The sequence below is a fragment of the Photorhabdus sp. RM322S genome (genome assembly GCF_042879395.1).
Classification (GTDB): domain Bacteria; phylum Pseudomonadota; class Gammaproteobacteria; order Enterobacterales; family Enterobacteriaceae; genus Photorhabdus; species Photorhabdus khanii.
This window is the reverse complement of sequence record NZ_JBHFKW010000038.1, coordinates 1-42887: the sequence shown is the minus strand read 5'-3', so window position 1 is coordinate 42887 and position 42887 is coordinate 1. Positions and strand designations below refer to the sequence as shown.

The 42887-nt window shown below is 42.9% G+C and carries 40 protein-coding genes, 1 other RNA gene and 3 pseudogenes; 22 read left to right on the top strand and 22 right to left on the bottom strand.

The genetic code is table 11. The annotated features are described in order from the left end of the window. Positions 1-554: 554 nt before the first annotated feature. Both degQ and zapG read right to left on the bottom strand, forming a co-directional pair. Positions 555-1931: a serine endoprotease DegQ gene (gene degQ / locus ACGF63_RS18515; protein ID WP_152962626.1), complete on the bottom strand. Its 1377-nt coding sequence runs from the start codon at positions 1929-1931 to the stop codon at positions 555-557. Between the two features lie 241 nt (positions 1932-2172). After that, positions 2173-2577 (bottom strand): Z-ring associated protein ZapG, encoded by a 405-nt coding sequence (gene zapG, locus ACGF63_RS18510; protein WP_036842135.1) that lies wholly within the window; start codon positions 2575-2577, stop codon positions 2173-2175. A 220-nt stretch (positions 2578-2797) separates the two neighbouring features. On the opposite strand from zapG, the gene zapE reads away from it, so the two are divergent. From zapE to sspB, 5 genes are all read left to right on the top strand, one after another. Beyond that, complete coding sequence (gene zapE, locus ACGF63_RS18505; RefSeq protein WP_036842138.1) at positions 2798-3928, top strand: cell division protein ZapE; 1131 nt, start codon at positions 2798-2800, stop codon at positions 3926-3928. Between the two features lie 254 nt (positions 3929-4182). Next, a complete protein-coding gene (rplM, locus tag ACGF63_RS18500) occupies positions 4183-4611 on the top strand; it encodes a 50S ribosomal protein L13 (RefSeq protein WP_011148147.1) in 429 nt (142 codons plus the stop codon). A gap of 15 nt (positions 4612-4626) precedes the next feature. After that, complete coding sequence (gene rpsI, locus ACGF63_RS18495; RefSeq protein WP_012990148.1) at positions 4627-5019, top strand: 30S ribosomal protein S9; 393 nt, start codon at positions 4627-4629, stop codon at positions 5017-5019. A 290-nt stretch (positions 5020-5309) separates the two neighbouring features. Next, a complete protein-coding gene (gene sspA, locus ACGF63_RS18490) occupies positions 5310-5951 on the top strand; it encodes a stringent starvation protein SspA (RefSeq protein WP_021323579.1) in 642 nt (213 codons plus the stop codon). 3 nt (positions 5952-5954) lie between these two features. Beyond that, entirely contained in the window at positions 5955-6464 is a 510-nt protein-coding gene (gene sspB / locus ACGF63_RS18485) for a ClpXP protease specificity-enhancing factor (RefSeq protein WP_036842141.1), read from the top strand. Positions 6465-6512: 48 nt separating this feature from the next. Here the strand turns inward: sspB and ACGF63_RS18480 are convergent, their stop codons facing one another. The 3 genes from ACGF63_RS18480 to gltB form a co-directional block, all read right to left on the bottom strand. Continuing rightward, the gene (locus ACGF63_RS18480; RefSeq protein ID WP_387632595.1) at positions 6513-7025 is read right to left on the bottom strand and encodes a hypothetical protein; all 513 of its coding nucleotides are present in this window, start codon (positions 7023-7025) and stop codon (positions 6513-6515) included. Between the two features lie 226 nt (positions 7026-7251). Further along, on the bottom strand, positions 7252-8670 hold the full coding sequence (locus ACGF63_RS18475; protein WP_152962623.1) for a glutamate synthase small subunit: 1419 nt from the start codon (positions 8668-8670) through the stop codon (positions 7252-7254). A 9-nt stretch (positions 8671-8679) separates the two neighbouring features. Further along, on the bottom strand, positions 8680-13137 hold the full coding sequence (gene gltB / locus ACGF63_RS18470; RefSeq protein ID WP_387632593.1) for a glutamate synthase large subunit: 4458 nt from the start codon (positions 13135-13137) through the stop codon (positions 8680-8682). Between the two features lie 746 nt (positions 13138-13883). Between gltB and arcB the strand changes: the two genes are divergently transcribed. The 3 genes from arcB (at position 13884) to mtgA (ending at position 17846) form a co-directional block, all read left to right on the top strand. Continuing rightward, positions 13884-16226 (top strand): aerobic respiration two-component sensor histidine kinase ArcB, encoded by a 2343-nt coding sequence (arcB, locus tag ACGF63_RS18465; protein ID WP_387632592.1) that lies wholly within the window; start codon positions 13884-13886, stop codon positions 16224-16226. 236 nt (positions 16227-16462) lie between these two features. Next, the gene (gene elbB, locus ACGF63_RS18460) at positions 16463-17116 is read left to right on the top strand and encodes an isoprenoid biosynthesis glyoxalase ElbB (protein ID WP_387632591.1); all 654 of its coding nucleotides are present in this window, start codon (positions 16463-16465) and stop codon (positions 17114-17116) included. Positions 17117-17120: 4 nt separating this feature from the next. Then, a complete protein-coding gene (gene mtgA / locus ACGF63_RS18455; protein ID WP_152962619.1) occupies positions 17121-17846 on the top strand; it encodes a monofunctional biosynthetic peptidoglycan transglycosylase in 726 nt (241 codons plus the stop codon). Positions 17847-17944: 98 nt separating this feature from the next. Here mtgA and dolP read toward each other — a convergent pair whose 3' ends face one another. From dolP to ACGF63_RS18435, 4 genes are all read right to left on the bottom strand, one after another. After that, a complete protein-coding gene (dolP, locus tag ACGF63_RS18450; protein WP_152962618.1) occupies positions 17945-18520 on the bottom strand; it encodes a division/outer membrane stress-associated lipid-binding lipoprotein in 576 nt (191 codons plus the stop codon). A gap of 10 nt (positions 18521-18530) precedes the next feature. After that, positions 18531-19121, bottom strand: a complete 591-nt coding sequence (gene diaA, locus ACGF63_RS18445; RefSeq protein WP_036842149.1) for a DnaA initiator-associating protein DiaA — start codon at positions 19119-19121, stop codon at positions 18531-18533. Between the two features lie 24 nt (positions 19122-19145). Then, entirely contained in the window at positions 19146-19526 is a 381-nt protein-coding gene (locus tag ACGF63_RS18440; RefSeq protein WP_387632589.1) for a YraN family protein, read from the bottom strand. 131 nt (positions 19527-19657) lie between these two features. Continuing rightward, a complete protein-coding gene (locus ACGF63_RS18435; RefSeq protein ID WP_152962617.1) occupies positions 19658-21454 on the bottom strand; it encodes a penicillin-binding protein activator in 1797 nt (598 codons plus the stop codon). Between the two features lie 63 nt (positions 21455-21517). Here ACGF63_RS18435 and rsmI point away from each other — a divergent pair, with 63 nt between their 5' ends. After that, on the top strand, positions 21518-22384 hold the full coding sequence (rsmI, locus tag ACGF63_RS18430; RefSeq protein WP_152962616.1) for a 16S rRNA (cytidine(1402)-2'-O)-methyltransferase: 867 nt from the start codon (positions 21518-21520) through the stop codon (positions 22382-22384). Between the two features lie 77 nt (positions 22385-22461). After that, an RNA gene (gene rnpB / locus ACGF63_RS18425) (RNase P RNA component class A) lies at positions 22462-22837 on the top strand. Positions 22838-22879: 42 nt separating this feature from the next. Here the strand turns inward: rnpB and ACGF63_RS18420 are convergent. Continuing rightward, positions 22880-23581, bottom strand: coding sequence for a pirin family protein (locus ACGF63_RS18420; RefSeq protein ID WP_132355364.1), 702 nt, complete (start codon positions 23579-23581; stop codon positions 22880-22882). Positions 23582-23691: 110 nt separating this feature from the next. Here ACGF63_RS18420 and ACGF63_RS18415 point away from each other — a divergent pair, with 110 nt between their 5' ends. After that, positions 23692-24588, top strand: a complete 897-nt coding sequence (locus tag ACGF63_RS18415) for a LysR family transcriptional regulator (protein ID WP_036842154.1) — start codon at positions 23692-23694, stop codon at positions 24586-24588. Between the two features lie 876 nt (positions 24589-25464). Here the strand turns inward: ACGF63_RS18415 and ACGF63_RS18410 are convergent. From ACGF63_RS18410 to ACGF63_RS18385, 6 genes are all read right to left on the bottom strand, one after another. Next, positions 25465-25860, bottom strand: a complete 396-nt coding sequence (locus ACGF63_RS18410) for a DoxX family protein (protein ID WP_036842156.1) — start codon at positions 25858-25860, stop codon at positions 25465-25467. A 204-nt stretch (positions 25861-26064) separates the two neighbouring features. After that, complete coding sequence (locus ACGF63_RS18405; RefSeq protein WP_036842158.1) at positions 26065-26337, bottom strand: YqjK-like family protein; 273 nt, start codon at positions 26335-26337, stop codon at positions 26065-26067. After that, positions 26330-26731: a phage holin family protein gene (locus tag ACGF63_RS18400; RefSeq protein WP_036842160.1), complete on the bottom strand. Its 402-nt coding sequence runs from the start codon at positions 26729-26731 to the stop codon at positions 26330-26332. Before ACGF63_RS18400 ends, ACGF63_RS18405 begins: the two co-directional genes overlap by 8 nt. A 1-nt stretch (position 26732) precedes the next feature. Further along, positions 26733-27038: a YqjD family protein gene (locus ACGF63_RS18395; protein WP_132355361.1), complete on the bottom strand. Its 306-nt coding sequence runs from the start codon at positions 27036-27038 to the stop codon at positions 26733-26735. A gap of 191 nt (positions 27039-27229) precedes the next feature. Further along, on the bottom strand, positions 27230-27901 hold the full coding sequence (locus ACGF63_RS18390; RefSeq protein WP_036842162.1) for a DedA family protein: 672 nt from the start codon (positions 27899-27901) through the stop codon (positions 27230-27232). Between the two features lie 242 nt (positions 27902-28143). Beyond that, positions 28144-28368: a hypothetical protein gene (locus ACGF63_RS18385; protein ID WP_387632587.1), complete on the bottom strand. Its 225-nt coding sequence runs from the start codon at positions 28366-28368 to the stop codon at positions 28144-28146. Between the two features lie 81 nt (positions 28369-28449). Here ACGF63_RS18385 and ACGF63_RS18380 point away from each other — a divergent pair, with 81 nt between their 5' ends. Both ACGF63_RS18380 and sstT read left to right on the top strand, forming a co-directional pair. Continuing rightward, entirely contained in the window at positions 28450-29412 is a 963-nt protein-coding gene (locus tag ACGF63_RS18380; RefSeq protein WP_387632585.1) for a TerC family protein, read from the top strand. Between the two features lie 289 nt (positions 29413-29701). Next, on the top strand, positions 29702-30949 hold the full coding sequence (sstT, locus tag ACGF63_RS18375; RefSeq protein ID WP_387632583.1) for a serine/threonine transporter SstT: 1248 nt from the start codon (positions 29702-29704) through the stop codon (positions 30947-30949). A 110-nt stretch (positions 30950-31059) separates the two neighbouring features. On the opposite strand, the gene ACGF63_RS18370 is transcribed toward sstT, so the two are convergent. Continuing rightward, a complete protein-coding gene (locus ACGF63_RS18370; protein WP_387632582.1) occupies positions 31060-33081 on the bottom strand; it encodes an FAD-dependent oxidoreductase in 2022 nt (673 codons plus the stop codon). 271 nt (positions 33082-33352) lie between these two features. Here ACGF63_RS18370 and ACGF63_RS18365 point away from each other — a divergent pair, with 271 nt between their 5' ends. Further along, positions 33353-33940 carry a GNAT family N-acetyltransferase gene (locus ACGF63_RS18365; protein WP_387632580.1) on the top strand — a complete coding sequence of 196 codons (588 nt, stop codon included), beginning with the start codon at positions 33353-33355 and terminating at the stop codon, positions 33938-33940. A 59-nt stretch (positions 33941-33999) separates the two neighbouring features. Here the strand turns inward: ACGF63_RS18365 and ACGF63_RS18360 are convergent, their stop codons facing one another. Continuing rightward, positions 34000-34926, bottom strand: coding sequence for a VirK/YbjX family protein (locus ACGF63_RS18360; RefSeq protein ID WP_387632578.1), 927 nt, complete (start codon positions 34924-34926; stop codon positions 34000-34002). A 634-nt stretch (positions 34927-35560) separates the two neighbouring features. On the opposite strand from ACGF63_RS18360, the pseudogene ACGF63_RS18355 reads away from it, so the two are divergent. The 8 genes and pseudogenes from ACGF63_RS18355 to dinQ (ACGF63_RS18320) all read left to right on the top strand — a co-directional run. Continuing rightward, a pseudogene (locus ACGF63_RS18355) lies at positions 35561-35617 on the top strand (hypothetical protein); the annotation flags it as partial. After that, complete coding sequence (locus ACGF63_RS18350) at positions 35610-35855, top strand: hypothetical protein (RefSeq protein ID WP_387632577.1); 246 nt, start codon at positions 35610-35612, stop codon at positions 35853-35855. The pseudogene ACGF63_RS18355 and the gene ACGF63_RS18350, both read left to right, overlap by 8 nt. 102 nt (positions 35856-35957) lie before the next feature. Further along, positions 35958-36905, top strand: coding sequence for an SAM-dependent methyltransferase (locus ACGF63_RS18345; RefSeq protein ID WP_387632575.1), 948 nt, complete (start codon positions 35958-35960; stop codon positions 36903-36905). A gap of 22 nt (positions 36906-36927) precedes the next feature. Further along, positions 36928-37260 (top strand): annotated as a pseudogene (locus tag ACGF63_RS18340) (hypothetical protein); the annotation flags it as partial. A 461-nt stretch (positions 37261-37721) separates the two neighbouring features. Next, positions 37722-37793: a damage-inducible type I toxin DinQ gene (dinQ, locus tag ACGF63_RS18335; protein WP_387632600.1), complete on the top strand. Its 72-nt coding sequence runs from the start codon at positions 37722-37724 to the stop codon at positions 37791-37793. A gap of 244 nt (positions 37794-38037) precedes the next feature. Continuing rightward, entirely contained in the window at positions 38038-38748 is a 711-nt protein-coding gene (locus ACGF63_RS18330) for an IS5 family transposase (protein WP_387632598.1), read from the top strand. Next, positions 38672-38987 (top strand): annotated as a pseudogene (locus tag ACGF63_RS18325) (hypothetical protein); the annotation flags it as partial. The gene ACGF63_RS18330 and the pseudogene ACGF63_RS18325, both read left to right, overlap by 77 nt. 465 nt (positions 38988-39452) lie before the next feature. Further along, entirely contained in the window at positions 39453-39524 is a 72-nt protein-coding gene (gene dinQ / locus ACGF63_RS18320; protein ID WP_369293964.1) for a damage-inducible type I toxin DinQ, read from the top strand. A 608-nt stretch (positions 39525-40132) separates the two neighbouring features. Here the strand turns inward: dinQ (ACGF63_RS18320) and nadS are convergent. The 4 genes from nadS to ACGF63_RS18300 form a co-directional block, all read right to left on the bottom strand. Then, on the bottom strand, positions 40133-40489 hold the full coding sequence (gene nadS / locus ACGF63_RS18315) for a NadS family protein (RefSeq protein WP_338089232.1): 357 nt from the start codon (positions 40487-40489) through the stop codon (positions 40133-40135). Further along, positions 40476-40799: a type II toxin-antitoxin system RelE/ParE family toxin gene (locus ACGF63_RS18310; RefSeq protein WP_132355352.1), complete on the bottom strand. Its 324-nt coding sequence runs from the start codon at positions 40797-40799 to the stop codon at positions 40476-40478. Before ACGF63_RS18310 ends, nadS begins: the two co-directional genes overlap by 14 nt. 667 nt (positions 40800-41466) lie before the next feature. Continuing rightward, positions 41467-42480 (bottom strand): tyrosine-type recombinase/integrase, encoded by a 1014-nt coding sequence (locus tag ACGF63_RS18305; RefSeq protein ID WP_118985543.1) that lies wholly within the window; start codon positions 42478-42480, stop codon positions 41467-41469. A 176-nt stretch (positions 42481-42656) separates the two neighbouring features. Next, the coding region (locus tag ACGF63_RS18300) for a hypothetical protein (RefSeq protein ID WP_387632573.1) at positions 42657-42887 on the bottom strand (231 nt) is incomplete at its 5' end.

Below are 42887 nucleotides of genomic sequence, written 5' to 3'. Positions count from 1 at the left end.
TGCAGCGGCTGGATGGCCGTCAGGTAAATTAAAAGATAACTCGTGGCCCTGGCCAACGGGTTGCTGCACTTATCCATCGTACTCTCTCTTTTCTTAAGTTAATTGGGCTTTGGTGATAAAACGGTAATCTTTCCATAGGAAATATTGATAATTTGATAGTGTCATAATTGAACTATTCTAATGCGTGATTAATTATCTGTCTGAATGGATAGTATGAAATGTGATCAAGATCTGGTTGTTTAATCCTGATAATGGGGAATGAGATATATTAAATGCCAGAAAATCGCGATAAGGTTGGAGGTACTTTCTTATTACATCCAACCCCAATTCTTTTAACTTCCGCGTTTAGGGGGAGAATTCCGCAGTTTCGTTAAATGAATTTTTAATTAAGAAAATAGGAAAGCCTTCGGAATGATAATCGTCTTACAGGCTTATCATATTTTTCACATTGTTCACTTTCATTTTTTTGACGATCGCAAACTCCTTTTGCATAAGACACTGCATTATGCAGTGTCTTATGCTGGAGCTAGATAGCGTTTTTCAACCTAAACGTATTAATTTCTCAGTAACAGATAGATATTCTCGTCACCGCGAAGAATATTCAGCGCTATTACCGGAGGTTTAGAATCAATAACTTTGCGCAGTTCGTTAATGTTCTGTACCCGTTCATTATTGATCCCAACAATCAGGTCACTTTTCTGTAAACCAGACATCGCCGCAGGTGAGTTTTGCATGACACTATCGATTTTCACACCGAGAGTCCCTTTCACTTCGCCATTACTGAGAGTTGCGCCTTGCAGGGCAAGTGTTAGGTTTCCAGCTTTGGTGGTTTGACCTTCACTGTTTTCCAGAATAACGGAAACTTCCATTGGTTTGCCTTTACGCAATAAGCCAATTTTAATTTCTTTACCTGGCACAGTTGTACCAATTTTGGCTTTCAGTTCAGCAAAGCTATTGATCTTCTTACCATCAACAGAAACCAGAATATCGCCGGATTTAATCCCTGCTTTCGCTGCCGCGGATTTTGGTAATACTTCACTGACAAATGCACCGCGCTGGGCATCAATATTGAATGCTTTGGCGATATCGGCGTTCATTTCAGTACCTTTGATACCGAGAATACCGCGTTTGACTTCACCATGAGCAATAAGCTGCTCACTCAGGGTTTTTACCATATTACTTGGGATGGCAAAGCCGATACCGATGTTACCGCCGCCTGGAGCCAGAATTGCGGTGTTGATACCAATCAACTCGCCATTCAAATTAACCAGCGCTCCACCGGAGTTACCACGGTTAATCGAGGCGTCGGTTTGGATAAAGTTTTCCAGCCCTTCGAGATTTAGACCGCTGCGTCCTAACGCCGAGATAATTCCTGAAGTCGCAGTTTGACCAAGACCGAACGGATTACCCACCGCCACAGCAAAATCACCAACCCGGAGCTTATCGGAATCGGCTATTGTGATTGCCGTTAAATTTTTGGCATCTTTCAGTTGCAGCAAGGCGATGTCAGTTTGAGCGTCGCGACCTAACAGTTTAGCTTCATATTCACGCCCATCGTTCAATTGCACACGGATTTTATCCGCATTCTCAATAACGTGATTGTTGGTCAATATATAACCTTTGGCAGCGTCAATGATGACACCTGAGCCAAGCCCCTGAAATGGGCGGGTACTTTCACGACCCATTGGCAGATTCGGGCCAAAGAAGAACCTGAACTCTTCCGGTATACTCTGCTCCTGTTGTACCTGAGTACCGGAAACATGCACGCTGACAACTGCCGGCAATACTTTCTCAAGCATCGGAGCGAGGCTTGGCAGCTCCTGACCGGCAATAACCGCAGGCAAAGCAGCGCTACTGATGGCAGGAACGGAAGCTACGGATAACCCGATACTGATTGCTAACGCACTAAGGAATAAGTTTTTTCTTTTCATCTAATTTCGTTCTCTTGTATACCTAAGCCAGAAGGCTAATAAGTTAATTCGGGCAAGTTGCCATGATTACTCTATGACTGTTAATTATTAAGTAAAGTTCATCTGGCAAACAGACTTGGCACGATTTTTTACAAGGATTTACATGATTGAAGAATAAAAAAACAAAACTTTTTGCGGATAGAGAAGAGATCTTGCCTTTGGAATTAATGCTGTGGCACAAAACATGCCACAGCAGAAATAGTTACTGGTTTTTTTCATTAACCGGGCGGAACAGGCCGGAAGCGCCATCAGAGTAATCTCTTGGAGGCATTTTAACCGGAGCCTGATCATTATCTGCTTCTGATTCAGTCAGTCGATAATTGAATGGATTTTCTTGTACTGGCATATTCGGCATCAGCTCGTGAGAGCTTTTGGCCATATGCTGATACAACTGGCGATAATCGCGGGCCATATTGTCGAGTAATTCTGCACTGTGGGCAAAATGGCCGACTAATTCTTTACGGTACACTTCCAGTTCTGATTTATTATTCTCCAGTTCAGTTTGTAAGGCTCCCTGCTGGCGCAGCTTAGTGTTACCAAAGCGCATGACTAGCGCTCCGATAACAAAACCCACCACTAATCCAATCAGTGCATACTCCCAAGTCATAGCTACTCCTTCATCAACATCGTTGTTCAGCAGAATGTTTCACTTAATTATCGTCACTATAACCGTTAATCTAGTTAGAGTGGAATATTGATCATGATTTACATATTGTTTGTAGACCTTATTTTGAACCTTATTGTAGACAATTGATCTGGTGATAAGGTCAATCTGAATCATAAAAACGATAAAAAACGGGCAATTATTTTTTAAGGATTGTTTTGTCATGCCATCATTGATTATCCCTTCATCATTCTATCAAAAAGCCCTTTCTAAGGGGGAATACCAGCCAGATGATGTCCAACGTCGTGTCGTTGCTCAATTGGATGTTATTCACTATGCCCTGATTAATACTTCTTCCGGCCATCCAGCGAAGCGAAAAAGCTTGAAAGGGCGACTGAGTAAATTATTAGGCAAACAGACTTCAACGACCTGTACACCTGTTCAAGGGCTTTATATGTGGGGTGGGGTTGGCAGAGGGAAAACGTGGTTAATGGATATGTTTTACCAGAGTTTGCCAGGTAAAAGAAAACTGCGTTTGCATTTTCATCGCTTTATGCTGCGGGTGCATGAAGAATTAAAGGTGTTGCAAGGGCATGAGGATCCGCTGGATATTGTCGCGGATGGTTTTAAAGCAGAAACCGATGTGCTCTGCTTTGATGAATTCTTCGTTTCTGATATTACTGATGCCATGATCCTTGGCACATTGTTGGAGGCTCTGTTTGTCAGGGGGATCACGTTGATTGCAACGTCTAATATTCTTCCCGATGAACTCTATCGTAATGGTTTACAGCGAGCTCGTTTTTTACCTGCGATTGAGCAGATTAAAAAATATTGTGACGTAATGAATGTGGATTCAGGTATTGATTATCGGCTGCGTACTTTGACACAGGCTCATCTCTATTTCACACCGCTGAATGAAGATAATGAACGGGCTATGGATCGAATATTTATCCGTTTGGCGGGTAAAAGCAGTGAGCAAGCCCCGATATTGGAAATTAATCATCGGCAGATGCCGGCAATTCGTAGTGCCGATGGTGTATTGGCAATTGGATTTAAAGTTTTGTGTGAAGATGCCCGTAGTCAGATGGACTACATTGTTTTATCAAAACTTTATCACACCGTTTTGTTATATCAGGTTCCGGTGATAATGTCTGGTAATGAAAATGCTGCTCGTCGTTTTCTGGCGCTGGTTGATGAATTCTACGAGCGTCGGGTAAAACTGATAATTAATGCCGCAGTACCGATGGAACAGATTTACCAAGGGGTTTTGCTGACTTTCGAATACCAGCGTTGCTTGTCCCGCTTGCAGGAAATGCAAAGCGAAGAATATCTGAAATTACCTCATTTGCCTTAATCTTGTGCTTATCCTGTATATTTCGGACTAAAGTTGATTTTAAATAATTCAAATTGGGGTCGATTTTTATTTGTGACTTCTCTATAATCTTGCGACCCCACGTTACAGCAATGTTTTTTTTCCCAAAAAACTTGCATAGTGCCGGCATAGGCTATTCGAAGGGGTAGGTTTGCTGGACAAGAGTCGTGTGAACCTCAGCAGTTTCTGAACCTTGAGTGTTCACCAACGTGTAACTTATTATTGGGTAAGCTTTAATGAAAACTTTTACAGCTAAACCAGAAACCGTAAAACGCGACTGGTATGTTGTTGACGCAGATGGCAAAACTTTAGGCCGTCTTGCAACTGAAGTGGCTCGTCGTCTACGCGGCAAGCATAAAGCGGAATACACTCCGCACGTTGATACCGGTGATTACATCATCATTGTTAACGCAGAAAAAGTTGCTGTAACCGGTAACAAACGTTCTGATAAAATTTACTATCACCACACTGGTCACATCGGTGGTATCAAGCAAGCGACCTTTGAAGAGATGATTGCCCGCCGTCCTGAGCGTGTAATTGAAATCGCGGTTAAAGGCATGCTGCCAAAAGGGCCACTGGGTCGTGCAATGTACCGTAAACTGAAAGTTTACGCAGGTAGCGAGCACAACCACGCGGCACAGCAACCGCAAGTTCTGGACATTTAATCGGGATTATAGGCAATGGCTGAAAATCAATACTACGGCACTGGTCGCCGCAAAAGCTCTTCCGCACGTGTCTTTATTAAGCCAGGTAGCGGTAACATCGTCATCAATCAACGTAGCCTCGAAGTTTACTTTGGCCGCGAAACAGCACGCATGGTTGTTCGTCAGCCACTCGAGCTGGTTGATATGTTGGGTAAACTGGATCTGTACATCACCGTTAAAGGTGGTGGTATTTCTGGTCAGGCAGGCGCAATCCGTCACGGTATCACCCGTGCACTGATGGCATACGACGAAACTCTGCGTTCTGATCTTCGTAAAGCTGGCTTCGTTACCCGCGATGCTCGTGAAGTTGAACGTAAGAAAGTCGGTCTGCGTAAAGCACGTCGCCGTCCACAGTTCTCCAAACGTTAATTTTTTGTCTTTATGGCAATTACTTAATGTTAAAACCCGTCTTTATGGCGGGTTTTTTACTTAATTATCCATACACTTCCCCCAAAATGTACAAAATCTGGTAAACTAGTGCCAATTTTTGCCTCATCCATTTATCTGCTTACTATCTGAACGATAGCCATTGTGTCGAGTAGCGCATTCCGTATTCACCGTTGCGGCGCAGAAACATAAGGGGTGAGAATGAGTGAGTAGGAATAGTCGTTATAGCGAGGGACTATTCATTCCTTTTTTAGATAAACTTGGAGGTTTTCATGGCTGTCGCTGCCAACAAACGTTCGGTAATGACTCTGTTTTCAGGCCCGGCCGACATTTTTAGCCATCAAGTGCGAATTGTACTGGCGGAAAAAGGTGTCAGTGTTGAAGTTGAACAGGTTGAGGCAGGTAATTTGCCACAGGACCTTATCGATCTGAACCCTTATCAGACAGTTCCGACTTTGGTTGACCGTGAGCTGACGCTGTATGACTCCCGCATCATTATGGAATATCTCGATGAGCGTTTTCCTCATCCGCCATTAATGCCAGTGTATCCGGTTGCCCGTGGTTCCAGCCGTTTGATGATGCACCGCATTGAGAAAGACTGGTATTCCCTGATGCACACTATTGAGAAAGGTAATTCTCAGGAAGCCAATGCTGCCCGTAAACGATTAGCAGAAGAATTGCTGGCAGTAGCGCCAATATTTAAAGAGATGCCATTCTTTATGAGTGAAGAATTCAGTTTGGTTGATTGCTATCTTGCCCCTTTACTATGGCGTTTACCTGAACTGGGTATAGAGTTACCGAGTTCTGGCACCAAAGATTTACAAATTTACATGCAGCGTGTCTTTGAACGTGATGCATTCCTGGCTTCATTAACAGAAGCTGAACGTGAAATGCGCTTGCAATCCAGGAACTGATTTATGGAGTTGTCTCAAATGTCTCCTCGTCGTCCTTATTTGTTGCGTGCTCACTACGAGTGGTTACTGGATAATGATATGACTCCATATCTGGTTGTAGACGTGACTTTACGTGGAGTAAATGTACCAATGGAATATGCCCGTGATGGGCAAATTGTGCTGAATATAGCGCCGAGAGCTGTTGGTAATCTTGAGTTAACCAATGATGAAGTACGCTTCAATGCCCGTTTTGGCGGTATGCCCCGTCAGATTAATGTACCAATGGTGGCGGTTCTCTCTATTTATAGCCGTGAAAATGGGGCAGGAATGATGTTTGAGCCTGAAGCAGCTTATAAAGATGAATATCTTTTTGAGTCCACTTCAGGGAATGATAAAGCTGGCGCTTCTGCGACAGATAACCTGGTATTAGTTACGGATACCCTCCGCGATGCTGAAGATAATAGTGGAACTTCACCCGATGATGAGCCACCAAAACCGACAAGAGGGCGTCCTGCTTTACGGGTAGTAAAATAAGCGCTAAAAAGGGGGCAAGTTGCCTCCTTATTTTTTCAAATTTATTGATTAAAATTCCACATTGTAGGCTTTCTCTAGCTCCCAGAAACATTCTTCTACCCTGTCTTTAGCTTCGTAGTCTGTGATAGACCCTAAGCTCTTTCTGACTTTATTGACAAACTCTATTTTATTCTCTCTAGTTTCAAGTTCTGGCGGGATTGTACAGATATCAGCTAATAATATGTTGTTTTCTTTATCGGCAGTAGCAAGGACATCAACGGGATTATTAATTAATGCCATAGAAAGTGCGTAACGCATCTCTTTGGAAAAATCCAGATGTATAGTTTGAGTTAATTTAAAAGCCAGTTTTATCCAGTCACGGTCACCAGTAGTAATTTTGTGAGTGATTTCTTGTCTGGCTCCTGTTTCCCCTAATTCTGCAACGACAGAGTTGATACCTCTATTGATAATCTCTTTATTAATATTATCGGGTGTAATGTTTCGTGACAGCGCAAGCACCGGAAGACTAGTACCAGTAAGTAACGCCAAAGACAACAAAATTAGAGATTTAATTAATTTCATTAATATTTCCAGAGTTTATAGTTGAATAAGTACAGTGCTATCTGAACCGGGTAGTTGGTAAAATCCACTATAACAAGATGAAATACAGCTAAATGTTAATTATGACAGCAGTAAGTCTGGAATGTTCATTAAATACATTCACTCTTTATATAAAGATAGTCCAGCTAATATAAATTATCGAGATGATAATAGGAAGGTTTGGGAGCTGGAAAGCTCCCTTTGTTGATTAGATCTTGAGGTGGTCGAGAATGCCCTGTGCAGCTTTACGCCCTTCGGCAATTGCGGTTACAACCAGATCTGAACCGCGAACGGCGTCTCCGCCAGCAAATATCTGAGGATTGCTGGTCTGAAACGGTATGTCTGAGAACTCAGGTGCAACGATACGCCCCTGTTTATCCAGCGCTATTTGATGATCATTTAACCAGCTCATTGTATGTGGTTTAAAACCAAATGCCATAATCACGGCGTCAGCTTCGAGCAGATATTCGGAACCGGTGATAATTTCAGCCTGGCGGCGTCCATTTTCATCAGGTTTACCTAATTGGGTCCGTACCATTTTTATGCCACAAACTTGACCTGAACTGTTGATTTCAATGCTGAGAGGTTGCAGATTAAACAGAAATTCTACACCTTCTTCCCTGGCATTTTTCACCTCGCGGCGGGAGCCTGGCATGTTAACTTCATCACGGCGGTAAGCACAGGTAACTGAAGCCGCTTTTTGGCGAATAGACGTTCTGACGCAATCCATCGCCGTATCGCCACCACCGAGAACTACGACCTGTTTACCCTGCATATCAATGAAAGGCTGTGATTGCAGGGGGGAATACCCCATCAAGTGCCGGGTATTGGCAATCAGAAATGGCAGTGCATCATAAACGCCATCAGCATCTTCATTTGCCAGTCCCCCGCGCATTGACTGATAGGTTCCTACACCAAGAAATACGGCATCAAATTGCTCTGTCAGTTCAGATAGGGCGATATCTTTGCCTATTTCAGTATTGAGCCGGAACTCAATTCCCATCTCAGAGAAAATTTTACGTCGGCGTATCATCACCTCTTTTTCCAGTTTAAACGCAGGTATGCCAAAAGTGAGTAATCCACCTATTTCCGGGTGGCGATCAAAAACGACTGCTTGTACACCATTACGGGCTAATACATCAGCACAGGCCAGCCCTGCGGGGCCTGCACCAATAATCGCAACCTGTTTGCCCGTTGGCTGAACTTGTGACATATCGGGCTTCCAGCCCATAGCAATCGCTTTATCGTTGATGTAGCGTTCGATATTACCAATAGTGACTGCGCCAAACTCATCATTTAGGGTACAGGCACCTTCACAAAGGCGATCCTGTGGACAAACGCGGCCGCAAACTTCCGGCAGGCTGTTTGTCTGATGGGATAAATCAGCGGCTTCCATGATGCGCCCTTCATTGGCAAGTTTAAGCCAATTGGGAATGTAATTATGGACAGGACATTTCCATTCGCAATACGGATTACCACAGGAAAGGCAGCGATCTGCCTGTGTTTGTGCCTGAATTGCTGAAAATGACTCATAGATTTCCACAAATTCTATTTTGCGGCTCTTCAGCGGTTTTTTAGGCGGATCGACGCGTTGTAAGTCGATAAATTGATAGACATTCTGGCTCATCTGGGCTCCTTATTGCGCTTGAATTCGCAACTCTGCGGAAGAACGACTGCGATGTCCCAGCAGGGCTTTCACATCACTGGATTTTGGTTTCACAAGTGCAAATTTGCTCAACCACTGTTGCCAGTTAGCAAGAATATCTTCACCGCGCTGGGAACCGGTCAGGAGAACGTGTTCAGTGATAAGTCCTCTCAAATGCTCTTCGTGAATAGCTAAGGTCTCTACTGCCAGAACTTCTACCAGCTCTGGGTTAACCCGTTTGCGGAAATCATCATTTTCATCCAGAACATAGGCAAAACCGCCGGTCATTCCTGCACCAAAGTTTATTCCGGTGCGTCCGAGAATGCAGACGATACCGCCTGTCATATATTCACAGCCATTATCTCCGATACCTTCGACAACGGTAATAGCACCTGAATTGCGAACAGCGAAGCGTTCTCCGGCACGTCCAGCAGCGTATAACTTGCCTCCGGTCGCCCCATACAGACATGTGTTGCCAATGATGGTTGCCTGATGGCTTTTGAAGGCAGAACCGACAGGTGGGTGTATGACGATGCGGCCACCGGCCATACCTTTACCAACATAGTCATTGGCATCACCGATAAGTGTCAGCTCCAGACCGCCGGCATTCCAGACACCAAAACTTTGACCGGCAGTACCATTGAAATGAATTTTTATTGGAGCAGCGGCGACGCCCTGATTACCATAGCGGGCAGCGATAAAGCCAGAAAGAGAAGCCCCGACTGAACGATCGGTATTACGGATATCAAAATAGAAAGTTTTACTTTGTTGGTTCTCAATATAACTGGAGGCTTGAGCTAATAAGTTTTTATTCAATGTGCCATTATCAAATGGCGGGTTATTTTCAGTGCAATATAACGTTTTGCCCTGATGGGGTTCAGCTGTTGCCAAGAGCGGCTCAAGATTTAATTTGCTCTGTTTTGCTGAAATGCCTTCCAATACTTCCAGCAACTCAGTTCGGCCTATTAAGTCAGTCAGATTTCTGACCCCTAATTCCGCCATGATCTCTCTGGTTTCACGGGCGATAAAATGGAAGTAATTTATTACCCGCTCAGGCAATCCGTGGTAATGGTCGCGGCGTAATTTCTCATCTTGCGTTGCAACACCGGTCGCACAGTTATTCAGGTGGCAGATACGCAGATATTTGCACCCAAGGGCAACCATGGGGCCGGTGCCGAAACCGAAACTTTCAGCACCAAGAATGGCTGCTTTGATAATGTCCACGCCGGTTTTCAACCCGCCATCTACCTGTAAACGGATCTTATGGCGCAATCCGTTGGCAACCAGAGCCTGTTGAGTTTCCACTAATCCCAATTCCCAGGGGCATCCGGCATACTTCACTGATGACAATGGACTGGCGCCAGTACCGCCATCGTAACCTGCGATAGTAATTAAATCGGCATAAGCCTTGGCAACACCCGTTGCAACCGTACCAACGCCTGGCTCTGAAACCAGTTTTACTGAGATCAGCGCATTGGGATTGATCTGCTTTAGATCGAAAATCAACTGAGCCAGATCTTCAATAGAATAAATATCGTGATGCGGTGGTGGAGAAATAAGTGTTACGCCTGGTACGGAATAACGTAGTTTTGCAATATACGGTGTGACCTTATCACCCGGTAATTGCCCGCCTTCTCCAGGTTTAGCACCTTGGGCCACTTTAACCTGAATCACATCAGCGTTGACCAGATAGGCAGGTGTTACACCGAACCGGCCGGAAGCAACTTGCTTGATACGGGAAACTTTTTTTGTACCATAACGTGCGGGATCTTCTCCGCCTTCACCGGAGTTGGAAAAGCCACCCAGCGTATTCATTGCTTCTGCCAGAGCTTCATGTGCTTCAGGGCTTAATGCTCCAATCGACATTGCGGCGGTATCAAAGCGTTTAAACAGCGCTTCGGCGGGTTCTACTTCTTCAATGGGGATAGGTTCATCTTTTGTTTTTATCGCCAGCAAATCACGGATTGTGGTCACTGGACGCCGATTAACCAAGCGGCTATATTTCAAATAATCGCTGTATTCGCCACTGTGAACCGCAGATTGTAGTGTGCTTATGACATCCGGGTTATAAGCGTGGTATTCGCCGTTATGTACATATTTCAGTAACCCTCCCTGATCAACTGGATGGCGGGGAAGCCATGCACGTTTGGATAAGTTTCTCAGGTCCTGTTCAAAATCGCTGAAGTTAGCACCACCAATCCGGCTGACAACACCATTGAAGCAAAGCTCAGTTAATTCAGAATGTAAGCCGACAGCTTCAAACAGTTTAGAGCAACGATAGGAGGCGATAGTCGAGATGCCCATTTTCGACATGATTTTATATAGCCCTTTATTGATGCCATTGCGGTAGTTGAGCATGACATCAGCATAAGGTTTATTAATCGTGCCATTATCGACCATTTTGGCCAGTGATTCGTAAGCCAGATAGGGATAGATAGCGGTTGCACCAAACCCCAGCAGCACAGTGAAATGATGTGGATCACGGGCACTCGCGGTTTCTATTATTAGGTTGGTATCACAGCGCAGGCTTTTTTCTACCAAACGGTGCTGAATGGCCCCGACAGCCATAGGTGCTGGTATGGGTAACTTCTCCAGCGTAATATTGCGGTCAGATAATACCAGTAATACTGCACCATCTCTGGCGAGCTGTTCGGCCTGGTCACACAGTGCAAACAGCGCATTTTGCAGATGAGTTTCTTGCGGATTGAAAGTTAAGTCTAAACGTTCTGCACGATAGTGCGGACTCTGTTGTGTTGTTAATTGATGAAAATCAGAGTAGAGCAGAATAGGGGATTTAAAACTTAACCGATGTGCCTGTCCTTCTGCCTCACAAAATACGTTCATCTCCCGTCCAATACAGGTGGTGAGCGACATAACATGCGCTTCGCGTAGTGGATCAATTGGTGGGTTAGTGACTTGAGCGAATTGCTGACGGAAATAGTCATAAATAATCCTTGGGCGGCTGGAAAGTACAGCAAACGGCGTATCATCACCCATTGATCCCGTCGCTTCCTGACCATTCTCTCCCAGGACCCGGATAATTTGATCCAATTCTTCATTACTGTAGGCAAATTGTTTTTGATAAACCGCCAGTGATTGATCGTTCAGATCCCGGTGACCCGCCCGATCTTCCAGTAATTCTTCAAATGGGATCAGGCGCTTGACGTTTTTATCCATCCATTCTTTATAGGGATGGCGGCTTTTCAGGTCATTGTCTGTTTCTTCTGCATGAAGGATACGGCCTTGGCGGGTATCAATTACCATGAGTTCACCGGGGCCGACTCGTCCCTTTTCTACGACTTCGTCAGGCTGATAATCCCAGATGCCGACTTCGGAAGCACAAGTGATCAGCTTATCTTTAGTAATGACATAACGTGCCGGGCGTAAGCCATTACGATCCAGATTACAGGCAGCATAGCGGCCATCTGACATGACGATACCAGCAGGACCATCCCAGGGTTCCATGTGCATAGAGTTGAAATCAAAGAAAGCGCGCAGATCCTCATCCATATCAGGATTGTTCTGCCATGCCGGCGGGACCAGCAACCGCATAGCACGGATTAAATCCATTCCGCCATTGAGAAACAGCTCCAGCATGTTATCCAGCGAGCTGGAGTCTGATCCTGTTTCGTTGACAAAAGGAGCCGCAGATTGCAGATCAGGGATAAGCGGGGTTTTGAATTTATAGGCTCTTGCCCGTGCCCACTGGCGGTTGCCGGTAATGGTATTTATTTCACCATTATGAGCGAGATAGCGGAAAGGCTGTGCCAATGGCCAACGTGGTACGGTATTGGTTGAGAAACGCTGATGGAACAGGCAGATTGCTGATTCTAATCGTAAATCAGCCAGATCAGGATAGAAACGGGGTAAATCTGCCGCCATGCACAGCCCTTTATAGATGGTCACCAGATTGGACAAACTACAAACATAAAAATCACTGTCGCTGATGTGTTTTTCTATCCGGCGGCGGGCAACGAATAAACGGCGTTCTAAATCACGGGCACGCCAGCCAGCAGGAGCATTAACAAAAATCTGTTCGATACGGGGGAGGCTGGAAAGGGCTATTTCGCCGAGAATATCACTGTTGGTCGGTACTTCACGCCAGCCAACGACTGACAGCGTTTCATTTTGCAGCTCCTGTTCGACTATTTCCCGGCAGTTTTGGGCAATCTGAGGATCCTGGCTGAGAAATAGCATACCGACTGCATAATTGCGGGCTAAACGCCATTCGTGCTCTTGTGCGACCATCCGAAAAAAACGGTCGGGTTTTTGCAGCAATAAACCGCAACCATCGCCGGTTTTACCATCTGCCAGAATTGCGCCACGATGTTGCATTCGTGCCAGTGCATGGATAGCGGTACGGACTACTTTGTGGCTTGGCTCCCCTTCAATATGGGCTATCAGTCCAAAGCCACAGTTATCCTTTTCTTGAGATTTGTTATACAGCATAGTGTGAACCTCCCCAGGTTCTGTCCGACTCTCACAGAAACTCACAGAAATTTGTGAGATGAATATTTTTACAGGCGTCTGAATTGCGCCCTCAATCAACTGCCACCTGTCTATTGACTATGAACAGGCGGTACTGAAATGGTATTGTGTCACTGCATAATTATGGTGCAGATGAGGATCTGACGGATGATTTCTAGTGACTTCTCAAGTTAACGAGAAATGCAGATCAGGTCAAATATAGCTGGGATAAGATAAATACAGGCAAAAAATAGAGTTAATCATATGATTTATAAATAAAAAAAATTAATATGAAAGTTGTGTGATATAGATCATGTTAGAATTTTAATGTGAGTTATATCACTAATATTAGTGTAATATCTGTTTTGTATATACTGTTAAATGTTTATTTTTTGGATTTAAGTTCCGACAAATATAAACTAAATGGAATTAATATATATTTTTATTTTTTTATAAGAATAAAGTTTTATCTTTTTGTGGTTATTAAAGGAGTGAAAAAGAATTTTATGCTCATTTTGTCAATGAATTTGATTATTTATTCATGCTTAGATTGTGCGAAAAGACCGGCAGGGGTAAAAAGTCAGAATAATGTTTGGGAAGTCCTCATCAAAACTATTAAATAATACTATTGTTTTACTCGATCAACAATTTCTGTATTCCTTCAACGAAGTAGCGGACTTTTTACGGTATGATTCGGATTGGTCATATTTAACGGGAGTCTTTATGAAATGAAGCTGCTTAGGGGCCTGGCCCAATATTATGTTGATTTAATGATGAAATTGGGGCTAGTACGCTTCTCATTACTGCTTGCATCTGCGTTAGTTGTTCTTGCTATGAGTGTGCAGATGGTCGTCACTTTTCTGCTTCAGGGAGGAGTGCAAAGTATTGATTTAGTTCGCTCAATTTTCTTTGGTTTGTTAATTACTCCCTGGGCAGTCTATTTCCTTTCGGTTGTTGTTGAACAGCTTGAAGAATCCCGCCAACGATTATCCAAATTAGTTGAAAAATTAGAAGTGATGCGTCAGCGTGATCGGGAACTTAATCAGCAATTAAAAGACAATATTATTAAGCTGAATCAGGAAATCTCAGAAAGAGAAAAAGCTGAACAGGCGCATCTGATATTGCTGGATAAACTAAAAGAAGAGATGAAGCACCGTGAGCAGACCCAGATTGAATTGGAACAGCAATCTATATTACTGAAATCTTTTCTCGATGCTTCTCCTGATTTGGTCTATTACCGTAATGAAAATAATGAGTTCTCTGGTTGTAACCGGGCGATGGAATTGCTGACGGGTAAAAGCCAGAAACAACTTGTCGGGCTAACACCAAATGATGTTTATGATAAAGAAGTTGCCCGCAAGGTGATGAAAACGGATGAAAAAGTGTTCCGTCATAATGTTGCCCTAACTTATGAACAATGGCTGGTTTATCCCGATGGACGAAAAGCCTGTTTTGAACTGCGGAAAGTCCCTTTTTATGATCGGGTAGGAAAAAGACACGGGCTTATGGGATTTGGGCGCGATATAACGGAGCGTAAGCGTTATCAGGACGCTTTGGAGAATGCAAGTAGGGATAAGACGACTTTTATCTCAACGATTAGCCATGAGCTTCGTACTCCTTTAAATGGCATTGTTGGTTTGAGCCGTATTCTACTTGATACTGAACTGACCTCTGAACAAAATAAATATCTGAAAACGATACATGTCAGTGCTATCACGCTTGGCAATATTTTCAATGACATTATTGAAATGGACAAAATTGAGCGGCGTAAAGTCCAGCTTGATAATCAGCCCATTGACTTTACCGGTTTTATGTCCGATCTGGAAAACCTCTCCGGGCTGCTGGTACAGCCGAAAGGGATTAAATTTGTGATGGAACCCGAGCTGCCATTACCTGCCAGAATCATGACAGATGGTACTCGCTTGCGCCAAATTCTGTGGAACTTGATTGGCAATGCAGTGAAATTTACTCAAAAAGGCGAGATTAATGTTCGAATCTGGTATGAAAAGGGTGAGCGTTTGTTGTTTGAAGTCACGGATACGGGGATTGGCATTCCACTTGATGAGCAAGAGAAGATCTTTGCGATGTATTATCAGGTGAAAGGCAGTCATGGTGGTTGTCCGGCAACGGGAACAGGTATTGGACTGGCTGTATCCAAACGTTTAGCTCAAAGTATGGGAGGCGATATTTTGGTGGAAAGTGAGCCGGGACAAGGTTCTCGATTTACACTCTCTATTATTGCTCCTGCTATGGAAGAGAGTCTGCCATGCAGAGAAGATACAGAAGATTGCCCACTTCCGGCTTTGCATATTTTGCTGGTAGAAGATATTGAGCTGAATGTGATCGTTGCTCGTTCAGTACTGGAAAAATTGGGTAACAGCGTAGAAGTCGTTATGAATGGTAAGGATGCTCTGGAAGTGTTCAAGCCAGGGGAGTTCGATCTGGTATTACTTGATATTCAGTTGCCTGATATGACCGGATTAGACATCGCCCGGGAATTACGTAAGCGATATGCCAAAAAGGATCTGCCCCCACTTATTGCGCTGACTGCAAATGTCTTAAAGGACAAAAAAGAATATCTGGATGCGGGCATGAATGGCGTGCTGAGTAAACCGCTGTCTGTGAATGCCTTAACTGCCATTATTGAACAATTCTGGGGAGAACAGTCTGTGCATCATATGAAGCCAGAAGAAGAGGAGTCAGGATTGATGAAAGATGAAGATTTACTTGATACAGAAATGCTTAATCAATACATCGAGCTGGTTGGACCTCAATTGATTCGCGATAGCCTGAGTGTATTTGAGAAGATGATGCCGGGGTACCTGTCTGTGCTGGAATCGAATATGACAGCTAAAGACCAGAAAGGCATCACGGAGGAAGCACATAAGATAAAAGGTGCGGCGGGGTCGGTTGGATTACTTCATTTACAACAACTGGCTCAACAGATTCAATCACCTGATTTACCTGCATGGTGGGACAATGTTCAGGAATGGGTTGATGAGTTAAAGCAAGAATGGAGAAACGATACGGAAATTTTAGGGGAATGGTTGGCAGGCGCTGAAAAAAAATAACCCCAACCGAGGTTGGGGTGCGCGAATACTGCGCCAACACCAGGGAAAACTTTTTACCCGCCTATCTGATGCATCTTTGTTGCGGCGAGTAAATGGGGAATTCTCCGTACATCATACAAGTACCAACATAGCAAAGATAAGATTTTTTGTTACAAGATTCATTAAAATCTGTGATGAAGATTGGTGTTTAACCCCCTAAAGGGTTAAGCAATAATCGACTACAAATGGAGTGAGCTATGAAATCAGTTGCGGTTGTCTTAAGTGGATGTGGTGTATTCGATGGTAGTGAAATTCATGAATCAGTATTAACTATGCTTTCTTTGGATCGTTTAGGTGTTAAAACGAGCTTTTTGGCGCCTGATGCGCCACAACTTCATGTTATTAATCATATTAGTGGTGAAGAAACAGACGGAGAACGTAACGTTCTACAGGAGTCAGCCCGTATTTCAAGGGGAAAAATCAAGTCTTTGTCACAAGCAAATGCTGATGAGTTTGATGCCCTGATCATTCCTGGGGGATTTGGTGTTGCAAAGAATTTATGTGACTTTGCTGCTAAGACAGTTGATTGCGAAATAAATAAAGATTTATTAAGTTTAGTGAGGGCTATGCATAAACAACATAAACCTATGGGGTTTATGTGTATTGCACCGGTTATGTTGCCAAAACTACTTAATACACCGGTGAAACTAACGATTGGTAATGATCCTGAAACTGCTGCTCAGGTGGAGGAAATGGGAGGGATCCATATAGTTTGCCAGGTAAATGATGTTGTTGTTGATTTGGAAAACAAAATTGTTACAACTCCAGCCTATATGCTTGCTGAATCTATTTCTCAGGCGGAGGAGGGAATTGATAAACTTGTCAGGAAAGTATTGGAAATGACTGAGTAACTGGATGAGAAATCCTTTGCAATTTTTATGGTGCTGGTTTAAAAAAATCGTAATCTCAGTTATTATCTTATGGATAGTTTCTGTTGTTGCGTTTTCATTTTTGCCAGTGCCATTTTCTATGATTATGGTTGAGCGCCAAATTAACGCTTGGTTATCAGTTAATTTTTCTTACGTATCTCGTTCTGCTTGGGTAGGGTACGAACAAATATCCCCAAATATTGCATTGGCTGTTATTGCTGCTGAAGATCAAAAATTTCCACAGCATTGGGGATTTGACCTTGATGCTATTGAAAATGCCCTTGAGCATAATCAAAATAATGCTGGCAGGTTGAGGGGGGCTTCAACGATTTCTCAGCAAACGGCCAAAAATTTATTTTTGTGGGATGGACGTAGTTGGTTGAGAAAAGGATTGGAAGCTGGAATGACCTTTACCATTGAATTGGCATGGTCAAAAAGCCGAATTCTGACGGTTTATCTTAATATTGTGGAATTTGGTGAGGGTATTTTTGGTGTTGAAGAGGCATCCAGATACTATTTTCATAAATCAGCCAGTCAATTGACTGCATCAGAAGCTGCTTTACTCGCTGCTGTATTGCCTAACCCACACCGCTATAAAGTTAACGCACCTTCGGCTTATGTTTTACAGCGTCAACAATGGATTTTGCGACAAATGCGGTTGTTGGGCGGGGTGAATTACCTTAAGAAAAACGAGTTGTTGAAAAATAATTGAGGGAAGAATGGTAAAAAGGGAAAGCGCCCGCGTCAAAGAATGACGCGGCTTAATATATCCAGGATAGATTTATGGTGCTATTCCCCTCAGTAATATGCTTAATTCAGATAAGTAAACGCAGTTGTTACCCGCTTAACACCATCAGTTTCGCTGGCAATTTTTGCTGCGGCGTTACCTTCTTGTTTAGTCAGAATACCCAGTAAAAAGACCTCACCGTTTTCTGTAACGACTTTTATGTTGGAAGACTTAACAGAATCACTGGCCAGAATTTTTGAGCGTACTTTAGTGGTAATCCAGGTATCTTTAGAAGCCGTACTTAATTCAACAGGTTTCCCCTGACGAATTTCATTGTACACAACATGAGCTCCATCAACATGTGACGCTATCTGTTTTGCACGGTCTGAAAGGTTTGAGTCCGGGCTTTGGCCTGTCAGCAAAACTTTCCCTTGATAGGCGGTGGTAATAACACGGATACGCTCTTTGATCTGCTTATCTTTGTTAAGTGCATTACTGACACGTGCTTCCAGCGTACCATCGTCAACCTGTTGACCAATAGTACGGGGGTCGGTTGCGCTTTTAGTCGCTACAGCGGCAGAACCTACCACGGCTGCACCAATACATCCTTGTAACATGACTGCGGCACAAACCGTAGCTAATAGGGAGAAAAATCGCATTATTGGCTCCTTAGTCATCCTGGTGGGGAAAGAGTGTATTATCGATTAAGTCACATAGGCAGTTAACTGTCAGCATATGAACTTCCTGAATTCGGGTGCTGCGATGAGATGGAATACGAATCTCCACATCTTGTGGCCCTAACAAGCCAGCAAGTTCACCGCCATCATAGCCGGTAAGCGCGACAATCGTCATATCGCGGGTTACAGCCGCTTCAACGGCTTTAACAATATCCCGGCTATTTCCATGAGTGGAAATAGCCAATAACACGTCGCCTGGCTGACCTAATGCCCGTACCTGTTTAGCGTAAATTTCATCATGTTGTTTACTACTTGAAATCGCTGTTATCACCACATTGTCTGCGTTAAGTGACAATGCAGGCAGACTCGGGCGTTCAGTTTCAAACCGGTTGATCATATTGGCAGCAAACCGCTGGGCAGTTGCAGCAGAGCCGCCATTACCACAGCAAAGGATTTTGTTACCATTCAGCAATGACTGAACCATCATTATTGCGGCCCGGGAGATAGCATCAGGTAATGCTTCTGCGGCTGCAATCTGAGTTTGAATACTTTCTGTAAAACAGACTTTAATTCTATCCAGCACGTTTATAACCTACCCAGTATCATTTTAGCGAGCGAACTCATCTTGATTGAAAGCATTTGGCAACCACACAAATTGTTGACCAGTAATAGCACAAATATCAAAGCGACAAGAAGTGGTTTCAAAACACTCACCTCGTTGAAACAGCCATACTGCGGCAGCGTGCAATAATTTTCTACGCTTGCTGCGGGTCACGGTCGCCAGTGCATCGCCATATTGCCCTTGTTTGCGAAAACGGACTTCAATAAAAACCCAAGTTTGTTTGTCTTTCATTATCAGGTCAATTTCACCACCATGAACTTTCACATTCACAGCGATAAAAGTTAGCCCCTGTTTTTGCAAAAACAACTTTGCCTGTGTTTCGTAGTTACGTCCCAGCAAATAACTTGTCGGCTTTTTTATTTTCATCCTGAAAAGCGTTATTTGAATTTAATTGCCGCCTGATAACAAGCGGCAATTAATGCTTAATTAAATATACCCGTTATCTTTCAAGTTGCCTCTTTGTTGGCTGCACTCGCTCACCCCGGCCACATAGTTTGCTATGCTCCCGGGGATTCGCTCCCTTGCCGTCGCGATGCATCTTGAAATCTATAGGGTATAGTAGTGATTTGGCCTTGATGATATTGCATCCATTGGAGCTGCCGGAAAATCGCGCAGTTCTCCTGAACAGACAGCATCCCTGAAGCACCATTGAGATGGAAATCACTTTGAAGCTGCACCTGACTGAACTGATTTGCTAATGACCAGGCATCAATACCCATAGCGTAAAGACGCATCAAAGAGTAATCATTGGCAAATTTACCGGCGGCTTGTTGCATCAGTGGCAGGTTAGCGCCAGCGATTAATGGAATGTCGCTGAATTGCATTCCTTCCATCTCCAGGCGGAAATCAGGGCCAGCGCCAGCCTGATTACTGCGGGAGCTTGCATAAAGGGCCGGTTTATTGCGGGAACTGATTGCCATATCAATCATCGGCTTGATCAGAGTCAGTTCATCTAAAGTGGAAACAATATAAACTGCGTCCACTGAGCCGCCGGCCGAAGTAGGAACGGCATCTGTATTTATCTGGGGAATGTCCAAATCACCAATAGTGGTTGATACCGGTTGATTGTTTGTTGCACTAATGGCTGTGCCAGTCAGGCGAATACCTGTACCTCTATTAATTAACTGTTTCAGTTCGGCGGAAGAACCAAGGGTTTGTTGCAGAACGGTATGCCCACCTTGTTTTTGCCATTCTTGTGCAAATGCCTTGGCGATCCGGTCACCAAAAGTACCTCGGGGAACGAGTATCAGAGGATTTTGTTTCTGTTGCTGCCAAATATGTTCCGCAGCATTTTTCGCTTCATCTTCTGGTGACAAAGAGAAATAACAGATATTGGGCCGGGGTTGCGCATTATCTAACTCGTTCAGCACCAGCATGTTTAATGGCGTATTCATCTGAACCAGTTTAACCACATCTGGCTTAAGTAACGGCCCGACAATTAAATTCACGCCGTCTTGTTCAGCCTGAATCAATAAATTTTCCAATGATTGGCTTGCTGTGTCATAGATTTTGACCTGTTGTGTGTTAACCGGCACATTGGCTATGACGGGCGTTGACTGAACGGCTGGTGGTGTTGATTCAATGGGAACCGCTGCATTTGGCAGGGCATCGGCAGATACCACTGCATCTGACGTATTATCGTTGGTTGCTGTAGATAAATTTGCCGGGTTTTCTGTTGGCAGTAATGGGGTTGGCAAACCAGCCTGAGCATCAAGAAAACCCTGACGAATTGCTTCACCGAATACTTTTGCCTGACCGCTTAATGGCAAAAACAGTGCAATACGGATGTTAGTACCTTGCGATTGGATGGTGGCCGGTTGTAACTGGGTTGGGAGTGATTGCGCGGCTGGGTTTTGTGGATAGCGAATTTTCCAGTCACGGACAGCTGCTTGTAGTTTGTCAGAGTCCTGTTTGTTATCCTGATAGGTACTGAGTAAGTCCAGCCAGCCTTGCAGAATATTTTCATCAGCGTTGATGACCAACCCACTACGATTTTGTGGTGAAAGCCGGGTTAGCATTTGCCAGGTATCATCAATATTTTTTTGATGAGCGGCATTGTCTTTCAGAAGTGGTTCCTGAGCGATATAAGCACGGATGACATCCAGAGAAGGTTCGCTATTAGCGGCATCAATGATGGATTGATAACGGGCGATTTCTGTACTGACTTTGTCCTGAGTTTGCAAAGGTTGTTGTCCCTGTTGGTCAGGCACGCTACACCCTGCGATGATCATAACTGCCAGCATAGCTGAACAGACTAAACCAGTTTTGATACGCACAAAAATTGAGGAAAGCATACTGTATCCAGCGATGTTTTTTTCAAAGATGCTCAATTTTAAATCGGTCATTCGGATGAAACAATGAATCAACCCAATCGAGCAGTGGTTACGACATCCACGCTATATGTTGTGCCAACCCCCATTGGAAACCTGGGTGATATCACTCAGCGTGCGCTTGAAGTTCTTGAGCATGTCGATCTGATTGCGGCCGAAGATACGCGACATACCGGCTTGTTGCTTCAACATTTTGCCATTAATGCGCGCATGTTCGCACTTCATGATCATAATGAACAGCAGAAAGCAGATCAATTAATTACAAAACTTCAGCAGGGGCAGAGTATTGCATTAGTCTCTGACGCGGGAACGCCACTGATTAATGATCCTGGTTATCATGTGGTTCGCCGTTGCCGTGAAGCGGGTATTCGTGTTGTCCCTCTACCGGGGCCTTGTGCGGCGATAACCGCATTATCTGCTGCGGGCTTGCCATCAGATCGTTTCTGTTACGAAGGATTTTTGCCGGCTAAGAGTAAAAGCCGGAAAGATACCTTACGGGCTTTGGAGCAGGAGCCGCGGACGTTAATTTTTTATGAATCCACTCATCGTCTAATCGATAGTTTAGAAGATATGGTTGACGTGTGGGGAACTGAACGTTACGTCGTTCTGGCACGGGAATTAACAAAAACCTGGGAATCGATTCAGGGTATGCCGGCAGGTGAGCTTCTGGCATGGGTTAAGGAAGATGAAACCCGTCGCCGTGGTGAAATGGTATTGATCGTTGAAGGCTATAAAAAACCGGATAACGAAGCTTTACCTCCAGAGGCATTAAGAACGTTGGCGTTCCTTCAGCAAGAGCTGCCGTTGAAAAAAGCGGCTGCTCTGGCGGCAGAGATCCATGGTGTGAAGAAAAACGCGCTTTATCGTTATGCTCTGGGACAGCATGAAGAGTAACAACAATTGTTGATAAACGAGGCAGATAATGAGTAAACGCCTATACATCGTTTGTTAAACCTCTTATAATCCGCTGCGGAGTTGACTAGACAGTCGCTGCTTTATCATTGTCCTTTTGGTCGATAGGTAGAGGAGAGGAAAGTCCGGGCTCCACAGGGCAGGGTGCCAGATAACGTCTGGGGGGTGAAAGCCCACGACCAGTGCAACAGAGAGCAAACCGCCGATGGCCTACTTACGTAGGATCAGGTAAGGGTGAAAGGGTGCGGTAAGAGCGCACCGCGCGGCTGGTAACAGTCCGTGGCACGGTAAACTCCACCCGGAGCAAGGCCAAATAGGGGTTCATTAGGTACGGCCCGTATCGAACCCGGGTAGGCTGCTTGAGCCAGTGCGTAAGTGCTGGCCTAGATGAATGATTGTCCACGACAGAACCCGGCTTATCGGTCAACTTCACCAATTTAGCCCCATCAGGTTAACCTTGATGGGGCTTTCGCTTTTTCAGGCGGCCAGATCAATTAACAACCCCTGGAACTCAGTATCTGCTTTTAAAACCAGATAATTTTCTTCATGAATAAAAGCGCCATCTCCACATTTAATCAAAGCGTTATCCTTCGAGTTGCCTTTTATTTTTATATTTCCGTTCAAGGATTGCAGATAAGCATTTTTTCCTTTCAATTGCAGATGATGAGCTTGATTCTTATTAAGAGAAATATGATTTACCCATACTTGCTGACGCAATTGCATGCTGCCATCTTCTGCGGTTGGAGAGGCAAGCATAGTTAATGGCTGTTCTGGTAACTCCATCCGTTGCAATGGTAAACTTTCCTGCTGAGGAAAGGCATTTAGCCAAAGCTGCAAGCGGGTCAGTGGCTTATTCGCACTGATATTATGTTCACTGTAGCTGATGCCTTTACGGGTAGAAAACAGTAAACATTCTCCCTTGCAGGCTCTGACATGATTGCCTTCACTGTCACGATATTCTGCTTCACCTCGCAGAATAATGTTCAGTATATCCACATGTGGATAAGATTTAGGCTGGAAAGCGGCTTTTGGTGCGATAACTTCCTGATTCAGTACACGCAGAGCGCCATAACCTAAAAACTTTGGATCAAAATAGTGACCAAATGAAAATGTATAACGGGCCTGTAGCCAACCATAGTCAGCTTTTCCACATTGCTTTACTGTTCTATTTATAATCATGATGGCGGTTACCTTCAAAAAACACACATTAACAATAGTAATTATCTGGACGGCGAAATGTTAGCCAGTTAATCTGGTCACCATATTCAAATTTCCTGATTGAGAAAAATATGAGCAAAGAACGAGCGCTTACACTGGAATCTCTACGGGTCATGGATGCGATTGACCGGCGGGGAAGTTTTGCTGCGGCAGCTGATGAGCTTGGCCGTGTTCCTTCTGCACTTAGCTATACGATGCAAAAACTGGAAGAGGAGCTGGATGTGGTGCTGTTTGACCGTTCGGGTCACAGAACCAAATTCACCAATGTTGGCCGTATGTTGCTTGAGCGTGGACGTCAATTGCTTGAAGCTGCGGATAAATTAACCGCCGACGCAGAGGCATTAGCGCGTGGCTGGGAAACTCACCTGACAATCGTTTGTGAGGCACTGGTCCCTGCTTCTTCATTGTTCCCATTGGTGGGTAAACTTGTTCAGAAATCGAATACTCAGCTCTCTTTATTGACTGAGGTCTTGGCTGGTGCATGGGAGCGGTTGGAAACTGGACGGGCGGATATTGTTATTGCGCCAGATATGCATTTCCGTGCATCGGCAGAAGTGAATTCACGTCAGCTTTACAGCATTACCAATGTTTATGTCGCCAGCCCTGATCATCCTATTCATCAAGAACCGGAGCCTTTGTCTGATGTTACGAGGGTGAAGTACCGTGGTATTGCTGTGGCGGATACAGCAAGGGAGCGCCCGGTATTGACGGTTCAGTTATTAGATAAGCAACAACGTTTAACGGTGAGTTCGCTGGAAGAGAAACGTCGGGCTCTTTTGGCCGGGTTAGGGGTTGCTACTATGCCTTATCCTATGGTGGAGCAAGATATTACGGCGGGTCGTTTACGGGTGATTAGCTCTGAATACAGCCACGAGACAAATGTCATTATGGCATGGCGACGAGACAGTATGGGGGAAGCTAAATCTTGGTGTTTGCGGGAAATCCCTAAATTATTTGCTAACCGCTAAGATAGATGAAAAAGCCGGAAAAATTCGCCAAGATCTTCCGGCTTTATTATCTACTGTGAGAATATTCTTGTCAGGCCAGAATGACATTATTTTATTATTAGTATGATATGGGGTATTTTAAATATAGTAGTTATAAGAACCTGTTATTCTCGGTGTTGATTTTTTAACTTACGGATAAGTTAATAATGTAGTGCGATTGAATGGTAATTTGGCTGGTTTATTTCCATACTCTACATTTAGGAATCTAAAGTAGATTATCCATGGTTTTATAGGTGATGTGGAATTAAATGTAGTAATGAGATGGTATTTATTAAGACAAGTAGATTAAATAGAGAGTTTGATAATTAAAGGTAAAGAGTGATTATAAGGTTTAATAATGAAAAATTTGTATTATTACGGTTAATGATCATTCCATTTTAATGGGGGTGTGGTTGTTTTTTTAAATTAAATCAATTTGTTGTATTGTGGTAATTCGGTTTTTAAACTGCTTATAGACCGTTAATTATAAGGAAAATAAAGTTTTTATCTGGTTATATTAAAGGGTGGAAAATGTATAAGGTTATTGGTGATGAATTTTTATGAAAATATATTTTCTATTATATGAGTTGATTGCGTTTTTTATTTTTGTCATTAATGCTTTGGAAAATATATAATATTTTATCGAAGCTGGCATGTTTTAATATTTAATAAGAATTGGCTCTATTGATTAAATAAAGCAAACCGAAAAATCTATTAGATTTTTCGGCTAGCTATTTATCTTGAAACTTAATATGAGATCGTTATCTGATAATATAGTTGAGAAAAGTGGGAGTTTGATGGTTTTACTCTTTACCTAAAACTGTTATTTCTTAGATTCAGAATAGCAACAGCAATATATTACCAGTTTTTATTCATCAAGCGGTCAATACTGAATTTACCTGGACCGATGATAGCCAGTAACAGGTAGCCACCACCGATAGTCAGGTTTTTTAGGAATATAGTCTGGTTCATGCCTTCAGCAAAATTGCTGTGGAAAAGCAAGGCAGTCAGAATACAGAAACCAAAAGTAAATAGTGCTGTTGTACGGGTCAAGAAACCGAACAGAACGGCTAGGCCGCCACCCAGTTCAAGTAAGATAGTCAGCGGTAATAAAAAGCCAGGAACCCTCATCGCTTCCATATATTGTTGAGTGTCAACATAGGCATCGCCTAATTTTCCATAACCTGCAACGATAAACAGGATTGACATTAAAATACGGGCTAATAGCAAGGTTCTATCTTCAAATTTTTTCATTAACAACTCCAGGGATACAGGTAAAGTAGTGATGATTAGTCGGTACTAACTTGAGATAGCACAATTTGCTAATCATTATCGAATGGAATGTATACTAAAGAGAGAAGAGCTTAGTTGTAAGCAAGGATTATTAACAATTTTATACAAATTTTTTGAATGTAAATAATATGGTTGATAATCAATGAAATGTATTATTAAGAATTATTACTTCTTCCTTTTCAGTACCTTCAATTTACCAATGACTCGGCGGGTCCAACGATAGAATTTCACTGGGTGACGAAGGCCATATGAAGAAATGGTGCTGGCTCCGAGTAGCAGATAAGGTTTTAGTGAAAAAAGCTTTTGCCAGCCTTTGTCATAAGGCTCGGTGATATTTCGCCAGTGTTGAGTATCGTTAGAAAGTATCAGTCGTTGTAACTGGATATTTTTGAGCAACTGCTGTTTTTTCAGTTTTCTTTTTTGGCTCTGTTTACTCATTACTGTGATCCTCCAGCATCTCTCTATCAACCTTTAATTGCTCGCGGGTTGCGTTGAGTAATGTTGAATTACGGGATTTCTTGATGGTCCATATCAGGCCAATGAGCGCCAGGGTCAGTAAAGTACCTGTAGTGATAGCTAATGCAGTAAGACGCCAGGCTGGATCAACAGCCCAAAAAACCAGAACAAGCAAACACATCAGACCAAAAGCGGTAAACAGCAATGTCAGACCGACCATTAATATCAGTTGTATCAGGGTTGCTTTCTCCTTTTCCAGTTCTACAACGATCAGTTGTAAGCGGGTTTCTACCATCCCGATAATGATGGTGGCAATGCGTTGAAGAGAATCAAGGACCCCTTTACCGGGGCCTTGAGATTTGGATGGGTGGTTCATATTAGCGTTTAGCCAATAATACACCTAATACGACAGCTGCTGCTGCACCGATGCCGATACTTGTCCACGGTTTTGCGTGAACGTAATCATCAACATGACGAGCCATCTCTTTAGTTTGCATAACGACTTTATCACTGACAGTGCCAAGTTTCATGCGAGTTTCTTCGAGCAGGTTTTCTACTTTGCTGCGGATTTTTTCCAGTTCGGTATCGGATTTATCACCGGAATTTTTGATCACTTCCTCTAGTGTTTTCGAGAGGGATTTTAATTCAATGCGTAAGTCTTCAGCGGTTTTGTTATGTACCATGTAAATACTCCTTATGTCGGTGTGTATATTTGACTTAGTTAGTCGATTTTCCAGAGGCTGGAAAAGACTATCCTTAAATATAGCTTATATTTTAGAAGGTGAATGAAAAACATTAGCGTTATTTCACTATTCTGCCGCAAACGATACTTTTGTCTGCGGCAGAGGGGGATTTAAGATTTTTTCAGAGTAAATTACTTTTTTTGAGGGGATTGGCAAGTTTTTTTACGTAATACAACTAACAAACTGCCGCTAAAACCAATAATTAGTAAAGCAAGTGGCAGCAATATCAGGAAATTCATTACCAGATCTTCATACTGACGGAAAATGGGGGTTTTACCGAGCGCATAGCCCAGAGAGGTCAGGATAACGACCCACAAGAAGCCACTGAGCCAGTTAAAAAACTGGAAACGACTATTTTGCAGACCCGTCAGGCCTGCAAGTGTTGGCAGCAGGGTTCTTATGAATGCGAGGAAGCGGCCGATAAGTAAAGCGGACAGGCCGTGGCGGTGAAAAAGACTGTAAGCTCTTTGGTGATAATGAGCCGGTAAGTGAGAGAGCCAACCTTGTACTATTCTGGTATTTCCTAACCATTTCCCCTGTAGATAACCGACCCAGCAACCTAAGCTTGCTCCGGTGGTTAATATAACAAGCGTGACAGGGAAACTCATTGCACCTTTGGCAATTAATACTCCAACCAATATAAGCAAACTGTCTCCAGGTAAAAATGCCGCGGGAAGCAGGCCATTTTCAAGGAAGAGGATCAAGAATAGCATGATATAAATGGCCCATAGTAGGGATGGATTGGCCAGAGTTTCATAATCCTGGTGCCAAAGTGCATATATAAGTTCTTTTACTATTTCCATCAGGTGTTCCTAAAATGCCTTTGTTTGTTCATCCTGAAAGCATGGGGCTAAACTGATTAAACTGTATCCTGTTGTAGTTATTTGGCCGGTTATAACGCCTTTTCAATCTGTTGAAAGAGGCAAATGGCATGGCCTGCGACACTGTAACAAAATCAAGAGTGACTAAACAGAAAATTTTGGCGATCAATTGAACATTGATTGAAATGGAATAATAAACTTGTCTGACGAGATTAGTTTATTGGCTACTGCCTATGAGTCAATATTTTTGCAGTGGTAGATTGATTCTTGCGTGAATTTGATTTACTTTTCACCACAGCAAAGGGGAGTAACTTCCTTGCCGGTTTATCGTCATTACGATGCAATAGCATCCGGTAGCCGGGCAACCTTGAACTGATACCTGGTGGTACATTTTCTGTGTTGTAAGTGAGACCTTGCCAGAAGGCGAGGGTTGCTTGCAATACATCCATCTCCATTACGTGGGGAAGAAATATAGCAACGGCTGGCGTCTTCTGAGAATTCAGCCGTTTTTGTTTATGTAGAGAAAGAAAATGAACTCAGTGGGTAGTCCTGTCTTATGGGGAAGTTTCGCCGTTTTAATTACGATTATGCTGTTGCTGGATCTGCTCTTACAAGGGCGTAAGAAAGAGCAGGCAATGTCATTTCGTCAAGCCGCTGTCTGGAGCGTAATTTGGGTAAGTTTGTCGCTCTTATTTGCATTAGGATTATGGTGGTATTTCAGAGAAATTGAGGGGGAAGCTGTCGCTAATAGTCAGGCAATGGCTTTTCTTACGGGTTATTTACTTGAAAAAGCACTTGCTATTGATAACGTGTTTGTCTGGCTGATGTTGTTCAGTTATTTTGCTATTCCGGCAAATTTGCAACGCCGGGTGCTTATTTACGGCGTCTTAGGCGCAATTGTGCTGCGTACTGTGATGATCTTTGCAGGGAGCTGGCTGGTTTCTCAATTCAGTTGGATACTCTATCTGTTTGGCCTCTTTCTGCTGGTTACCGGCGTTAAGATGGCGTTGGCAAAAGAGGATAATGCTCCGGTAGGTGATAAACCTTTTGTTCGTTGGTTAAGATCGCATATTCGTATGACGGATAATCTGCACGGAGAACGTTTTTTTATTAAAGAAAAGGGTTTGTTATATGCGACGCCATTGATCTTGGTTTTGATTATGATTGAAATTAGCGACGTTATTTTTGCTGTAGACAGCATTCCCGCTATTTTTGCAGTAACAACAGACCCTTTTATTGTTTTGACCTCTAACCTTTTCGCTATCTTAGGATTACGTGCAATGTATTTCCTGCTGGCAGGTGTAGTAGAGAAATTCACAATGCTGAAATATGGTTTGTCAGTCATTCTGGTATTTATCGGTATTAAGATGCTGTTAATGGATGTTTATCATATTCCTATGGGCGTTTCTCTGGGGACTATTGCGAGTATTTTGACAATAACAATGATTATTAATGTCTGGGTAAATAAGTATAAAGCTAAAGAGATCCAGTAATCAGGTAACTATTTTTTAACAGATAACCCTATTTTCCTGAACAGGAATATAGGGTTTTTTCTGGTCTTAACTTACTGAAAAATGGTTAAACATAAAAATAAATAATTGTGCTTTGTAAATGTGTAAATTGCCATTTTGATCACATAAATGTGAATGTGTTGTTAATAAGTGCTGACAAGGTTGTATATTTTGACTGTTTCTGCTTTCCACCATTCTTGGTTTCCCTATACTGAGGCAGCAAACACAAAAAATATAGGTTCAGCAGAACTGTTAATAAAATGGGTCAGTTATGGAAAAACAAAAGCGTGGTTTCGTGCATTACATTGTACAAGGGAGCCTGGTTAAACAGATTTTGGTAGGTTTAATTGCAGGGATACTGTTAGCGTGGTTGGCACCTTCGGCTGCCAAGTCGGTCAGTTTGCTTGGGACGTTGTTCGTTGGTGCCTTGAAAGCAGTAGCCCCGGTATTGGTATGGGTTCTGGTTATGTCTTCTATTGCTAACCATAAAGAAGGCCAGAAAACCAATATTCGTCCAATTCTTGTCCTCTATATTCTGGGTACTTTTTCCGCCGCTTTAGTTGCCGTGGCCGGTAGTTTTATGTTCCCGTCACAACTGGTGCTGGTTGTAAATGATGCTCAGATGTCTCCTCCTGAAAACATTATGGAGGTGATTAAAGGGGTATTGGGTAATGTTGTCGCTAATCCGGTGAGTGCGTTACTGAATGGTAATTATGTCGGTATTCTTGCTTGGGCGATTGGTTTGGGTATCGCACTGTGTCACACGAAAGATTCAACTAAGTCTCTGATTCATGATATGTCTGAAGCGGTTACTCAGGTTGTTCGGGTAGTCATCCGTTGTGCACCTGTTGGTATCTTCGGCTTGGTGTCTTCAACTATCGCAGAAACCGGTTTTAGTACTTTGCTGGGATATGCCCAACTGTTGGTTGTGTTACTGAGTTGTATGCTGGTTGTTGCATTTGTTGTAAACCCACTGATCGTTTACTGGAAAATTCGTCGTAACCCTTATCCACTGGTATTTGCTTGCTTGCGTGAAAGTGGCGTGACGGCATTTTTCACCCGCAGTTCGGCTGCGAATATTCCGGTGAATATGGCTATGTGCCGCCGTATGAATCTGCATGAAGATACTTATTCGGTTTCCATCCCGTTGGGGGCAACGATCAATATGGAGGGCGCTGCGGTGACTATCCCGGTATTGACTCTGGCCGCAGTAAATACGCTAGGGATACCTGTCGACCTGCCTACGGCATTGTTGTTAAGTGTGGTTTCTGCCATTTGTGCATGTGGTGCTTCTGGTATCGCGGGCGGTTCCTTACTGTTGATCCCTCTGGCCTGTAGTATGTTCGGTATTTCCAATGAAATTGCTATGCAGGTTGTGGCAGTCGGTTTGGTTATCGGTGTATTGCAGGATTCGGCAGAAACCAGTTTGAACTCTTCTACCGATGTGTTGTTCACCGCCGCTGTTTGTCAGGCTGAGGATGATCGTCTGGCATCGGATCAACTGAGTCAGCGTCATTGACTAACCGGAGTCTTTCGGTTGAAGTCAAAAAGGTGGTAATAGGTAAGAAAAGTAAAACGTCCGCGCCAGAAGTGGCGCGGATTGAGTATTTGTTGCATTTTTACTTATCATCAAATTTTAAGGCCCAATTGAGTGCCTTGATTGATAGCGCGTCTGGCATCCAATTCAGCCGCAATATCGGCTCCACCAATAAGATGCACGGTTTTTCCCGCGTGTTGTAATGGCTGATACAATTCTCTCAGTGGCTCTTGTCCGGCACAAATAACGACGTTATCTACGGCAAGACAGCGCTGTTCTCCATTACAGCTGATATGTAATCCCTGATCATCTATTTTCAGATATTGCATATTGTTGAGCATTTTCACGCCGCGCAAGTGCAGACTGGTTCTGTGTACCCAACCTGTTGTTTTACCTAATCCTTCGCCCACTTTGGTTGGTTTACGTTGTAATAGATAAATTTTTCGGGGGGAGGGTTCTGGTTTCGGGCCTTCAGGCGATAAACCTCCACGATGTGTCAGATTCTGGTCAATGCCCCACTCTTCGCTGAAAGCGGTACGATCAAGGCTGGTACTCTTTTCTGGTTGACTCAGATATTCTGCGGTATCAAAACCAATTCCACCTGCGCCAATGATAGCCACACGCTGACCGACATTTTTCTTATCCCTGAGTACATCTAAGTAGCTCAGTACTTTTTCGTGATGAATACCATCAATAGTGAGTTGGCGGGGCACAATACCACTGGCGATGATCACTTCATCGAAATCGGAGAGTATTTCTGTCGTTGCGGTCTGGTTCAACCGCACATCAACATGATGGATTTCTAATTGACGCTGAAAATAACGTAATGTTTCATGAAACTCTTCTTTCCCAGGGATCTGTTTGGCAATATTGAATTGCCCGCCAATCTGCCCATGACGTTCAAACAGAGTGACATGATGACCACGGCTGGCAGCCGTCACGGCAAATGACAATCCAGCAGGCCCTGCACCGACAACAGCCAGTTTTTTAGGCAGGGTAATAGGTTCGGCTGCCATTTCTGTTTCGTGACAGGCACGGGGATTAACCAGGCAGGAGGCTATTTCACCGACAAAAATCTGATCCAGACATGCCTGATTACAGCCAATACAGGTGTTTATTTCATCAGCTCGTCCTTGTTGGGCTTTCAGAACAAATTCGGCGTCCGCCAGAAAAGGCCGCGCCATGGAAACCATATCCGCACAACCTTGTGCCAGCGCTTGCTCTGCAATTTCTGGATCATTAATCCTGTTTGTTGTGATTAATGGGATTGAAACTTTCCCCATCAGCTTTTGTGTTACCCAACTGAATCCGGCGCGGGGAACCATAGTCGCAATAGTTGGAATTCGTGCCTCATGCCAGCCGATACCTGTATTGATAATAGATGCTCCTGCTTGTTCAATGGCGACGGCTAATTGTTCGATTTCCTGCCAATCAGAACCCTCTTCGACTAAATCCAGCATTGAAAGCCGGTAAATCAGAATAAATTCCTGTCCGGTTGCCTGGCGGATCGCTTTGACAACCTCCACAGCAAAGCGCATTCGATTTTCAAAACTTCCACCCCATTGATCCTGGCGGTGGTTGGTACGGGTAGTCAGAAATTGGTTAATCAGATAACCCTCAGAGCCCATGATTTCTACACCATCATAACCTGCTTGTTGTGCCAGTTGCGCACAGTGAGCGAAGTCAGCAATGGTTTGCTGAATGTCTTCTTCTGTCATTTCACGGGGTACAAATGGGTTAATTGGGGCTTGAATGGCAGTGGGGGCGACAAGATTCGGCTGATAGCTGTAGCGGCCGGTATGCAGGATTTGCATTGCAATTTTTCCACCAGCTTGATGAACCGCATCTGTAATAACTTTATGATGGATAAGGTCTTTTTTATCTACCAGAAATGCTGTGCCTTTTCCTATAACACCTTGTTTATTTGGGGAAATACCACCTGTGACAATCAATGCTACGCCTCCGGCTGCCCGTTCAGCATAAAAGCGGGCAAGTCTCTGGGCGCGATCGGGATGTTCCTCTAATCCGGTGTGCATTGATCCCATCAGAATGCGGTTTTTCAGTGTGGTGAACCCCAGGTTTAAAGGGGTGAATAGGTGAGGATAGTGGCTCATTGCAATCTCCGTCGGGTGTTTGTCAATCATAACCAGATTATTGTTATTGTGTCCGAAACCACGAGGCGAAAACGTCAGGTGGTCGGATGAGATGGTGGTTCAAATCTAGACGGAATAAGGTTAATTGGGAAAAAAATGTTAAACGAATGTGATGTGTATCATAAAATCTCGTTCAGTCATAAAGTTGATAACCAGAGGGAGTGGGAGGATAGGATGATGTCTTCTATTCTTAACTTATTTATTAACGCCAACGATTATTATGAAAAAACAGATGACTGAATGGGTAACTCTGGAAGGGAAAGGGGTTATTCTTGAACCTTTGACGCACCAGCGGCATGATGAATTTGTACAGGTAATTGAAGAGGGTGAGTTACATAGATTGTGGTACACCAACATTCCTTCACCGGCTGATCTGAGCAAAGAGATTGATCGCCGTTTATTTTTGTATGAGAGAGGCACCATGCTGCCTTTTGCTGTTGTTGACCACCGGACAAGCAAAGCCGTTGGAATGACCACTTATATGAATATTGATTCTCATGCCCGTCGGGTGGAAATCGGTTCTACCTGGTATGCGCGTTCTGTCCAGCGGACACATATCAATACAGAAGCGAAGTATTTGTTATTGAAATATGCTTTTGAAGAATTGGATTGCATCGCTGTAGAATTTCGTACTCATTTTCTTAATCACCAAAGCCGGAAAGCGATAGAACGACTGGGTGCGAAACTTGATGGAGTTTTGCGTAGTCATGTTTTATCTAAAGATGGTAGTGTCAGGGATACTTGTGTTTATAGCATTATCAATTGTGAATGGTCTGCGGTTAAAAGCCATCTTGAATGGCAGATGGTTAAACCAAGATAGAAGTCATTTTAAGATCAGGCTATGCCACACTGGGTGGCGGCCTGATTTTGAACTCTGATTTAATTTGAAGGCAGAGAATCCCGCATTCCATTATCCAGTTCATCCAGTAATTGATAACGGCGGCGATATTCAGCTCGCTTCTTACTGGCGATATCTTCAAGAGATTTTCTTTCAATGGCTAATGGCAGATGGAAATCTTTATTTTTTTCCCTTGATCCACCTAATGATTCCCAGAAAGAGTCGTAATCAGCAACTAATTTGTCTTTCTTTTTATGCCAATAGCGCAGGCTTTTATAGATGTGTGTATCATTGCTGGCAGCCAGAATTTGCTGACAACCAAAGTGGGCAGCAAAACGGCAAACAGATTCAAGCAGTAAGCGTTTTGGAAATAATCCATAACAATCTTTCGTAGCATTGCGGATAATTTCAAGGGTTGTATCTTCTTTAGAACCTTGTAGCCCACCAATAAATAGTGTTTTTTTGCCAGCAATCGTCAGTAGTGTAAAGGCACATCTTGCCAGAGTTTTATTATCTTCTGTCCCAATAAATAAGGTAAGTTCACCCTCTTTGTTAAAACAGTCCATGGAATCTACAAAAATAGTGTAAGTTCCACTCTTACCATTGATAACCGCTAATGGATATGCATTGGAACAAAATATTTTATTAATAATAGACTGATTTAGCCCGGTAAATAACAACTGATAATGTTCATTTATTGCGCGCAACGTTTGCCCTTTGTTGAAGTTAATACTCAGATAAGGGCGATGTAGCTTAGAAGGCAAACAAGGTTGTTTCTTCAAGATATCCAGATAAAACGGTGTATTAACTATCTGGTTTAATAGTTTTAGCGTCGATATTGGCATCAGAGCGCTACGCAAAGCAAACTTAGTGCGATTCTGTGCAGAATACCAGTGAGGACTGGGACTGATTTTTTTTCCGACTAAATCTGTAAACAGTCGAATGCCTGAGCTAGCGGGTTGATACATATATTTCATTTCTTTAATCTAGTTCTAAAAAACACAGGAGGGAAGATGGTTTAAACTCTCTGAGTATACTCCTTTGGTATTAAACGGTACTTCAACAGATGTCTCTTTGTGTTTTTTTAAGATAAAAAAACAATGGTTTTTTAATAAATTTTTAGCAATTAATGATATTTTTCTTGTTTGGTATTTGTTTAGTCTTCTGCGACGTTTTTTAGTTGTGAAAGTATGTTAAAGAATATGGAAGGAGCGGTTATGATCTGATACGTGCTCTGTAACAAATTTAGCAGGTTAGTATTGGTTGTAAATAAATCATATTGGATATGTTCGTTTTGGAATTAGTTTGATTATTAGAAAAATTAATGTTAATTATTTTGTGTTTGTTATTAACATCATAATAAGATGGCTGGATGATTTCATATTTTATTATTTATATCATTTTAATATGAAATTAATTTGACACTTGCAGGGTATGTATTTCGATTTTATTATGGATGTTCACCAAAAAGGTATGTTACACCGGGCCTTTTCTATATTTATTTTTAATAAAAAAGGAAATTTACTACTGCAAAAGCGGGCAGAAACAAAATAACATTCGTCCGGGCTTTGGACTAATAGCTGTTGCGGTCACCCTCGGGTTGGCGAAGCACTGGATACCGCACACAGGCGTCTTGGTGAGGAGATGGGCTTTGATTGAATACGAATACGATCATGTTTTTATCGGGCAATTTGATAAAGAACCGATAATTAATTCTGACGAGGTATCCAATTATAAATGGGTTAATCCACTGAAATTGAGGAAATTAATTAATAAGGCACCTGGGGAATATATAGTTTGGTTTAAAAAAATCATTGATGGCTTTTCGAATCAAGACATTAAAGATTGGCAAAGGCAGCTTGATGGCAATGTAATTTATCTGCAATCACAGAATTGAATTATTAGATATGAATGCCTCATTGAAATTTACCAATACGCCGCAAGTCCTGACAAATAAGGTTGCGACACCTTTTTAAAACCATTTAATCAGGAAAACCTCATGAGTAGCTTTAATAATGTGTTTTACACTGATGTTGAGCCTGCTCCGCCTTATCACATTATTCGGGGGGGGGGAAACACCAACGACTACGAAAACAAAGTAGTACAGGTTTATTGCGAAGATCCGGAACGCTGGCGTAAAGCGATTGGTAATACGCTGTTATTCCAGTTTGGTGTTTACGATGATCCCGCCTCAAGGCCACCTATTTCGTTGGATGAATCAGGTATTCGTTATTTTGATCGTCAACTGCTGTTGGCTGGTTTGGAGACAAGGATCGAGCGGCCAGCGGTTCGGCGAATACTGGATATCGGTTGTGGCTGGGGCTATATCCTGAAATATCTGGCTGAATATTTTCCTGAGTGCGCGTGCTTGGACGGAGTGAATATCAGCGATCAACAGTTGAGGTATTGTGCCAAGTTTCACGCAGAACATGGGTTGGTTGAGCGTATTAATCTGTACTTGTGTAATGCGCAGGATATTGATCTGTTGCCTGACCCACAGGAACTTTATGACTTGGTGATTATCCGTGGTGTTATTTCGCATTTTCCTAACTCATTGTATGAAAAAGCCATGAACGCGCTGTTCAAACGTGTGCGGATTGGTGGCCGGGTGATTATTTCTGACAACCTCTATAATGTGGAACTGGATAGCTATAAATCGGATATTCCCGACATCATCGATCGCCTTGCCTGTAGTAATCGCAAAACACCTGCCTATTTCAGACAAGTGCTGGAGAGAAGTGGTTTCATTATCAAGGACATGAGGGTGTTGCCGTCCAATATTGATACAGTGCATTGGTTTCTGGATATCAAGGCTAACATCGAACGGAACTTTCCTGAAGGTGTGTGTGGTCCTCTGGAGGAGCTGCGTGTGATGGCTGAAAATTTATCGATCGCGCTGGTGAAAAACTATGTGTCGGTCTATAGCGTTATCGCACAGAAACTTTAACAAGCAGCTTGTTTGCTTTCGATTAGGTACAGCCACGTTATTATCCGGTGCTATTCAGCAGATTGCTGAGGGGGATTATAGTCTGGCGACACAATCTAGCTATGTTGCCAGTATTGGTAAAAATGCAACGGTAGAAATTGGTCAGCGCTTGATTGAAAAGATTGGTCAAGGTAGCCAGCAAATCAATGTCATGAGATTGATGTTAGAAACGCTGGATGTGGTTAAGGAATTGGCTGAACTGACAGCCGCGCATACGCACTACAACACAGGCATGCCGGAGAACGCCAGCGCCATTAGGAACACAGCCTATAAATCCGATGGATTGAAACAGAAATATTCTCCAGTGATTGGGTGAATATCATGCCGTTTGTATGAGATTTTTACGTTATTCCATAGGTTGATAACACCTTTTTTAAGGTGTAGACTGATTGTGTTAGCAGGAGAATGTCGCGCTATAACCGAGGCTACCAATCTCGCATAGCACAAAGACAAACCGCCCTATCCAAGGGTAAAAGTAAAAAACCAACCTCACCAGTTGGTTTTTTTATTTTTATCTACTCATCATTTTAATTGATTGAATCATCTGAAAATAAACCTATAATCAACGGCTGTTAGTTTGGGGTAGCGTTCTGACCTGTGTATCTCTGACGCAAGTTTTCGTAAGTCCTGGCTGAGTACAGGTGGTGCTGATTCAGTGTCTCGGTCAGAGCGCGATATTCTCCTGCTAACACAGATGAGGGCCAGCTGGACAGGCAGCGCAAAGGCAATGGCTGGTTAAGTCGTGCTCCTAACAGGAGCAAACGGGTGAAAACATTTATTGATATTGCTATCATCGTTCTCAAAGCGTTAGTTGCGCTTTTAGAGCTGATCCGTGCATTTCTGAAATAGATAACGGAAACGTAGCTAAGGCCATTTGGGTAACCTCCCGGTGGCCTTTAACATTTACCGCTTTTGATCAAGCCACGGTGTTTTATAATCTTTATCCTTCACAAAAATACTGATTTAAAAGCTTAAATTTGGCAATCCCTACTGGATTTGAACTAGGGGCTGTTGACGTTTTGAGAGGGCTTATTGAACAGCATGATGATTGGGTATCATTGCTTTCGCCAAAAACCAACCCTGCCTTACCATCATGCCGAGAACCATGTTATCAAAACCCCTATGGAATACGCTAGCTGTATTCATGCAACAAAGTGGACTGATTTATCACAAAGAAGAACATCACCTGACCTTTGAGGGGATCCTTTACCGCATGAGAACCGGTTGTCCCTGGCGTGACTTACCGCCTGAATTTGGGAAATGGAATACCGTCTTTCGACGTTTTAATGAATGGGCAAAGAAAGATATTTTTAATTTAATATTCAAATTGTTATCTGAATATTCTGATACGGAGTGGCTGTTCATTGATGGGAGTATTGTGCAGGTTCATCAACATAGTGCAGGCGCAGCCTCTAAAGAAAATGAATCGAGAGGAAAAAGTCGGGGTGGACGTTCAACCAAGATCCATTTAGCTGTAGACAGTTACGGTTTACCTGTACATTTTGAGCTTTCTGGGGGTCAAACACACGACATCGTTCATGCTGAAAGTCTGGTGTCACAGTCACCGCCATCGGATTTTGTGATTGCGGATAAGGGTTACGATAGCGAAGCCTTCAGGCTTACCGTGAAACATAAGGCGCAACACCGGTCATTCCCTATAAGAAAAACCGTCGAAAAGCCGATAAGCGTGTTGATACATGTTTATATCGTTACCGCCACTTGGTGGAAATTTCGTTGCCAGTGTAGGGAAAGAGGCCAATATCGAAATCGGGCAAAAGCTGATAGAGAAAATTGGTCTGCTTAAGCAGAGTATCGCCGGAACCAGGCAAGAAATCGTCGCGCCAGTGGTTTGGGTGGGCAGCCAGCAAATCAATGTCATGACATTGATGTTAGAAACGTTGGATGTGGTTAAGGAATTGGCTGAACTGACAGCCGCGCATACGCACTACAACACAGATATGCCGGAGAACGCCAGCACGATAAGGAACACGGCCTATAAATCAAGATGGGCTGAAGCAGAAATATTCTCCAGTGATTGGGTGAATATCGTCCATTTGTGTGAGGTTCTTTACGCTGTACTCTAGGTTGATATTTTATGCTATAGGTATTAGACTGGCTGTGTCAGTTAAGGAATATCGCGCTAGGACTGAGGCTACCAATCTCGGTAATAGCACAAAAGATCCCCCTGTCCTGTATGGGTAAAAATAGAAAAGCCAACTTCAGCAGTTGGCTTTTTTTGTTTTTACCAACTCATCATTTTAATTGATTGAACCATCTGAAAATAAACCTATAATCAACGGTTGTTAGTTTGGGTTAGCGTTCTGGCCTGTGTATCTCTGACGCAAGTTTTCGTAAGTCCTGGCTGAAGAACAGGTGGTGCTGATTCAGTGCCTCGGTCAGAGCGCGATATTCCTTAACTGACTTGATGGAAGCCAGCCGGACAGGCAGCGTAAAGGCAATGGCTGGTTAAGTCGTGCTCCTAACAGGAGCAAACGGGTGAAAGTATTTATTGACACTGCTATCATCGTTCTCAAAGCGTTAATCGCGCTTTTAGAGCTGATCCGTGCATTTCTGAAATAGATAACGGAAACGTAGCTAAGGCCATCGGGGTAACCTCCCGGTGGCCTTTAACATTTACTGCCTTTGATCAAGCCACAGTGCCTTATAATTTTCTACCCTTCACAAAACGCAACCAGATGCATGCAGCGTCATTCACTCACAACCTACTAAGCCACTCTTGTTTAAGTGGCCTAATGTACTGATCTAACAGCTTAAATTTGGTAATCCCTGCTGGACTTGAATTCGTGCTCAAGCGATTATTGCTCCGGTAGTATAAACGGCACTACACCGCACCCGCCTGCACGTTTTGGATCAAAAAATTTTTTCAGCTTTAAAATCCTACAAGGCGAACGGTCAGGCCGCGCCAGCACTGGTATTGTGAGAGAAGTAGCAAACTGAAATGATTGAAAAGATTTTCAGGAAATTTCAGTTTTTGGATTAAAAGAGGATCACGGGGAAAATATCAGTGCATGGATATTAAAGGAAAAAATTCTATTTTACGTGGGTGAATGGATCACAGAATAAAGCCGCGCTAAATTATGAAGTTGAGTCAGAGCGCGGCTTTACAAGATATGCAGACCTGAAATTATTTTCTCTTTTGAATGATGACAAAGAAGAAAGAGAAAATGTTAAAGTGCGCTTAACTCATTAATTAGCGCGGGATTACGTTCAAGCATTTTAAGCAATTTAAGTGATGAGCCAGAAGGAATACGGCGGTGTTGTTCCCAGCTTTGAATTAGGGATGCAGAGACACCAACAGCTTCGGCAAATTCACTTTGCTTTAACCCAAAGGTTTCGCGTAGGTTTTTTACATCAGGCAGACGATGGCGATGAATATTTTCAGCAGGAACAGCAAGCTCTCCTTTTTCAATCGCTACCATCTGATTCATGCTTTCAATCAGATCGTCAAAAAGTTTTTTGTCCATAGTTTCTCCGCTGTATGAACATTGCCGCGTATCTACGCGGCGTTGATTATTGCAATTTATTACTGATGGCTTTAAGTACTTCTTTTTCTTTTGGGGTTAAATCATCTTTTTTATTTTTAGGGTAAATCAAAAGAAGATAGAGCCTCCCAGTTCTGGTTATGGTGTAGTAGATGATTCTGACACCGCTACGTTTTCCCATCCCTTCTCGCTGCCAACGAATCTTTTTACATCCTCCAGTGGCGCTAATGGTACTGCCTTGTTCATGGTTCTTTAGTAAGTGCTCCTGTAGTTGTCTAAATTCATCATCGGTTAACAGTTCTGCCCGTTCTCGACTAAATACGGGAGTTTCGATAAAAACTAGGTATTCCATAAAACACATCCTTGCCCGTCTATGGAAAATATTATATTCGTACTGTGTACGATTGTCAAAGTAAAATCGTACACAGTACGAAATTTTAATGTGCATGGAAAACAGTACTAGCTGTGTGGGAGATATCGCAACCTGAAAGATTTGAAAAGATTTTCAGGAAATTTTAGTTTTTGGATCAAGGGAGGATCACGAACGAAAAGTTAACGCAATGATAGTGGAAGGATATTTCTATTTTGCGTGAGAAATTATGAAGGGAATCCAAAAGAAATTTCAAAACATAGTCACTGTGCGGCTTTGCGGTCATTAGAAAATTGACATGAACTGAATCAGTAAATATATTTTTGCTGACGGGAAAAATTTTTTTCCTTTTGGTTCGTTTGGACAAAAAATAGTCTTAATGGGGCATGAAAATTTTCTCAGGGGACACTGACTAAAAGACATAAAAAAACCACTCGTTGTTGAGTGGTCTATCTATCTGTTTTCACAGCTAAAATCTGGTGGCCCCTACTGGACTTGAACCAGTGACCAAGCGATTATGAGAACCATGATAGGGGTTTTAAAATCAATAAGTTACAATAAAATCAAAAAGTTATGTAGCGATAGTTGCTATTGGTTATTGATGGTTTGAGTTCTCAGGGGACACAAAAGGGGCAAGACACCCCTTATATCATGCAGCTAAGGGATTAAGTCTAACTGCATCATCAAGATGGTCTGGGGCAAAGTGAGCATAGCGCATAGTCATCTTAATATCTGTATGGCCTAGTATTCGTTGTAATACCAAAATGTTTCCCCCTTTCATCATGAAATGGCTAGCAAATGTATGCCTTAACACATGGGATAACTGACCGTCAGGAAGCTCTATACCTGTCCTTCTTATAGCTGTTCTAAACGCTGAATAGCATGATGAAAATAAACTACCGCGTTTTTTAGGAAAAGTGTTATACAACTCTTCACTGATTGGTACTGTTCGGTTTCGATTACCTTTGGTTTTGGTAAAGGTGATGCGATATTGGCTAACCTGAGAAGCCCTTAATTTTTCAGCTTCCGACCAACGCGCACCAGTAGAAAGGCAAATTTTAACTACGGTCAGTAAATGCTTGGATCTACTTTTTTCACATTCTTCTAATAGTTTTTTAGTCTCCTCGTTAGTCAGAAAAGCCATTTCGCTTTCTTCGGTTTTAAACGGGCGGATATTTTTTAAGGGATTATCATATGTCCAGATACCAAGCCTATTAAGTTCATTGAACATAGCACGGAAATAAGAAAGTTCAAGGTTTACCGTTCTTGGTGCGACCTTAGAAACACGAGATGTTCTGGCTAGTTTTCCAGAAAGACGTTTTTCTCGATAGGATGAAAATAACTGTGCAGTGAATTCAACAGCTTTAGGATCGCCCATACATTCACAAGCATATAGCATTGCGTTCTGGCGCTTCTCTCCATCATCCAAAGTGATGCCGTGTGACTCATACCAAGTCACAACTAATTCAGAAACTTTACGGCGGTCTTCTTTACTGTCTAGCCAAGGTTGATTATCAACCGACTCTAAAATATAACGCTCATAGGCTAATGCTTCACCTTTAGTCGTAAAGCTTTTTCTAATCCGTTTCCCAATACCGTTTTTTTTACCCTCTGGGTAAAAATCTAAGCGCCATTTTCCATCAGCTTGTTTGGTCAGTGCCATTTTTCGAGATTCCGACTATTTAGTTAACCGATCATGAAAATAATATTTTTTATGATCCTTTGATGAAATCATTGTTTGTATTTTTCCAACAGAAAAGGTTTTATATTCATTTCTTAAATGGCAGTAACCAGAGATTGTGAACATTCCAAATAGCTTGTTAGTTTTTCCCAAAATCCTTAGTGGTTAGGGCTCATTAATATCTTCCCAGATGAGCGCTTTACCTTCTGACATTTCGCTGTGGTTCTACCGGCTACAGGGTTATTACTTTCTCCTTCTGATTTTTTACGGGATAGCAAAATCCAGTGATAAGATAAGGGGGAGAAAGCAATTTTTAGTAAAGGTAGATAAATAACAACTGCAAGAGTTGACACACCATGATCAACGTTTGTAGAAATAATAACAAAGAT

Excerpts from the sequence above, each read along its gene's own strand:
- rplM (WP_011148147.1), top strand. The coding sequence starts at position 4,183 with ATGAAAACTTTTACAGCTAAACCAGAAACCGTAAAACGCGACTGGTAT.
- ACGF63_RS18400 (WP_036842160.1), bottom strand. The coding sequence starts at position 26,731 with ATGAACCACCCATCCAAATCTCAAGGCCCCGGTAAAGGGGTCCTTGAT.
- ACGF63_RS18480 (WP_387632595.1), bottom strand. The coding sequence starts at position 7,025 with ATGAAATTAATTAAATCTCTAATTTTGTTGTCTTTGGCGTTACTTACT.
- sspB (WP_036842141.1), top strand. The coding sequence starts at position 5,955 with ATGGAGTTGTCTCAAATGTCTCCTCGTCGTCCTTATTTGTTGCGTGCT.
- degQ (WP_152962626.1), bottom strand. The coding sequence starts at position 1,931 with ATGAAAAGAAAAAACTTATTCCTTAGTGCGTTAGCAATCAGTATCGGG.
- ACGF63_RS18310 (WP_132355352.1), bottom strand. The coding sequence starts at position 40,799 with ATGGAATACCTAGTTTTTATCGAAACTCCCGTATTTAGTCGAGAACGG.
- ACGF63_RS18365 (WP_387632580.1), top strand. The coding sequence starts at position 33,353 with ATGACTGAATGGGTAACTCTGGAAGGGAAAGGGGTTATTCTTGAACCT.
- ACGF63_RS18345 (WP_387632575.1), top strand. The coding sequence starts at position 35,958 with ATGAGTAGCTTTAATAATGTGTTTTACACTGATGTTGAGCCTGCTCCG.
- gltB (WP_387632593.1), bottom strand. The coding sequence starts at position 13,137 with ATGCTGTATAACAAATCTCAAGAAAAGGATAACTGTGGCTTTGGACTG.
- rsmI (WP_152962616.1), top strand. The coding sequence starts at position 21,518 with ATGAATCAACCCAATCGAGCAGTGGTTACGACATCCACGCTATATGTT.
- zapE (WP_036842138.1), top strand. The coding sequence starts at position 2,798 with ATGCCATCATTGATTATCCCTTCATCATTCTATCAAAAAGCCCTTTCT.
- ACGF63_RS18385 (WP_387632587.1), bottom strand. The coding sequence starts at position 28,368 with ATGGATGTATTGCAAGCAACCCTCGCCTTCTGGCAAGGTCTCACTTAC.
- ACGF63_RS18405 (WP_036842158.1), bottom strand. The coding sequence starts at position 26,337 with ATGAGTAAACAGAGCCAAAAAAGAAAACTGAAAAAACAGCAGTTGCTC.
- ACGF63_RS18330 (WP_387632598.1), top strand. The coding sequence starts at position 38,038 with ATGCCGAGAACCATGTTATCAAAACCCCTATGGAATACGCTAGCTGTA.
- ACGF63_RS18440 (WP_387632589.1), bottom strand. The coding sequence starts at position 19,526 with ATGAAAATAAAAAAGCCGACAAGTTATTTGCTGGGACGTAACTACGAA.
- elbB (WP_387632591.1), top strand. The coding sequence starts at position 16,463 with ATGAAATCAGTTGCGGTTGTCTTAAGTGGATGTGGTGTATTCGATGGT.
- zapG (WP_036842135.1), bottom strand. The coding sequence starts at position 2,577 with ATGACTTGGGAGTATGCACTGATTGGATTAGTGGTGGGTTTTGTTATC.
- ACGF63_RS18360 (WP_387632578.1), bottom strand. The coding sequence starts at position 34,926 with ATGTATCAACCCGCTAGCTCAGGCATTCGACTGTTTACAGATTTAGTC.
- ACGF63_RS18395 (WP_132355361.1), bottom strand. The coding sequence starts at position 27,038 with ATGGTACATAACAAAACCGCTGAAGACTTACGCATTGAATTAAAATCC.
- ACGF63_RS18305 (WP_118985543.1), bottom strand. The coding sequence starts at position 42,480 with ATGGCACTGACCAAACAAGCTGATGGAAAATGGCGCTTAGATTTTTAC.
- ACGF63_RS18435 (WP_152962617.1), bottom strand. The coding sequence starts at position 21,454 with ATGCTTTCCTCAATTTTTGTGCGTATCAAAACTGGTTTAGTCTGTTCA.
- ACGF63_RS18380 (WP_387632585.1), top strand. The coding sequence starts at position 28,450 with ATGAACTCAGTGGGTAGTCCTGTCTTATGGGGAAGTTTCGCCGTTTTA.
- ACGF63_RS18420 (WP_132355364.1), bottom strand. The coding sequence starts at position 23,581 with ATGATTATAAATAGAACAGTAAAGCAATGTGGAAAAGCTGACTATGGT.
- mtgA (WP_152962619.1), top strand. The coding sequence starts at position 17,121 with ATGAGAAATCCTTTGCAATTTTTATGGTGCTGGTTTAAAAAAATCGTA.
- ACGF63_RS18410 (WP_036842156.1), bottom strand. The coding sequence starts at position 25,860 with ATGAAAAAATTTGAAGATAGAACCTTGCTATTAGCCCGTATTTTAATG.
- sspA (WP_021323579.1), top strand. The coding sequence starts at position 5,310 with ATGGCTGTCGCTGCCAACAAACGTTCGGTAATGACTCTGTTTTCAGGC.
- dolP (WP_152962618.1), bottom strand. The coding sequence starts at position 18,520 with ATGCGATTTTTCTCCCTATTAGCTACGGTTTGTGCCGCAGTCATGTTA.
- rpsI (WP_012990148.1), top strand. The coding sequence starts at position 4,627 with ATGGCTGAAAATCAATACTACGGCACTGGTCGCCGCAAAAGCTCTTCC.
- ACGF63_RS18415 (WP_036842154.1), top strand. The coding sequence starts at position 23,692 with ATGAGCAAAGAACGAGCGCTTACACTGGAATCTCTACGGGTCATGGAT.
- ACGF63_RS18390 (WP_036842162.1), bottom strand. The coding sequence starts at position 27,901 with ATGGAAATAGTAAAAGAACTTATATATGCACTTTGGCACCAGGATTAT.
- ACGF63_RS18475 (WP_152962623.1), bottom strand. The coding sequence starts at position 8,670 with ATGAGCCAGAATGTCTATCAATTTATCGACTTACAACGCGTCGATCCG.
- ACGF63_RS18370 (WP_387632582.1), bottom strand. The coding sequence starts at position 33,081 with ATGAGCCACTATCCTCACCTATTCACCCCTTTAAACCTGGGGTTCACC.
- arcB (WP_387632592.1), top strand. The coding sequence starts at position 13,884 with ATGAAGCTGCTTAGGGGCCTGGCCCAATATTATGTTGATTTAATGATG.
- sstT (WP_387632583.1), top strand. The coding sequence starts at position 29,702 with ATGGAAAAACAAAAGCGTGGTTTCGTGCATTACATTGTACAAGGGAGC.